Genomic DNA, 55,832 nt, shown 5'->3' on the forward strand with positions numbered 1-55,832 from the left:
CGAGACTGACGGCCCGGTGACGCGACGGTAAGGTGCGGCGGGTGAGCTCGCCCTCCTCCCGTGCCGCGCAGCTGCGCGGCGCGTTGGTCGGCGGCTGCTCGGCGCTGATGACCGCACTGGCCCACACCATTGGCGGCGGAGGCCTGCCGTCGGGTGCGGCCGCGCCGACCCTGCTCTTGGTGTGCGCCACGGTGGGCGGCGTCGCTTCCCGCATCCCGCGAACCGGGCGCACCGTGGACGTCGCCGCCCTCGTCGCGGCGCTGTGCGGGGCGCAGCTCCTCGGTCACCTCGCGCTGGTCGTCGACGGCGGACACCACGGCGTCGTGACGACGTCGGGCTCGATGCTCGCCGCACACGCCGGCGCCGCCGTCGTGCTGGGTGTGCTGATCAGCGCGTCGGAGTACCTGTACGTTCTCGCGTCGTCGGTGTCGAGCTGGCTTCGACTGGTCGCCGTCGACCGGTCGCCGACCGTGGTCAGACGATCGTGGTGGCCCGTCGACGTCGTCGTCCCCCGGACGAATTCCTTGCGTTCCGGTCTGGGAATGCGCGCACCGCCGGCCTGGTCACCGCTCGGCGCATAGCGCCCGTCACCGACCATCGCCGTGCCGCCTCGTGGCGGCAACGGTTCCGCACCATCGCGGGCCACCGTGCCCGCACGAAGGAACTCATTCGTCGTGACCACGACCCCAGACGATCGAACCGACCCGTCAACCGTTGCCCCGGCGGGCGAGCCCCCGCCGCGAAATGGCCCCAGCCGCCCGGGTATTCGGCCCCTGCTGCTGCGACTGCACTTCTACGCCGGGGTCTTCGTCGGCCCCTTCATTCTGATTGCGGCCATCACGGGCTTGCTGTACGCCCTGATACCGCAGATCGACTCGACGGTGTTCCGTCACGAGCTCACCGTCGACCACGTCGGTGAGACGCGGCTGCCCCTCGCCGACCAGCTGAGCGCGGTCCGCGCCGTGCACCCCGAGGGTGCCGTCGAGAGCATTCGCCCGCCCGCGGAGGCGAACGAGACGACGCAGGTCACCCTCGCGGTGCAGGACGTGCCACCGGACTACGCCCGCACGGTCTTCGTCGACCCGTACACCGGGGAGGTCCGCGGTGCCCTGACCACCTTCGGGCAGTGGATGCCGTTGCGGGCGTGGTTCGACGAGCTGCACCGCAACCTGCACCTGGGCGCGATCGGGCGCAACTACAGCGAGCTCGCCGCGAGTTGGCTCTGGGTGGTCGCGCTGTCGGGATTGATGCTGTGGATCGGGCGGCGCGCCCGCACCGGGACACTGCGCCGTCTCGCGACTCCGGACCGGACCGTATCGGGCCGACGCAAGGCGATGTCCTGGCACGGGGCGCTCGGCGTCTGGGTCGTCGTGGCGCTGCTCGGGTTGTCGGTCACCGGCGTCACCTGGTCGCGCTACGGCGGGCAATCGGTCAACCAGATCCAGGCACACCTGAACATGACCGCCCCGACGGTCGACACCGCGTTGACCGCCGCACCGGGTGCGGACCCGATGCCGGCCGAGCACCATCACGACGCGGCGATGCCCATGGGCGACAACGGTTCCCAGGGTGCCGACGTCGCGTTGGCGGCCGCTCAGAAGGCCGGCTTGTCCGGGCCGATGTGGATGTACCCGCCAGCCGAGGCCGGGGAGGGGTGGAAGGTCGCCGAGAAGAAGCGCGACTGGCCGACGCGCTATGACGCGATCACGGTCGACCCCGGCACGGGTCGGGTCACCGACCGGGTGAACTTCGCGGACTGGCCCATCCTGGCCAAGCTGACCAACTGGGCGATCGACGCCCACATGGGAGTGCTGTTCGGCGTGCTGAACCAGGCGGTGCTGGCGCTCGTCGCCATCGGGCTGATCGTCGGAATCATCCTCGGCTACCGGATGTGGTGGCAGCGCAGGCCCACGCGCGGGGGCGCGTGGGCGGTGGGCCGGCCACCGCTGCGGGGTGCGCTGCGCCAATCGTCTACGCCCACAATGGTGTTGGTGGTCCTCGTCACCGTCGCGGTCGGCTGGTTCCTGCCGTTGTTTGGGCTCAGCCTGCTGGCGTTCCTGGTGGTCGACGCCGGCGTCGCGGCGGTCGAGAACAGGAGGCGCGTCCGATAGTCCCGACGGGGAGCGCGGCTCGGCCGCGCTCCCCACCTCGGCGTCCGAACCCCGTCGTCGGAACCATCCGACCTGTTGGCGGTGCCCGCACCGGCCGTGGGCGAATCAGCTACCGGTCTCGACGCCCGCCCCGGCCGCGGCGTGGGTCCGGGTGACGGTGGCCGGATGGAAACCGGCGTCCACCACGGTCTGCCTGATCGTCTCCGCCACGACGTCACACCGGTCGACGTCGACGAGGGCGATGACGCAACCGCCGAAGCCGCCGCCCGTCATCCGCGCCCCCAACGCACCCGCGCGGACCGCGGTGTCGGCGATCAGGTCGACGTGGTCGGTGGTGATCTCGAAGTCGTCGCGCATCGAGGCGTGCGACGCGTCGAAGAGCCGACCGACCGCCGCGAAGTCGGCTCGACCCAGCGCCGAGACGACGTCGGCGACGCGTTGGTTCTCCGTCAGGATGTGTCTGGCGCGACGGGCGTCGACCGGATCGGCGACGCCGCCGAGCACCGCCTCGCCACGGTCCTGTACCTCGCGCAGGGACCCGACGCCGAGTGCGGCGGCCGCTCGTTCGCAGGAGGCGCGCCGCGCGGCGTATTCGCCGCCGGCATGCCGATGCGGGGCGTTGGAGTTGACCACAAGCAGCGCGAGGCCGGCGGCGGCGGGGTCGAACGGCACCGGCGTCACGCTGTCGTCCCGAAAGTCGATCAGCAGCGCCTGTCGCGGCTCGCCGCACAGGGACGCCAGTTGGTCCATCAAACCCGTTGGCGCGCCGACGTAGTCGTTCTCGGCCCGCTGGGCGATGCGGGCCTGCTCGGTGCGGTGGATCCGGAGCCCGGCCGCGGCGCTCAGCGCGCCGAGCACGGCGCATTCCAATGCTGCCGACGACGACAGGCCCGAACCCATCTCCACGCGACTCGCCACGTGCATGGTGCCCCCACCCACCCGGTGGCCGGAACTCCGCAGTGACCACACCACGCCCGCGACGTAGGCGGCCCAGCCGGTGACGTCACCCGGGATGGTGTGCAGTGGGATCGTCACCTCGCCGTCTTCGCGGTCGCTGCGGACGACCACCGCGTCCCCGCCGTCGGGCCGGAAGGTCACCGTCGTGCGGTCCGGCAGCGCGATGGGCAGTGCGAAACCCTGGTTGTAGTCGGTGTGTTCGCCGATCAGGTTGATCCGCCCGGGTGCGGAGAAGCGAATGTCGGCGGTCACGCGGCGAGCTCCCGCAGTCGTTCGGCGACCGTCTCGGGCAACACGTCGCCGATGAAGGCGTCCATCGCGGACTCGGATCCGGCGAGGTATTTCAGCTTGGTGGCGCTGCGCCGAATCGACATCAGCTCGACGTGGAAGTACCCCTCTCGCTGGTCCTCGGTGTCGCGGTACTGGTGTAGTGCCGAAATGTAGGGCAGCGGAGAGGGATACAGCCGGTCGAAGCGCTTCAACAGGTCACAGTAGATCGACGCAAACGCGTCGAGTTCGGCGTCGTCGAGCTCGGACAAGTTGCGCACCAGACGGTGTGGATAGAGGTGGACCTCCACCGGCCAGCGTGCCGCGAACGGAACGAACGCGGTGAACAGGTCGTTGCGGGCCACCACCCTGACGGCGTCGGCCACCTCGCCGGCCAGGATGTCGGCGAACAGGTTGGTGCCGTGGCGTCGACGGTGCGCGCGGGCCTCCGCGAGCATCTGGGCCGTGCGCGGGGTCAGGTAGGGGTAGCCGTAGATCTGCCCGTGCGGATGGGTGAGCGTCACCCCGATGTCCTCGCCGCGATTCTCGAAGCAGAACACCTGCTCGATTCCTGGCCTGCTCATCAGGTCGGCGGTGCGGTGACGCCAGGCGTCGACCACCAGGCGGGCATGGGTCGGTGAGAGTTCGGCGAACGACGTGTGGTGGCTGCTGGAGAACGAAATGACCTCGCAGCGACCGTGTCCCGGGGCGCTGACGAAGTCGTCGACGCCGGCGTCGGGGAGGCTGAACGTCCGCCCGTCGGCCCCGGAGAGGCTGGGAAAGCGGTTCTCGAAGACGACGACGTCGTAGTCGGGCGCGGGCACCTCGCTGGTGGTTCCCGACGGGCTGGGGCACAGCGGACACTGATCCGCGCTCGGCAGGTAGGTGCGGTCCTGTCGCAACGCCGCAATGGCGACCCACTGGCCGGTCTGGCGGTCGAAGCGCACCTGCGAGCGGGCGTCGCCCCGGGCGGGCAGCGGCCGCCGATCGGGGACCGGGGACGGGTGGTGCCCGGGCAGGGAGAAGAACAACGCCTGCCGGCCGTCGGCGAGGGGCCAGGCGAAGGGGTTGGGCACGGGGGCGATCATCGTCGGGCCGCCGATGCGATCACCAGGTCGCCCACGCGGGCGTCGAGCAGTTCGCGGTCGGCGGCGGTGAGGCCGTCGTCGGAGATCAGCGTCTGCACGTCGTCGAGTCGGGCGAACACGCAGGCGCCCACCTCGCGGTACTTCGTGTGGTCGGCGAGCACCACGAGGCGACCGCCGATCTGGATCAGCGTCCGGTTGGTCTGGGCCTCGGCGACATTCGGCGAGGTGAGTCCCGCGTCGGGGTCGACGCCGTGCACGCCGAGATAGGTCGCGTCCACGCGGAACGAGGCGATCGCGGCGTCGGCGACGGGCCCCACCAGTGCGTCCGACGGTGTGCGCACCCCGCCGCTGAGGTAGACCAGGGGAGCGTCCGATCCGTCGGCTGCGGGGTCGGTGAGTTCCCGAAAGACGTTGACGGAGTTGGTGACCACGGTGATCGAGGGCCGGGTCCTCAGATGCCGGGCAAGTTCGGTGGTGGTGGTTCCTGCGCCGATCGCGATCGTCATGCCGTCGGCGATGGTCGCGGCCGCCGTCGTGGCGATGGCGGCCTTCTCCGCGCGTTGTTGGCTGGCCTTCTGCGCCGAGCGGGGTTCCTCGCCGCGGTTGTGCCGCGAGACGGCGCCGCCGTGGACCTTGCGCAGCAGCTGCTGGGCGTCGAGGGCGTCGAGGTCGCGGCGCACCGTCATCTCCGACACGGCGAGCTCCTCGGCCAGGTCGGCGACGCGCACGGATCCGTCGGACTGCAGGGCACGCAGGATGGCACCGTGTCGTTCAGCGGCCAGCATCGTCGGCGGCACCCTTCGTCAGACAGATTCGCACAATATCGAACACAATCTAACGCACCCGGTCAAGGGTCAGCGGCCGCCGGTGAAGCGCTGAAGGAACTGGCGCGTCCGATCCTCTCTCGGACTGGTCAACACCTCGGCGGCCGGGCCGGATTCGACGATGCGGCCGCCGTCGAGGAAGCACACCGTGTCGGCCACCTCCCGAGCGAAGGCCATCTCGTGGGTGGCCATGACGATGGTGCGACCGGCGCCGGCCAACTCGCCGACGAGGGTGAGCACCTCACCGACCAACTCGGGGTCCAGCGCGCTGGTGATCTCGTCGAGCAGCAGCAGCCGAGGCTCGTACGCCAGCGCCCTGGCGATCGCCACCCGCTGCTGCTGACCTCCGGACAACTTGTCGGGGTAGGAGTCGGCGTGCGAGGACAACCCCACCCGGCCCAACAGTTCTCGGCCGCGATCCTCGGCCTCCCGGCGGCTGGACCCGTGCACCACGCGCGGCGCCAGCGCCACGTTCGCCAGCGCGGTCATGTGGGGGAACAGGTTGAACGACTGGAACACCATGCCCATCGCCTGGCGCGCTTCGTCGGCGTCGATCCGCGGGTCGCTGATGTCGCGGCCGTCCAACAGGATCTGACCGTCGTCGACGTCCTCGAGCAGGTCGACGCACCGCAGCAGCGTCGACTTGCCGGATCCAGAGGCCCCGATCAGCACGACGACCTGATGCTCGGCGACGTCGAGGTCGACGCCCGTGAGGACGGCACGATCGTGATAGGCCTTGGTCACGCCGCGCACCGACAAGACCGGGGTCGACGACACCGGAGTCACAGCGCGCCCTGACGGGTCGCCACGCGCTTGGCCGCCCAGTCGGCCAACCGCGCCGACGGCACCGCCAACGCCACGAACAGCAGACCCGCGACGACGTACGGGGTGAAGTTGTAGGTGGTCGCCGCCTGAATCTGGGCGGCGCGCACGGCGTCGACCGCGCCGAGCACCGAGATGAGCCCACAGTCCTTCTGCAGGGCCACGAAGTCGTTGAGCAGCGCGGGTGTCACCCGTCGCGTCGCCTGCGGCAGGACGACCAGCTGCATGGTCCGGCGATGGTTCAGCCCAAGGGATTTCGCGGCCGCCAACTGCGACGGATGCACCGACTCGATGCCGGCCCGGAACACCTCGGCCACGTAGGCCGAGTAGATCAGCACCAGCGCGAGGCCGCCGAGCAGCACGGGATTGTTCGGCACCCCCGACAGCCGTAGTCCGGGCAACCCGAAGCCGACCAGGTAGAGGCAGATCAGGAGCGGGAGCCCACGGAAGAGGTCTACGTAGCCGGTTGCCAACGCGCGCAACGGAAACCAGACGGGACCGCGCAGGGTGCGCACCGCGGCCAGCCCGAGCCCGAAGATCAGGATCAGCGCCTGGCACACGATCAGCACGCGCACGTTGAGCCACAGCCCCTCCAGCAAGGCGGGCAGGCTGTCCCAGCCGATTCGGAGGTTGAAGAACGAGCCACGGACCCGGGGCCAGCCCGGCGACGACGTCACCGCCAACAGCAGCACCGCCGCGAACACGACGGTGGACACCAGTGCGATCAGGGTGGACCGCCGGGCCCGTGACTGCCGGTAGGCCACCCGATCCAGGGCGGCCGTCGTCACGACAGGACCGGTGCGTTGCCAGCGCCGGTGAGCCACACCTTCTGCAGCTTGAACAGCTCGCCGTCGGTGCCGAGCTCGTCGACGGCCTTGGACACGCACGCCGTCAGCGGGCTGTCCTTGTCGAGCACGATGCCGAACTGCTCGGCCTTCTCCTGTCCCGGCGGCAACTGGCCGACGATGACGCCGCCGGTGAGTTCGCTCTGTACCTCGAAGGCGGTCGGCAGATCCAGCACCAGCGCGTCGATCTGGCCGTTGGTCAGCGCGGCCTTGGCGTCGTCGTTGTTGTTGAACACCGCCACGCCGGGGTCGATCGCTTGAGCGGCCGTGTAACTGGTGGTGCCGACCTGGGCGCCGAGCTTGAGGCCCTTGAGGCCGGCGACGCCCTTCACTCCCGCGGCGGGGGAGGACTTCACCGTCAGGACGGCCTGGGTCACGTCGAAGTACGGCGACGAGAAGTCGACGGCTTGCTTGCGTTCGTCGGTGATCGAGAACTCGTTGAGGTTGGCGTCGAACGTCTTGGGCCCCGGGGCGATCGCCGCGTTGAACGGCACCCGCACCCACGTCACGTCCGCAGGGGTGTAGCCCAGCTTGCCGGCGACGGCGTAGGCGACGGCCGACTCGAAGCCCTTGCCGTTGGCCGGGTCGTCGTCGACGAACCATGGCGGGTACGCCGGCTGGTCGGTGCCGAAGGTGATCGACCCCTTCTTCAGAGTGGGCAGCCCGTCCTTGGTGCACTGGGCCGCCGATGCCGCGGCGGTCGAGGTGCCGGGCGCCGACTCGTCGGCGGGGGCACAGGCCGTGGCCGCGGCCAGACCGACGAGGGCCAGCACGGACACCACACTCGACACATTGCGCATCGCGGCATCATCGCGCACCGGGCGGGAACGCGCCAACCTTCTGCTCATCGGATTGCGAATCGTCGGGATCGGTAGCCCGGCGGGCGGACGACCGAAGCCCCGTCGTCACCGTCCGTCACGGCCGAAGCGTGACGACGACCTTCCCCCTGGCGGTGCGGTCCTCGAGCGAGGCGATGGCGTCGGCAGCTCGCTCCAGCGGGTAGACGACGGGCTGGGGTGCCGACACCGCGCCGGAGGCGAGCAGCGGCTCGAGCTCGGCCCACTGTTCCGCCAGATACCCCGGGTGGGTGGCGGCCCAGGCGCCCCAGCCGACGCCGACCGCGTCGACGTTGTTGAGCAGCAACCGGTTCACCTTGACCGTCGGGATCTCCCCGCCCGTGAATCCGATCACCAGCAGCCGTCCGCCGGCGGCGAGCGACCGCAGTGAGTCGGTGAACCGGTCGCCGCCGACCGGATCCACCACGACGTCCACGCCGCGGCCGTCGGTGAGTTCCTTGACGGCGTCCTTGAAGCCGTCGGCGAGCACCACGTCCGTGGCGCCTGCGGCGCGCGCGACGTCACCCTTGTCCTCGGTGCTCACCACCGCGATGGTGCGTGACGCTCCCCAGGCCGACGCCAGCCGCAGCGTCGACGTGCCGATGCCGCCGGCGGCGCCGTGCACCAGCACCGACTCACCCGCCACCAGGCGACCGCGGGTGCGCAGCGCGCAGTGCACCGTCAGATCGTTGAAGAGCAGCCCGGCGCCCGCCTCGAACGACACCGCGTCGGGCAGCCTGAACACCCGATCTGCCGGTACCGCAACGACTTCCGCCATCGCACCGCTGAGCATCGTCAGCGCGGCCACCCGGTCGCCCGCCGCGACGTGAGCACCCGCCGGCGCGCTGCGCACGACGCCGGCGATCTCTGCGCCAGGCACGTACGGCAGTTCCGGGCGGTGCTGATACAGCCCGCGGGTCTGCAGGGCGTCGGGAAACGCGACCCCCGCGGCGTGGACGTCGACCAGGACGCCGTCGCCGGCCTCGGGTTCGTCGATCTCGACGAGCTCCGCAGCCCGTGGTCCGTCGAGTCGCGGGATCTGAATGGCGCGCATCGTGACCATTTAACATCGCCCGGTGACGAACGCACGAGCGGCGGTCCTGCTCACCGAGGAATCCGAGCCCCAACTGGTCGACGTCGAGGTCCGGGCGCCGGTCGACGCGGAGGTGCTGGTCCGCGTCGACGCCGTCGGCATCTGCCACACCGACGTCAGCGTCGCCGCGCGATGGCCCGCACGCAAACTGCCGATGGTCTTCGGGCACGAGGGCGTCGGCACCGTCGTCGAGGCGGGGCCCCGGGCCCGGGTCGAGCTGGGCCGGCAGGTGGTGCTCACCTTCGCCAGCTGCGGCAGGTGCCCCAGTTGCACGGCCGCGAGACCCGCATACTGCGACCACGCGACCACGCTCAACATGCGCGGTGACCGGGCCGACGACGCCAGCGCCCTGCGCCTCGGCGGAATCCCGCTGCGCGGCGACTTCTTCGGTCAGTCCAGCTTCGCCACGCACGTCCTGGGCGGGCCGTCCAACACGATTCCGCTCACCGAGCCGCTCGACCCGGCGCTGGCGGCACCGCTGGCGTGCAGCGTGCAGACGGGCGTCGGCACGGTGCTCAACGCCGCCGCCGCCGGAGCGGACGACGCGGTGGTCGTGTTCGGCGCGGGTGGCGTCGGCCTCTCGGCCGTGATGGGCGCCCGGATCGCGGGCTGCCGCGCCATCGTCGCCGTCGACCCCAATGCCGAGCGTCGTTCGGTGGCAACGGAACTGGGTGCCACGGCCGTCCTGGACCCGACCGAGGACGACGTCGCGGCACACCTCGCCGACCTGACCGGTGGCGGACCCACCATCGCGGTGGACACCACCGCCCTCCCGGCGGTCATCGCCACCGCGCTGGTGGCGTTGCGGGCCTGCGGCACACTGGCTCTCGTCGGCCTAGGGGCGTTGACCGCCGAGCTGCCGGTCGGCCTGATCATGGCCAAGGGGCTGCGGGTCCGCGGCGTCGTCGAGGGCGACAGCGACCCGCACGTGTTCATCCCCCGGCTCGCCGAGCTGACCCGGCGCGGCGAACTGCCGCTGGAGAAGCTGGTCACCCGGTTCGCGTTCGACGACTTCGGTGCCGCGTGGGCGGCCGCAGTGTCGGGCACGGCGATCAAACCGGTGCTCACCATGCCGCGCTGACGTGGCGATCGCTACAATTCTTCCGCCGTCGGCAAAGGTGCCACGGGGATGGGAGCGGACGTGCGGACGAGCTCGAGACGACTGGCGATCCTGGACGACATGCCGCGCGGACGCGTCGTCGACGTCCACTCGGCGGACGGCACCAGAATCCACACCGAGGTCTTCGGTCCCGAGGACGGGCGTCCCGTCGTCCTGGCGCACGGCATCACCTGTGCGATCCGGGTGTGGGCCCACCAGATCGTCGACCTCGCCCAGGACTACAAGGTCATCGCCTACGACCATCGGGGCCACGGCCGCAGCGGCGTGCCCCCGCTGCGCGGGCGGCGAAGCAACTACGGCCTCGACTTCCTCGCCGCCGACCTCGACGCCGTCCTGGCCGCGACGTTGGCCCCCGGCGAGCGCGCCGTCATCGCCGGCCACTCGATGGGTGGCATCGCCATCTCGTCGTGGTCGAGGCGCTACCCGCACCGGGTGCGGCAGTGCGCCGACGCCGTCGCGCTGATCAACACGACCAGCGGTGACCTGCTGCGCAACGTCGACTTCCTGCCCGTCCCACCGGCATTCATGGGCAGCCGGGTACGTGCGGCCGGACTGTTGCTCAAGAGGTTCGGCGCCGCACCCCTGCTGCCCGGCTCCATCCAGCAGAGCCGACGGTTCGTGGCCGCGTTGGCGGTAGGCCGCCACGCCGACCCGGCGATCGCCGACTTCGTCTTCGACCTGTTCGCCCACACACCCCCTGCCGGTCGTGGCGGCTGGGCCCGGGTACTCGTCGATTCCGTTGGGGAACGGCACATCTCGCTGCAGAACCTGACCGTCCCGACGCTCGTCATCGGCAGTCGTGACGACCGTCTGCTGCCCATCGGGTCCTCGCGCCGCATCGCGGCCGATGCGCCGAACCTGGCGTCGATCGTCGAGCTGGCCGGTGGGCACTGCGGCATTCTCGAACAGCCCGACGAGGTCAACCGGCTGCTCCGCGAACTGCTCGAGTCCTCTGCGCAGGAGCGCCGGATCAGCTCGTAGCGAGGTAGTCGGCGACCTCCGCGGCGGCACGCAGGCCCGAGCGCACGGCTCCGTCGAGGAATCCGGTCCACTGGTCCGCGGTCTCGGTGCCCGCCCAGAAGATGCCGCCCACCGGTTCACGCAGCCGACGGCCGAAGGTCGTCCACGAACCGGGCGGCACCGCGGCGGTCGGACCACCGGGAGCGAACGGCTCGGCACTCCAGCGGTGGTCGACGTAGTCGACGGGGTCACGGGCGGCGTCGCCGAACAGGCTGGCGAAGCAGTCCAGGGCGCGGGCGCGGCGGGCGTCCGGCTCCAGCGGGTCGAAGGTGCGGGCGTCGGTGAAGCCGAGCAGGACGCCCGGTCCGGCGTCGCTCGGGCTGACGTCGAACGTGATGAACACGGGGCCGTCGTCGGACAGGGCCTCGCCCGACTGACCGGCGGCCCGCCAGAACGGCGTCTCGTAGGCGGCGTAGGCCTTGCTCAGGTTGCCCAACGGCCAGCGGGTCGCCAGCTCGGCGCGGTCGACGGGCAGACCGGGGTCGAACGCGATGGAGCCCTGGTGGGCCGGCGGGATCGCGACGACGACGGCGCGCGCGGTCACCGCCTCGGCGGCCGTGTGCACGGTGACGCCGGCGGCGGTGTGCTCGATGCGCTCGACGGCGCTGCCCAGGCGCACGCGCTCGCCGAGCTCGTCGGCCATGCGGATCGCGATCTGCTGGGTGCCACCGGGGAAGCGGTCCTGCTGGGCGCCGCCCTTCACGTCGAGCATCGTCCCGATGCCGCCGGCTGCCTTGATGTAGTGCACGGCGTGCAGCATCGACACCTCGTAGGGCTCGCACCCCCACGTCACCCGCGCCATGATCGCCATCAGATCCCGGGTGCTCTTGCCCGCGTGCACCGACCGCAGCCAGCCGTCGACGGTCAGGTGGTCGAGCCGGTCTGCCGTCGGGGCCGTCCACGGCGCGCCGAGGGGCACCTGCTTGCCGAGCCGCTCGAATCGCCACTGGATGCGCGACACGTCGAGCAGCTCCAGGATCGAGAGCTTGGGAATGGTGCTGCGATAGGACCTGACCCGGCCACGCCAGCGGATCAGGTTCTTGCCGACGTTGTGGGTCGGCTCCGTCGGGCAGCCGAGTTCGGCGGCCAGTTTCAACACCCCGGTCTGTGTCGGCCCGACGAACGTGGCGCCGAGGTCGACGGGCACGCCGGCGACCGTGGTGGTGTGGGAGCGTCCGCCGACGCGGTCCCGGCCCTCGAGCACCCGCACCTCGTGACCACGCGCGGCGAGACTGCGGGCGACCGTCAGCCCGGCGAAACCGGCGCCCACGACGACGACGTCAAGACCTGGTGGATTGGTCACGTGACCAGGCTCTCACGACCCGAGGTCGGGACGGCGGAGTTCCGACCGCACCGATTCAGGTGGACGTACTGCAGGGGATCGTCGACGCGCGTCACGCCGGACGCCCTATCGTGGGGCTGGTACGCGGCAGGACCAAGGAGGCTCTCGATGGACGACCAGGCGGAATACTCGGACGTGCTGATCATCGGCGCAGGCATCTCGGGACTCGGCGCGGCCTATCGCATTCACCAGCGCAACCCCCAGCTCAGCTACACCATCCTGGAGCGGCGCGAACGCATCGGCGGCACGTGGGACCTGTTTCGCTACCCGGGGATCCGGTCGGACAGCGACATCTTCACCCTGAGCCTGCCCTTCGAGCCGTGGACCAGGCCGGAGAACGTGGCCGACGGTGGCGACATCCGCGACTACCTCACCGACGCCGCCCGCCACCACGGCATGGACGGTCACATTCGGTTCGACACCCGCGTCGCCAGCGCGGAATGGGACTCCTCGACCGACACCTGGACCTTGCGCACCGAGGCCTCCGACGGCTCGACCACGCTGTACCGGGGGCGCTTCGTGTTCTTCGGGACCGGTTACTACGACTACGACCGGCCGTACCGACCCGAGATCCCCGGCCTCGCGGACTTCGCGGGCGAGGTGGTGCACCCCCAGTTCTGGCCGGAGTCGCTGGACCACTCCGGCAAGCGAATCGTCGTGATCGGCAGCGGGGCGACGGCCATCAGCCTGGTTCCTGCGTTGGCCAAGACGGCCGCCCACGTCACGATGCTGCAGCGCTCGCCGACCTACATGATGTCGATGGCGCGGGTCGACCCGATGGTGGCGGCCATTCGAAAGATGTTGCCGCTCAAGCTGGCTCACGGTGTGGTGCGGGCCCGCAACGCCGCCTTCTCGGTGCTGTCGTACGCCATGTTCCGCAAGGCCCCCAGGTTCGGCCGCTGGCTGGTCAGGAACCGCACCATCGCGGCGCTGCCCGAGGGCTACGACGTGGACCTGCACTTCAAGCCGCGTTACGACCCGTGGGACCAGCGCATGTGTCTGGTGTTGGACCACGACCTGTTCGACCACATCGGTGACGGCCGCGTCGACTTGGTCACCGACCGGGTCGACCACGTCGACGCCACCGGCATCGTGCTCGAGTCCGGCACGCGGATCGACGCCGACCTGATCGTCACCGCCACCGGGCTACAGCTGCAGGCCCTCGGCGGGGTCGACATCGTGGTCGACGGCACCGAGATCGCGCCCACCGATCGCTTCGTCTACAAGGAGCACCTGCTCGAGGACGTGCCCAACATGGCGTGGTGCATCGGATACACCAATGCGTCGTGGACGCTGCGGGCCGACATGACCGCGCGGGCGGTGGCGAAGTTGTTGGCCTACATGGACTCTCACGGGTACACCCACGCCTACCCGCATCTGGGCGGGGTGCCGATGCCGGAGAAGCCGACGTTCGACCTCAAGGCCGGCTACATCCAGCGCGCCCCGCACGCGCTGCCCAAGTCGGGGGTCCGGCGACCGTGGAACGTGCGGCACAACTACGTCCTGGACCTGCTCGACCACCGCTTCGACCGCATCGAGGAATCGATGGTCTTCGGGCGCGCGCCCGCGCAGACCGTGCAGACGCCCGAGAGCGAGCAGGCGCAGCCCGCCTAGATCTCGTCCTCGCGGCGGCGACGCCGCGGGCCCGTGGAATGAAACCGCCCGCGTGCGTCGTTGAGCCCAGCATGAAGAAGTTCAGCATTGCCAGCATCGTCGCCTCCGGATTCGCCGCAGCCCTCTTCGGGTTGGCTGCACCCGCGAGCGCCGACATCGATCATCACCAGTGGGTCAACGACATTCAGCAGCGGGCCACCGTGGGCCAGGTCACCTCGACCGTCGGCAACGGCCGCTGACCCACCGTTCGACGACGCAGGGGCACCCGGGATCGGGTGCCCCTTCTTCATGCGTCGAGTGCCTCGTAGACGAGTTCCAAATAGCGCCGCGTGCGGTCGGATCCGACGAGGTCGGAGGCCATGCGGTTCATCGTGTAGGCGATCGTGGTTCGCCGGTGCAGGTCCATCACGACCAGGGAGCCGCCCCACCCGCCCCAGAAGCAGGTCCGTTCGGTCTTGAGGTAGGGCAGGAACTCCGGGGTGGGCAGAGCCATTCCCAGCCCCCACTGCACGGGGGAGCCCAGCACCAGATCGGGCCCCGACGCCTGGACGTCGAAGATGCGGTCGATCGTCGCCGGTGTGAGCAGGGTCACGCCGTTGGCCTTGCCGCCCAGCGCAATTGGTGACAGCGCCCGAACGAGCCCGCGCGCGTTGGAGTGACCGTTGCAGGCGGCGACCTCCGCACGCCGCCAGGCCCTGGTGTTGGCGGGCTCGGCCGCGGCCGGGGGAGCGGCGAACACCTTGCGCATGGGGTCGTCCTGCGGAAGTGTCGGCAGCCGAATCGGCGGAGGAGTGATCAGCTCGGCGACGCGGTGGTCGTCGGCGGCCCGAGCACCGATCTGAACGTCGGCTCCCAGCGGCTCGGCGATCTCGCGGCGGACGAAGTCCGTCAGGCTGGTCCCGGTGATGCGGCGGACGATCTCGCCGACCAGTTGTCCGTAGTTCTGGGCGTGGTAGCCGGCCTGGGTGCCCGGCGTCCACCAGGGGGCCTGTCGGGCCAGGCGGGCGACGGCCGCGTCTCGGTCGTACATCTCCTCCTGGGTGAACGGCTCGTTCCAGCCGGCGACGCCGGAGGTGTGCGACAGCACGTGTCGAACCTTGACGTCCTGCTTGCCGTTGGCCGCGAACTCCGGCCAGTACCGCGCGACGGGTGCGTCGAGGTCGAGCAGTCCGCGGTCGACGAGGATCAGCGCCGCCAGGACGCACACCGGTTTGGTGGACGACCACACGGTGAGAATGGTGTCCTCGGCCCATTCGGTGGATCGAGCGCCGTCGGCGTACCCGCCCCAGACGTCGAGCACGCTGACGCCGTCGACGTCGACCGCCAGCGCCGCTCCCACTTCGTCACCGTTGACGAGCTCGTCCTCCAGGGCCTTGACGAGGTCGGTGAATCGCGGATCGTAATGGCCGTGGACCATGGTTTCTCCCTCTCGACGTGCGTTCCAACCCCTGGGGGTGAACGCCGTCGAGCGGCGATTGATTACGTCGTCGGCGTCCCCGCTAGTCCGCCACCGTCAGCCAGTCGGTGAAGCCCGACGGATCGTGACGGCCAAGGGCGCCGTGCTCGAAGAGCCCCCAGCCCTCGACGGGTGCACCGTCACCCTCGGTGCACAGCGCCCGGCCGACGTGGTCGATCACACCGAACCCGGCTCGCCCGACGATCGCCGGGTCGGTCATGTCGTAGGTCAGCCGCTCGGTGAACTTCTCGCCCTTCCACACCCCGTGGATCCAGTCGGAGTCGCCCCCGTAACCACCGCCGACGTGAATGGGCACGGGTAGTTTGGATTCCACGTCGAAGTGCACGGGCGACCCGTCGAGCGCCGTCGCGTCGATGCTGGCGCCGGTTGGAATGCGCGTCCCCGAGGTGTAGTGGATCTTGACCCGCGGCCACCCCAGTTGTTCGACGCGGCCGTCCTTCCAGATGCGCGTGCAGTCGTTCAGCGAGCGGAAGCCGCTGGGATCCTCCTGGATGATGAGCACGATCGAGAAGTCGTCGAACGCCATGGGCACGTACAGCCACCACATGCCCTCGAACGGCGGATCCGCCGGCCGCCCAGCGGGTTCGGCCTCGCCGACGGGCCGGATGCCCCACGACCGGTCGCGGCTGCCGATCCACGTCGACGGGTCGACGGCGATTTCCTCGCCGTCGACGACGAGGTGACCGCTCCACGAACCCAATTGGGCGAACCGTTGCGCGTCGAGGGTGACCCGGTTGCCCGCGCGCATGACGTGTGGCTGCTCCTGGACGACATCGAACAGCCCGTTCCAGGTGAGGTCGACGGCCATGCCCTCGGTCTCGTCCATGACGATTCGCAGCCGGCGCAGGGGCTCCCGAACCTCGACGCGGTACCCGAGCACGTGCTGGTTGAGCCGGTCCTGGTCGATCGCGTCGGAGACGTGCACCGCGGTCTGCTCGTCACCGCGGCGGATCAGCACGAAGGCGTCCTTGACCCCCAGGTTGGGGTAGTACCCGATGCCGGTGATGAGGAAGATCTCCCCGGTGCGATCGTGGGCGTTGAAGTAGGACCGGTCGTAGAAGTTGCGGTCCGACGGTCCCGGCCACGCGATCGGCTTGGCGATCTGGTGCACGGGATATTCGTCCATGGGGCCCAACATCATTCGTCTCCCTCGATGAGGCGCCTCAGCAGCGACGCGTGGTAGAACTGCGACTCGACGTCGTCGGGCTTCTCCATCTCCCCGAAGCGCACCCGTCGGGCGCTGGTCCGCATGAACACACAGCACCAGATCACGCCCGAATAGACGTAGAACCAGTCCAGGGCGCCCAGTGTCACGCCGGTGAGCTCCTCGTACGTCGAGCGCACGTCGTCCTCGCGCAGCACGTCGGGCAGCCCCGGCAGGCCGGCCATGCCGGCGAGCTCCTGGAAGACCATGTGCGCGAAGATGATCCACGCGACGTCGAGCTCGCGGGGGCCGACGGTTGCCATCTCCCAGTCGAGCACGGCGACCGGCCGGAAGTCCTCGTAGAGCACGTTGCCGATGCGCGAGTCGCCCCACGCCAACACCGGCGGCGTCGCGGCCACGTCGTCGGGAAAGTTCTGCTCCAGCCACGTCAGGGCCCGTTCGACCAACGGCGACGGTCCGATGTCGGGGACGGCGAACTCGTACCAGTCCTTCAACCAGCCGAAGTGCCGTCGCAGCGGGGTGTCGCCCGGCGGGTCGACCTCGGCCAGGAACCCAAAGGTGCTCTCCGCGTCGGCAATCGAGTGCAGTTTGGCCAACACGTCGACGGTGGAGTCCTGTAGCTCGCGCTGCCTCTCGATCGGTGCGTCGGCAAACCAGTTGCCGCCGAACGTATACGGCATGACGTCGGGTGGCACGACGCCGTCGGCGAGGTCCATCAGGAAGAACGGCGTGCCGAGTACCTCGCCCGTGTTCTCCAACCAGCGGACGCGGGGGACGGGCACGTCGCTCAGTTCGCCGACGAGTCGGATGACGTCGAACTGATGGTCCATTCGGTAGGTCGGAAAGACCGGCACGTCGGCGGCGCTAGGGGCCACGCGGGCCACCCACTTCTGCTCGACCGGTCGACCGTCCTGCTCCCAACGTCCGGTCAGGATGATGGTCTCCGACGACATGCCGTTCGCGTCGACGCCGCTCTCGACGGTCACTTCGGGGACGGAGCCTCCGGGGAGGACGGAGGCGAGCCACCGCGCCATGACCGTGGGGAGGGTGCTGTTGTCACGGGAGCTGTGCTGGAGGCGGCTGACGTCTTCGACAGCCGGTTCGTTGGCCACGGTTTACCCCTTCGGACAATTACGATACGGTGAGTAGCGTTATGAAAGCAGACGCGGGTGACGTTGTCGAGACCCCGAACGTGGGTCGCCCACGCGACCCTCGCATTGACGCTGCCATATTGGGGGCGACGGCGGACCTGCTCGTCGAAATCGGGTACGCAAATCTCACGATGGCCGCGGTCGCCGAGCGTGCCGGCACCACCAAGACCGCGCTGTACCGCCGGTGGTCCAGCAAGGCCGAATTGATCCACGAGGCGGCGTTTCCGGTGGCACCCACTGCGCTGAGTGCCCCCGAGGGCGACATCGTCGCCGACGTGCTGGCCATGGTCGCCGCCGCCCGCGACGTGTTCACCAGTCCGGTGGTCCGGGCCGCGCTGCCGGGCCTCGTCGCCGACATGGCCGACGACGCCGACCTGCACGCGCGGGTGATGAGCCGGTTCGTCGGGCTCTTCGGCGTCGTCCGGGAACGGCTGGACCACGCCGTCGCCCGAGGCGAGGTGCACGCCGACGTCGACCCCGAGCGTCTGATCGAAATCATCGGTGGCGCAACGCTTCTGCGGCTACTCCTCGATCCCGGCGGGTCGCTGGACGACGCCTGGGTTGAGCAGACCGCCGCGATCGTCTGCCACGGCGTGAAGGCCTAGCTAGGCGTTCGACGACGCCGGGTCTGACGAGTTCAACGTTGCGACGACGTCGTCGTGGTCACCGCCGCCGCCGAGCTGGTCGCAGGGGCGCGAAACCCCTGAGTTCACTCCCGTCGACCGACGGCTCGACGGGTCGAACCAGTACCGTTGACGTCATGTACGTGCAGCTGACCCTGAACGACGAAGACGGGGTACCCGAGGTGTACTCCACGCCGCCGTGGACCGACGACGCCGATGGGCGAGCGGAGACCGCCAGAGTGGTCGTCGACCCCGTGGGGCGGCCCGACGGCGACCGGGCCGGGGTCCTGCTGACGATGACGATCGGTGAAGCCCTGGTGTTGGGCCGCCGCATCACCGAGATCGCCGAGCGCGCGGCGGAGGGTCAGTTCAGCCAACGCGGCACCCAGTGGCGCAGGGAAGTTCAGGACCGCAAGCGGCGCGAGGCGTGGAACGTGCTGATGGCCGGGTCCGACGACGACTCCCCGGCGGGCACCTAGCCCTCGGCGGGCGGTGCGAAGAACTCCAGGGCGGACCCGTCGGGGTCTCGGAAGCTCAGCCCGGAGCCATAGGGGGCGTCGACGATGCCACCGTGCTCGACTCCCAATTCGTCCAGGCGCGTCACCCACTCCTCCAGTTCGGCCCGAGATCCGCAGGCGAACGCCACGTGGTCGAGGCCGACGCGGAACTCGCTGAACGAGTCCGCCGGGGCGGCCTGGGTGTGCTGATGGATGCCCAGCAGCGTGTCGTCCGGAAGCGCCCAGACGACGTGCCGGTAGCCGGCGTCGGTGTCCTCGTCGATCAGGGGGTCGACGCCGATGAGCTGGCGGTACCACGGTGCGCTGACCGCGAGGTCCCGCACGGTGAGTGCGACGTGGGTGAGGGCTGGAAAGGTTGGCACGCGAATTCCTCCTTCGACGGATCCGTCGATCGTGACACGATCCGGCGGGCTGGCCGGTTCACTTAGCCGACGAAGTGGTTCGCGCTGTTCACCAGGTCGAGGATCGGTTGTGGCAGCGCGCCGAGCGCCAAGGTGATGGCGGCACTCAGGGTCACGGTCGCCATGCTCAGCGCGCTGGGCACCACCACCGTGGGGCCGTCCTCGGGCGGGTCGGTGAAGAACAGCAGCACGATCACGCGGACGTAGAAATAGGCCGCCACGGCACTGGCGCAGACGCCGACGATCACCAGCGGCGCCGCACCGCCCTCGGCGGCCGCCTTGAACACCGCGAACTTGCTGACGAAGCCACTGGTCAACGGGATGCCCGCGAACGCGAGCAGGAAGAGCGAGAACACGACGCCCACCAGGGGATGACGGCGGCCCAGCCCCGCCCACCGCAGCATGTTGGTCTCCTCCTCGCCCGCGGCGTTGCGGACGACGCTGACCACCGCGAAGGCGCCCAGCGTGCTGAACCCGTAGGCGAACAGGTAGAACAGCGTCGCGGAGACGCCGCTGTCGGTCAGGGCGATGACGCCGGTGAGGATGAACCCGGCGTGGGCGACCGACGAATAGGCCAGCATCCGCTTGACGTCGCTCTGGGACACCGCGGTCACCGTGCCCACCACCATCGTCAGGATGGCGACGCCCCACATGAGTGGGCGCCAGTCGGCCCGAAAGTCGGGTAGCGCCACGTAGAAGATGCGCAGCATGGCCCCGAATGCGGCGATCTTGGTGGCTGCCGCCATGAAGGCCGTGACGGGCGTCGGTGCGCCCTGGTAGACGTCGGGAATCCACGAATGAAACGGCACTGCACCGACTTTGAAGAGCACGCCGACCGACAGCAGGCCGATGCCGACCAACGCCATGCCGGTGTCAGCCGAGGTCTGTTCGCGAATGCCGGTGAGGCTCAGGGAGCCGGAGTAACCGTACAACAGGGCGATCCCGTACAGGAAGAACGCCGACGAGAACGCACCGAGCAGGAAGTACTTGAGCGCCGCCTCCTGTGACAACAGTCGCCGGCGCCGGGCCAGGCCACACATCAGGTACAGCGGCAACGAGAAGACTTCCAGCGCAACGAACATGGTCAGCAGGTCGTCGGAGGAGCCGAACAGCATCATGCCGCCGAGCGCGAACATGGTCAGCGGGAAGACCTCGGTCTGGGCGAGGCCGGCCTTGGTGGCGAGCCTCTCGGCGACGCTGCCCGGCACGGCCGACGCCATCGGGGTGAACGCGTCGAGACCACCGGCGCCTTCGTCGACGCCCACCTCCGAGGCGATGCGCCGCTCCGCGATCAGCAACGTTCCGAGGATCCCGACCGTCAACAGCGTGCCCTGCAGGAACAGGGCCGGCCGGTCGACGGCGACCGCGCCCATCACCGCGGTCCGGCCCACCGACGAGCCAAGCCCCGCCCATTGGACGACGACGGCGACGAGGGCGGCGACCTGACCGCCGATCGCCAACGCCAGCTGCACCGGATAGCGCGCGGCCCGGGGCAGGAACGCCTCGACCAGGACGCCGAGCACGGCGACGCCCAGCACGATCAACATCGGTGAGACGAGGCCGTATTCGACCGTGGGCGGGGTGATCGTCACTTGGCGGGTCTCCCTTCGGCAACGCGCGGTGCCGGGTCTTGCTGGCCGATCGTCGTCAGCGTGTGGCCGACGGCGGGGTCGACGACGTCGAGGACCGGTTTGGGATAGACGCCGAGCACCAGCAGAAGGGCGATCAACGGGGCGACCACGAGGATCTCCCGCGGCACCAGGTCTCGCAGCTTCTCGTTGTCCACCCCGACCGGCCCGGTCATCATCCGCTGGTACATCCACAGGATGTAGATCGCAGAGAGCACCAACGCCGACGACGCGAAGACCGCCAGGGCGGGGTACGTGGTGAACGTGCCGATCAGCACCAGGAATTCGCTGATGAACGGCGCGAGCCCCGGCAGCGACAGGGTCGCCAACCCGGCGACGAGGAACGTACCGGCCAGCACGGGCGCCACCTTCTGCACCCCGCCGAAGGACGCGATGGCCCGGCTTCCCCTGCGCGACACCAGGAATCCGGCGACGAGGAACAGTGCCGCCGTCGAGATGCCGTGGTTGACCATGTAGAGCGTCGACCCGGATTGGCCCTGCGACGTCATCACGAAGATGCCGAGGATGATGAAGCCGAAGTGCGAGATCGACGTGTAGGAGATCAAGCGCATCACGTCGGTCTGCCCGATCGCGACGACTGCGCCGTAGACGATGCCGATGACCGCCAGCGTGATGATCAACGGCCGGAACGTGATCGACGCGTCCGGGAACAACTGCAGGCAGTAGCGCAACATGCCGAACGTGCCGACCTTGTCGACGACGGCCATCATCAACACCGCCGTGGCGGGCGTGGACTCCACGGCTGCGTCGGGCAGCCAGCGGTGGAACGGCCACAGCGGCGCCTTGACGGCGAAGGCGAACATGAACCCACCGAACAGGGCGTTGAGCACTGCGGGGTCGACGTTCAACGACCCGTCGGCGACGGCGGTGACGATCGCCCGGAAGTCGAAGGTGCCCGCGGCGAAGGCGTCGCTCTTGGCCGTCGCGACGTACAACCCGATGACCGCCGCGAGCATGATGAGCCCACCGAACAGGTTGTACAGCAGGAACTTCACCGCGGCCTTCGACCGACCCTCGCCCCCGCCGAAACCGCCGATGAGGAAGTACATCGGGATCAGCATGGCTTCGAAGAAGACGTAGAACAGCAGGACGTCCAGCGCCGTCAGCGAGATCAGCACCATGCCCTCGACGGCGAGGATCAGCGCCAGGTAGGCGTGCGCGGACCTGCCGTGATCGCTCGCGTCGTTCCAGCCGGCGACCATCAGGAGCGGAACCAGGACGGCGGTGAGCACTACCAGCGCCAGCGCGATGCCGTCGAGCCCCAGGATGTACCCCGTGCCGAAGGACGGAATCCAGGCGTGGTCCTCGACGAACTGATACTGCGGGCCCGTCGGGTCGAACGTCACGGCCAGCAGTACCGCGATCGCCAGCACGACCAGCGACAGCGCCAGTGCCAGGTACTTGGCGAGATGTCGTGCGGCCGAGGGCAACAGGATGACCACGCCCGCGCCGAACATGGGCACGGCCCACAGCACCGACAGCCACGGCATGCCGCTCACCAGACCCTCACCGCCAGAATCGCGGCGATGACCAGGACGGCACCGCCGAGCATGGACAGGGCATAGGAGCGGGCAAAGCCGGTCTGCACCTGCCGCAAGCGCTGCGAGGCGCCGCCGACGAGTGTGCCGAGGCCGCGGGACACGGCGTCGATGCCCTCGTCGTCGATCTCGACCAGCCCCCTGGTCATCGTCTGACCGCCGCGCATCAGCACGTCCTCGTTGAACGCGTCACCGTAGAGGTCCCGGCGGGCGGCGACGGTCAGCGCGGAGACGTTCTCCGGGGCGACCTCCGGGATCGCGCGCGTGGCGTAGTTGCGGTAGGCGACCGCGACGCCGACGGCCACGACGGCCAGGGTCACGGTGGTCATCAGCCACACGGGGATGACGTGCGCCGCCTCCTCGTGGGCTCCGACGACGGGCTCCAACCAGTGCTCGAGGGTCCCGCCGATCGCCAAGAGTGCTCCGGCGCCGATCGATCCGATCGCGAGCACGACCATCGGAACGGTCATCGAGAGTGGAGACTCGTGGGGGTGCGGCTCCGTCATTTCCCCCGTCGCTTCGCTCGCCCTTGCCTTCCAGCGCTTCTCCCCGAAGAACGTCATCAGCATCACCCTGGTCATGTAGAAGGCCGTGATGCCGGCGCCGAGCAGCGCCGCCCCGCCGAGCAGGATGCCCTTGACACCGCCTGCGGCGAAGGCTGTTTCGATGATGGCGTCCTTGGAGAAGAAGCCCGCGAACGGCGGCACGCCGATGATCGCCAGGTAGCCGAGGCCGAAGGTGACGAACGTGATCGGCATGAACGTGCGCAGGCCGCCGTACCGTCGCATGTCGGTCTCGTCGTCCATGCCGTGCATCACCGAACCGGCGCCAAGGAAGAGCCCGGCCTTGAAGAATCCGTGGGTCAGCAGGTGCATGATCGCGATCGCGTAGCCGGCCGGTCCGAGGCCCGCGGCGAGCACCATGTAGCCGATCTGACTCATCGTGGACGCCGCGAGCGCCTTCTTGATGTCGTCCTTCGCGCACCCGATCACGGCGCCGAACAACAGGGTGACCGCGCCGACGATCACCACGCCCAGGCGGGCGTCGGGGGCCAGGTCGTAGATCGGCCCGGACCGCACGATCAGGTACACCCCCGCGGTGACCATCGTCGCCGCGTGGATGAGCGCCGACACCGGGGTGGGACCCTCCATTGCGTCCCCGAGCCACGACTGCAACGGCACCTGCGCGGACTTGCCGCAGGCGGCCAGCAGAAGCAGCAGACCGACGGCCGTCACCGCTCCCCGAGACATCTCGCCGGCCGCCCCGAAGACGCCCTCGTAGGAGATGGTGCCCACTTCGGTGAACATCAGCATCAGGGCCAGCGCCAGGCCGACGTCACCGACCCGGTTGACGACGAACGCCTTCTTGGCGGCCGTGGCTGCCGACGGCTTGTGCTGCCAGAAGCCGATGAGCAGATAGGACGCCAGACCGACGCCCTCCCACCCCATGTAGAGGCCGAGGTAGTTGTCGGCCAGCACCAGCAGAAGCATCGCCGCGACGAACAGGTTGAGGTAGGCGAAGAATCTCCTGCGCTCCGGGTCGTGAGCCATGTATCCCACGGAGTACAGGTGGATCAGCGAACCGACACCGGTGATCAGCAGCACGAAACACACTGATAGCTGGTCGAGTTGAAGACCGAAGTCGACGCGCAGCTGGCCCACGGGTACCCAGGTGAAGAGGTGTTCGCGCACGCCGCGGTCCTCGGCCGGTGCGTTCACGAGGCCCACGAACAGCACGACGCCGACGACGAAGGACGCGATGACCGTCGCGCAACCCAGCAGATGACCCCACGCGTTGGTGGCCCTGCCACCCAGCAGCAGGGCCGCCGCACCGAGCAGCGGCAGCGCGATCAGCAACCACACCGGAAGAGTCATGGGCGCCTAGTGCTTCAGCAGATTCGCGCCGTCGACCGAGGCGGACTGCCTGGCCCGGAAGATGGTCATGATGATCGCCAGCCCGACCACGACCTCACAGGCCGCGACGACCATCGTGAAGAACGCGACCACCTGTCCGTCGAGGTGACCGTGCATGCGGGAGAACGTCACGAAGGCCAGGTTCGCGGCGTTGAGCATCAGCTCGACGCACATGAACATCACGATGGCGTTGCGGCGCAACAGCACTCCCGCCGCCCCGATGGTGAACAGCAACGCCGACAGGTACAGGTAGTTCGCCGGATTCACGAGGACGCTCCGTTCTTGGCGGCCATGGTGCGCGGTGGCAGGATGCCGCTGACCGAAGTCGCGGCGTCGGAACCGTCGGGGAGCCGCGCCGCCACGTCGACTGCGTTGTGCCTGGCGTAGACCCCGGGATTGGGCATCGGCGTCGCGTGGCCACCGGGAGCGAAGCGCTCGGTGGCGAGCTCGCGTTGGGTCTTGCGGCGGTCGATGCGCTCGCGGTGGGTCAAGACCATGGCGGCCAGGGTGGCGGTGATGAGCAGCGCGCTGGTCAGTTCGAACGCCCAGAGGTAGCGGACGAAGATCAGGGCGGCGAGGCCGTCGACGTTGCCGCCCGCATTCGCGTCGGCCAGCCCGGTGAAGCCGTTGACGGACACGTTGCCGATGCCGGCGATGAGCAGGATGCCGAACGCCGCGCCCGCCCCGATCGCGGCAAGGCGTTGGCCGCGAATGGTTTCCACCAGCGAGTCGGCGGAGTCCACCCCGATCAGCATCAGGACGAACAGGAACAGCATCATCACCGCGCCGGTGTAGACGACGATCTGCACGACGCCGAGGAACAGTGCGTCCTGGGCGATGTACAGCATCGCCAGGACGATCATCGTGCACGCCAGGAAGATCGCCGAATACACCGCCTTGGGTGCGGCGACCACGGCGACCGCCCCGAGGACGGCGAGCGTGCCCAGCACCCAGAAGGTCACGGCCTCCATCGTCGACGTGCGGTAGACGGCGTCGGCGGCGAGAATCACGAGTTCGTGTGTCACAGTGCGGCTTTCTTCGCCGTCACGACGGGCATGCCGAGAGACGTGACGTTGCCCCGGTAGTAGTCCTCGTCGGTGCTCCCGGGCGCCATCGCGTGCGGCGGGGCCGTCATGCCCGGCTGCAGCGGCGCCAGCAGCTTGGCCTTGCCGTAGATCAGGTCCGAACGGTTGTCGTCGGCCATCTCGTATTCGTTGGTCATGGTCAACGCCCGGGTGGGGCAGGCCTCGATGCACAGGCCGCAGCCGATGCACCGAAGGTAGTTGATCTGGTACACCCGGCCGTAGCGCTCGCCGGGTGAGAAGCGTTCCGCCTCGGTGTTGTCGGCGCCCTCGACGAAGATCGCGTCGGCCGGGCACGCCCACGCGCAGAGCTCGCAGCCGATGCACTTCTCCAGACCGTCGTCGTACCGGTTCAGTTGGTGCCGCCCGTGATAGCGCTTGGCCGTCGGCCCGGGATTCTCGGGATACTGCTCGGTCACCGGTTTCTTGAACATCGTCGAGAAGGTGACGGCGAAGCCGGCGAGTGCGTCGACGATGTGTGGCCGCTTAGACATCGGCGGGCTCCTTCGCGGGGATGGGCGGTACCGGGAAGGCGCCGGGTGCGGTCGACGGGGGATCGGCGAGGCGTTGGGGACGAGCCTGCTTGTGCCGCAACGTTCGCCACAGGTAGACCACGAGCAGGAGGCCCGCGAACGCGCTGGTGGCCACGAGCACGACGACCAGGCCGTCATGACCTTCGTTGCGCAGGGTCCGCACGACGGCGACGGTCATGATCCAGCCCAGCGAGATGGGGATGAGGATCTTCCACCCCAGCCCCATGAACTGGTCGTAGCGAAGGCGCGGCAGCGTCGCCCGCAGCCACATGAACCCGAACATGAACGTCCAGACCTTGAGGGTGAACCACAGCAGTGGCCACCATCCGGAGTTGGCGCCGTCGATCATGTCGAACGGCCACGGCGCCTGCCAGCCACCGAGGAACATCGTGGTGGCCAAGGCGGCGACGGTGGTCATGTTGACGTACTCGGCGAGCATGAACATCGCGAACTTCAGCGACGAGTACTCGGTGTGGAACCCTCCGACCAGTTCGCCTTCGGCCTCCGGCAAGTCGAAGGGCGCGCGGTTGGTCTCACCGACCATGGAGACGGCGTAGATGACGAAGGACGGCAGCAGCAGGAACACGAACCAGAGACCTTGCTGCCTGGCGACGATCTCGGAGGTCGACATGGTGCCCGCGTACAGGAACACCGCGGCGAAGCACAACGCCATCGCGATCTCGTAGGAGATCACCTGGGCACTCGACCGCAGTCCGCCGAGCAGGGGATAGGTGGACCCGGAAGCCCACCCCGCCAACACGATTCCGTAGACGCCGATCGACGTCACCGCCAGGACGTAGAGCACCGCAACGGGCAGATCGGTTAGCTGCAAGGGGGTCTGCGTGCCGAACACGCTCACCAGACCGCCCATCGGGATCACCGCGAACGCCATGAAGGCGGGGATGACCGCGATGACGGGGGCGGCCAAATAGATCGGCTTGTCGACCCCGGCGGGGATGAGGCCCTCCTTGAGTGCGAGCTTGACCCCGTCGGCCAGGCTCTGGAGCAGTCCGAACGGCCCAACTCGGTTGGGGCCGAACCGCATCTGCATGCGGCCGAGGATCTTGCGTTCGAGCAGGATCGCGACCAGCACGGTGAGCAGCAGGAACACGAAGATGCCCAGCGCCTTCGCCACCACCAACCACCACGGATCGTGACCGAAGGAACTCAGATCGGGATAGGTCATGCGACGTCACCTCCCGCCGCGACGTCCACGGCGGCCCCCGGTGTGACGCCCAGCGTCGCGTTCACCTGGGAGCCAAGAGAATTCAGCGGAAGCCACACCACCGCGTCCGCCATCTCCGTCACCGCCAGCGGCAGGGTGATCGCACCGCGCTCGGTGGCGACGGTGACGGGTTGCCCGTCGTGCGCGCCGATGCCCGCGGCGGTCGCGGGGGACAGTCGCGCGACGGGTGTCCTCGCCGTCCCGGCCAGATGAGGTTCGCCGTCCTGCAGGCGGCCGGCGTCGAGCAGCATCCGCCAGCCCGCCAGCACCGCGCGTCCCGGCTGCGCCGACCGTGGCTGGGGGACGGGCACGGTCGGGGCGTCGGCCCACGCGCCCTGCCAACTGCCGAGCCGTTGGATCTCGGCACGCGCGTCGGCCGCGTCGCGCAGGCCGAGGGCGACGCCGACCTCCTCGGCCAGGGCGGCCAGGACGCGGGAGTCCGACGTCGCGTTGGGCGGGAGCGCGGGCTCGAAGGACCGTGGGCGGCCCTCCCACGTGACGAACGTGCCGGCCTTCTCGGTCACCGGGGCCACGGGGAACACGACGTCCGCGCGTTCGGTGACGGCGCTGTGCCGCAGTTCCAGGCTGACGACGAACGGAGCGGCCTCGACGGCCGCCAGGGCGGCCGCCGGATCGGGCAGGTCGGCGAGCTCGACGCCACCGACGAGCAGTGCACCCAGCGCGCCGTCCGCGGCGGCGGCGAGGATGCCCGACGTGTCCCGGCCCGGGTCGGCGGGCAGACCGTCGACGTTCCATGCCGCGGCCACCTCGGCGCGCGCGGCGGCATCCGCCAACGGTCTCCCGCCGGGGAGGAGATGGGGCGCCGCACCGGCTTCCAGTGCGCCGCGCTCACCGGCGCGCCGCGGGATCCACCCGATGCGGGCGCCGGTGCGCTCGGCGAGCCGAAGCACCGCGGACAACGCCCCGGGGGCGGTGGCGAGCCGTTCGCCGACCAGGACGACGCTGCCGGCGTCGACGCCGTCGCCGAGCGCGTCGATGGCGGCGGCCTCCTGACCCGGCACGGTTTCGACGAGGGTGCCGCCCATCTTCTGCAGCCCCCGGGTGGCGAACGGCGCGATCGAGGTGACCGCGAGTCCGCGCTTGCGGGCCGCCTTGCGCAGACGTAGGTAGACGATCGGGGATTCCTCTTCGGGTTCGAACCCGACCAGCAGAACCGCGGACGCGCTGTCGAGGTCGGCGTAGGTGACCGACATCGGCCGCCCGGCGACGGCCGCGGCGAGGAAGTCGGCCTCCTCGGCGGAGTGGGCCCGGCTACGGAAGTCGACGTCGTTGGTGCCCAACACGATTCGGGCAAACTTGGCGTAGGCGTAGGCGTCCTCGATGGTCAGCCGACCGCCGACCAGCACCCCGGTGCGCGGGCCCGCCGCGGTGAGCCCGCGGACGGCCACCGCCACGGCTTCGGACCACGACGCCGGACGCTGGCTGCCGTCGGCGTCGCGCACCAGCGGCGTGGCGATGCGGTCGCCCTGGGTGGCGTAGGTGAACGCCCAGCGCCCCTTGTCGCAGTTCCACTCCTCGTTGACAGCGGGGTCGTCGCCCGCGAGGCGCCGCAGCACCCGGCCACGGCGGTGATCGGTGCGCTGCGCGCATCCCGAGGAGCAGTGCTCGCACACGCTGGGCGTCGACACCAGGTCGAACGGCCTCGCGCGGAACCGGTACGCGGTACCCGTCAGCGCGCCGACCGGGCAGATCTGGACGGTGTTGCCCGAGAAGTACGAGTCGAATGCCGCGTCGTCGGCGATGCCCACCTGTTGCAGCGCGCCACGCTCGAGCAGTTCGATGAACGGGTCGCCGGCGATCTGGTTGGAGAACCGGGTGCAGCGCGCGCACAGCACGCAGCGTTCGCGGTCCAGCAACACCTGGGCGGACAGGTTGATGGGCTTGGGGAAGGTGCGCTTGACGTCGGTGAAGCGAGTGTCGGCCTGGCCGTTGGACATTGCCTGGTTCTGCAATGGGCACTCGCCGCCCTTGTCGCAGACCGGGCAGTCCAGGGGGTGGTTGATCAGCAGCAGCTCCATCACGCCGTGCTGGGCCTTGTCGGCGGCCTCCGACGTGAGCTGGGTGCGCACCACCATGTCCGGCGTGACGGTGATGGTGCAGCTCGCCATGGGTTTGCGTTGGCCCTCGACCTCGACGAGGCACTGCCGACACGCGCCGACGGGGTCGAGCAGCGGGTGGTCGCAGAACCGGGGGATCTGGATGCCCATCAGCTCGGCCGCGCGAATCACCAACGTGCCCTTGGGAACGCTGATCTGGTGATCGTCGATGGTGAGCGACACCATCTCGACGTCGGTGGTCCCCTTGGTGGGCTCGGCCAGCGTCATACGCCCACTCCTTCCGGTGCGGCCAGCATCGAGGCGTGCGGATCGAACGGGCACCCGCCCTCGAGGTGTGCGACGTACTCGTCGCGGAAGTACTTGAGCGACGACATGATCGGGCTCGCGGCGCCGTCGCCCAGCGCGCAGAACGACTTGCCGAGGATGGCGTCGGCGATGTCGAGCAGCTTGTCGACGTCGTCGGCTCGGCCGGTGCCGTTCTCCAAGCGCTCGTAGATCTGCGCCAGCCAGTAGGTGCCCTCCCGGCAGGGGGTGCACTTGCCGCAGGATTCGTGGGCGTAGAACTGCGTCCACCGGCGAACCGCCCGCACCACGCAGGTGGTCTCGTCGAAGATTTGCAGCGCCTTGGTGCCCAGCATCGAGCCGGCCTTGGCGACGTTCTCGTAATCCAGTGGCACGTCGAGGTGTTCGGGCGTCAGCAACGGGGTCGACGACCCGCCCGGCGTCCAGAACTTCAGCTCGTGGCCCGCGCGCACCCCGCCCGCGAGGTCGAGCAGTTCGCGAAGCGTGATGCCCAACGGCGCTTCGTACTGACCCGGGGTGGTGACGTGACCCGACAACGAAAACATCGTGAAGCCCGGCGACTTCTCCGACCCCATCGACTTGAACCACTCGACACCGCCGCGCACGACGGCGGGGACGCTGGCGATGGACTCGACGTTGTTGACCACCGTCGGGCAGGCGTACAGGCCGGCGACGGCGGGGAACGGTGGCCGCAGCCGCGGTTGGCCGCGCCGACCCTCGAGGGAGTCCAGCAGCGCGGTCTCCTCGCCGCAGATGTAGGCGCCGGCGCCGGCGTGCACCACCAGGTCGAGGTCGAATCCCGAGCCGAGGATGTCACCGCCCAGGAAGCCGGCCTCGTACGCCTCCGCGACGGCGGTCTGTAGCCGCCGCAGCACGGGCAGCACCTCGCCGCGCACGTAGATGAAGGCGTGCCGGGCCCGGATCGCGTAGGCCGCGATGATCGCGCCCTCGACGAGGACGTGCGGCGTGGCCATCATCAACGGAATGTCCTTGCAGGTACCGGGTTCCGACTCGTCGGCGTTGACCACCAGGTAGTGCGGCTTGGCGGCCGCGCCCTCGGTGCCCTGCGGAATGAACGACCACTTCTGGCCCGTCGGGAACCCCGCTCCGCCGCGGCCGCGCAAGCCCGAGTCCTTCACCAGGCCGATCACGGCGTCGGCGTCCATGTCCAGTGCCGTTCGGAGCGCCTGATAGCCGTCGTGGCGCTGATAGGACTCCAGCGTCCACGACGAGGGCTCGTCCCAATAGCTGCTCAAGACCGGTGTCAGCGTCACGAGTGCGCCCCGTTCGTCGGTGGCAGATCGGCCTGCGGCCCGGGCGCCGGCTGGTCGCGAGCGGCCTCTTCGGTGATCGCTTCGTCGTCGGGTCCCGATGCAGCGGAATGCGATTCCGTGGGATCGGGAGCGGACATCCCGCGCTCGTGGGCCACCCGCAGCCCGGCCAGGGTCGCGTCACCGGCGGTGGGGCCGTCGTTGGCGCCGGGCCGCCGGTCGACGAATCCGGCGAGGATCCGTGAGGTGTCGCGGAAGGAACACGGCGAGCCGCCGCGAGTGGCCGACACGGGCGTCCCCGTGCGGAGGTCGTCGACCAGGTTGCGGGCGGACTCCGGTGTCTGGTTGTCGAAGAACTCCCAGTTGACCATGATCACCGGGGCGTAGTCGCACGCCGCGTTGCACTCGAGGTGCTCGAGGGTGACCTTGCCGTCGGCGGTGGTCTGACCGGCGTGCAGGTCGAGGTGGTCTTCGAGGACCTCGAGGATGGCGTCGCCGCCCATCACCGCACACAGCGTGTTGGTGCACACCCCGACGAGGTATTCGCCGGTAGGGGTCCGCCGGTACATCGAGTAGAACGTGGCGACGGCGGTCACCTCGGCGGGAGTGAGGCTCAATCGTCCGGCGCAGAAGGCGATTCCGGCCGGGGTGAGATATCCGTCCTCGGCCTGCACCAGATGCAGGAGCGGCAGGAGCGCCGACCGCGGCTCGGGGTAGCGGGCCACGATCTGGGCGGCGTCGGCGGACAACCGGTCGGTCACCTCGGCCGCGTAGGTCTGCGGCCCGCGGGAGATCGGCGGTCCGGGTTCGTCCGGCCGGGGGCCCAGGTGGAGATCGATGAGAGTCACCTGTCCACACCCCCCATGACCGGGTCGATCGACGCCACGGCCGCGATCGCGTCGGCCACCATCCCGCCTTCGCACATCGCCGCCACCGCTTGCAGATTGGTGAACGAGGGATCCCGGTAGTGCACTCGGTAGGGGCGTGTGCCGCCGTCGGAGACCATGTGCACGCCGAGCTCGCCCCGCGGTGACTCGACGGCGACGTACACCTGACCCGCCGGGACGCGGATGCCCTCGGTGACCAACTTGAAGTGGTGGATGAGGGCCTCCATGGAGCCGCCCATGATCTTGGCGATGTGGTCGGGCGAGTTGCCGAGCCCGTCGGGCCCGAGCTTCAGATCGGCCGGCCAGGCCAGCTTCTTGTTGGTGATCATCACCGGTCCGGGCTTCAGCCGGGCCATGCACTGCTCGACGATCTTCAGCGACTCGCGCATCTCCCGGACACGGATCATGTATCGGCCGTAGGCGTCGCATTCGTCGGTGGTGATCACGTCGAAGTCGTAGGTCTCGTATCCGCAGTACGGCTGGGCGCGGCGCAGATCGTGCGGCAGACCGGTGGAGCGCAGACACGGTCCGGTGATGCCCAGTGCCATGCAGCCGGTCAGGTCGAGGTACCCGATGCCCTGGGTGCGCGCCTTCCAGATGTAGTTCTCGTTGAGGAGGTCTTCGAGGTCGGTGAGCTTGGCCGGCATGGTCGCCAGGAGCTCCTCGATCTGCGGGATGGCCTCGTCGGGCAGATCCATGGCGAGTCCACCCGGCCTGATGTAGGCGTGGTTCATGCGCAGGCCGGTGATGGTCTCGAAGACCGACAGCACTTGCTCGCGTCCGAGGAAGCCGAAGAACATCGCCGACATGGCGCCGAGCTCCATGCCGCCGGTGGCCAGGGCAACCAGGTGGCTCGAGATCCGGTTGAGCTCCATCAGCATCACCCGGATGACGCTGGCGCGCTCGGGAATCTCGTCGGTGACGTCGAGCAACTTCTCGACCCCGAGGCAGTACGCCGTCTCGTTGAAGAAGGGCGACAGGTAGTCCATTCTCGTCACGAACGTGACGCCTTGGGTCCAGTTGCGGAACTCGAGGTTCTTCTCGATCCCGGTGTGCAGGTAGCCGATTCCGCAGCGGATCTCGGTGATGGTCTCGCCCTCGATCTCGAGGATGAGCCGGAGCACACCATGGGTGGACGGGTGCTGCGGGCCCATGTTGACGACGATGCGTTCGCCGGCGACGGATCCCTCGCGCGCGGCGTCGACCACGTCCTGCCAGTCTTCACCGCCCACCGTGACGACTGTCTCCTGAGGCGGGTTCGTGGGCTTGGGCATCAGTTGTACGACCTCCGCTGGTCGGGCGGTTGTATCTCGGCGCCGTGGTACTCCACGGGGATGCCGCCCAACGGGTAGTCCTTGCGTTGGGGGTGACCCACCCAGTCGTCGGGCATCTCGATGCGGGTGAGCGACGGGTGCCCGTCGAAGACGATGCCGAAGAAGTCGTACGTCTCACGTTCGTGCCAGTCGGTCGTCGGATAGACCGAAAACAGAGACGGCACATGAGCATCGGCGTCGGGGACGGCGACTTCGACGCGGATCCGGCGATTGTGGGTGATCGACATCAGCGGGTAGACGGCGTGCAGTTCGCGGTCCAGGTCCGCCGGATAGTGCACGCCGGAGACCCCCAGACACAGCTCGAACCGCAGCGTGGCGTCGTCGCGGAGCGCCTGCGCGACGGCCACCAGGTGCTCGCGCCGCACGTCGAGGGTCAGCTCGTCGCGGAACACCACCACGCGCTCGACCGCGGCGGCGAAGGCGTCGTCGCCGAGGACGGCGGCCAACGCGTCGACCACGTCGTCGAAGTAGCCGCCGTAGGGTCGCGGGGAACCACCCGGAAGGGCGACGTCGCGAACCAGCCTGCCGTAGCCCGAGGTGTCGCCGCTGCCCTTGACGCCGAACATGCCGCGGCGCTGGCCGATCTTCTCGGGCCCGTCCGGTCGGGCGCCGTTGCCGTCGGCACCCGTCATGACCGCAGCAGCCCCTTGAGCTCGATGGTCGGCCGCGACGCAAGGGCCGCCTCCTCGGCGGCGGCGACGGCCTCGGCGCGGTTGACGCCCAGCGGCATGTCCTGAATCTTGGCGTGCAGCATCAGGATCGCGTTCAGCAGCATCTCCGGCCGCGGTGGACATCCCGGCAGGTAGATGTCGACCGGTACGACGTGGTCGACGCCCTGCACGATGGCGTAGTTGTTGAACATCCCGCCCGAGGACGCGCACACCCCCATGGCGAGAACCCATTTGGGCTCGGCCATCTGGTCGTACACCTGGCGCAGCACCGGTGCCATCTTCTGGCTGACCCGGCCCGCCACGATCATCAGGTCGGCCTGCCGGGGCGTCGCCGAGAACCGCTCCATGCCGAAGCGGGCGATGTCGAACCGCGGTCCGGCCGTCGCCATCATCTCGATGGCGCAGCACGCCAAGCCGAACGTCGCCGGCCACAGCGACCCCTTGCGCACGTATCCCGCGACCTTCTCCAAGGTGGAGAGGAGGATGCCGCCCGGTAGTTGTTCCTCGAGTCCCATGTCAGCTCAATCCCAACTCAGTCCGCCGCGTCGCCACACGTAGGCGTAGGCGACGAACACCGTGAGCATGAACAGCAGCATTTCGACCACGGCGAAGAGGCCGAGCGAGTCGAAGGCGACGGCCCACGGGTAGAGGAACACGATCTCGATGTCGAAGACGATGAACAGCATCGCGGTCAGGTAGTACTTCACCGGGAATCGTTGTCCGGTCTGCAGGTCACCGGGTGATCCGGGGGCGACGGGTTCGATGCCGCACTCGTAGGCCTCGAGTTTGGCCCGGTTGTAGCGTCGCGGCCCGATGAGCAGCGCGATGCCGACCGATCCGACCGCGAAGGCAGCCGCGATCACGCCGAGAACCAGGATGGGCAGATAGGCATTCATACAGCTGTGTCGCTCCCTCGGTGGGCTGTCGATGTGAGCTACGACACAGCTTAGTCTCGTTAACGGTCGCGTTGGCGCATTTTGGATAGGATCCGAACGAGCGGCTGCGTACCGACGGCTCGCGAGAGGCTCATCGCGAGAACCCAATGGCGCCAGCCTTTTTCGTGCTGATTACCTGGTCGTGGGGCGTAGCAGCGTCGCGACGGCCTCGCCGAGCCGTATCGGGTCGATCGGATGGGTCACTGCCGCTTCGGCTCGTGACCACGACGCCAGCCACGCGTCGTCCGGGCGTCCCGTCAGCACCAGGATGGGCGGGCAGTCCGCCACCTCGTCCTTCAGCTGCTTTGCCAGGCCGAGGCCGCCGGTCGGGCTGGCCTCCCCGTCGAGGATCGCGAGATCGATGCCGCCCCGGTCCAGATTCGCGATGACGACCGGCGCGGTGGCCACGTCCAGGTACTCCAATTCGGGGAGATCCGGGTGCACCCGCTTGCCCAGTGCACTGCGAACTTGGTCGCGGGTGCGAGCGTTGTCGCTGTAGACCAGGATCTTCAGGGGCGCGTCGGTCACGAGGGCGATGCTACGACGGTCCCGGTGCCGATGACCCCAGGTTCGGCCGTCAGGTCAGCAGTGGCGCCAGGTCGGCCGGGTCGAAGTACTCGCCGCCCCGTTGACCCCGTCGGCGCGCAGGACGTGCTGCTGCACGGACCCGCCGTCGACGAACTGCCGATCCAGAACCTCGTAGCGCCGCGTGGTGGTGGTTCCGATGAACCACCCGATGACCCTCAGGGCGCGATCACGGTCGCCGTCCTCCCGATCCACGGCCCGGGTGGGGTCGTCGTTCACGACGGGCTCCTTCGGGGGTTGACCTCGACTTTGGTTCAGGTTGCACACTCGAAACATGACTACACCAGCGAGGGACAGATTCGACGAGGCCTACCAATCCGGCACTCCGCCTTGGGTTATCGGTGAACCACAGCCTGCCGTCGTCGCACTCGAGCGCACCGGGGCCATCCGCGGCGCCGTGCTCGACGTTGGATGTGGGCTCGGGGAACACACCATCCTGCTGACGGCGCTCGGCTACGACGTGCTCGGCGTCGACTTCTCGCCGCACGCGGTCGAGCAAGCCAGGGCGAACGCGGCGGCACGGGGGGTCGACGGGCACTTCGAGGTTCGCGACGCCCTCACCCTGGACGCCGAGCCCGGTTACGACACCGTCCTGGACAGCGCCCTGTTCCACGTCTTCGGCGACGACGCCGACCGCACGCGGTACGTGGCGAGCCTGCATCGAGCGATCCGTCCGGGTGGCGTCCTGCACGTCCTCGCCCTCTCGGATGCCGGCCGGGGTTTCGGCCCGTCGGTCAGTGAGGAGACCGTGCGGACTGCCTTCGCCGACGGTTGGGAGATCGAGGCGCTCGACGGCACGACCTATCGCGGGGTCGTCGGGCCGGCGCATGCCGACGCGCTCGGCCTGCCGGTCGGCACGGTGGTCGAGGAACCCGCCTGGCTGGGCCGGGTGCGTCGATCGTGAGCGCCTACTCCGCGTCATAGCCGGGATGGGAGACGGCGAGACGGTGGGCGACGAGCCGACGCAACGCCGCGTGCACCTCGGCGGCGCGGTCGTCGAGCTCTCCGGCGCGGATCGCCGCGGCCAGTCCGTGTTCGTCGCCGAAGCCGAGAAGTTCCGGCGCGGGGGAGTCGTCGAGCAGCTCCCGTTCCACCGTGCGTAGGACGTTGGCGGCGACGCGGGTGTGGAAGTTGACGGCGCCCGACGTCGCCTGCCGGACGTCGGTCTCGAGGAACTCGGCGACGGCGGCGATCAGTTCGGCCGCGGTCGGTCTGCCGTGGAGGTGGTTCACGACGCCGACTCCAGCAGGGTGAGCAAGTCGAATTCGGTTTCGCAGACCCGCCGTCCGATGGCGGCCAGTTCGACCGACCGCGTTTGCCCGGAGAGGTGGCGCTCGGCCTGGTAGCGGCAGATCACGCCCCATCGCAGCGTCGACAGCACCAGCCACCAGTGCATGGTCGACCGGTCGACGGCGGTGCCAGAGGCGTCCTCGTATGCCCCCAGGAAGTCGTCGACGCTGCCGAGGCCGCCCGCCTCGAACGACCGGGGGGCACCGAAACGCCAGGCGCGGATGCAGAACCAGGCGAGGTCCTCGTATGCCTCCCCGCGGTGGGTGAGTTCCCAGTCGAGCACCGCGGTGAGCCGGGCCGGCCGCGCGGAGGCGTCGACGATGAGGTTGCCCATGCGGAAGTCGCCGTGCACCAACACCTTCGGCGACGCGGGAGGACGGTGGGCCGCCAGCCACCGGAACGCCCACTCGAACGTGGCCGTCGTGTCCGCCATGGCGTCGAGTTGATCGTGCCACGCCTCGAGCTGGTCGGCTTCCTCGAGGCCGATGCCTGCCGCGTCGGCGCGGTGGATCGCCGCCAGCGCCGTGGCGCACTGCACCACCAGGTCGGCCCGGGACGCGTCGTCCAGGGCCCGGTGAATGCGCCGGACGATGGTCTCACCGGCGACGAAGTCGCACACCAGGAACGGATTGCCAAGGGCCGCGGCCGAATCGTCGGCGACCAGGACGTGCGGCACCGGGGCGCCCGCAGCGGCCGCCCGGGTCAGCGCCGCAGCCTCTAGCCGCATGCCCGCGTGGATCTCGTCCGGCGGACCGATGCGCAGGATCAGCTCCCGGGGTCCGGTGTCGGTGTCCGCCGTGAACGCCCACGTGGCCCGGCTGGCGCCGCCGGTGAGCATCCGCAGGCCGGCGACGGTGACGGCACCCAGCGCGGGTTGCAGCGCCCCGGCCAACGCGGGGGCGAGGGCTTCGGCGTTCACGACCGGCCGAACTTGAACATCCGCTGCGCGACCCGTCGGATCTGAATCTCCTCCGCGCCCTCGGTGATCCGGTATCGGCGATGGTGGCGGTAGATGTGCTCGAACGGCTCGTGCCGGCTGTAGCCGAGGCCGCCGTGGACCTGCATCGCCCGGTCGGCGGCCTCGCACACCAGCCGGTTGGCGCGGTAGTTGGCCATCGACACCTTGTCGCTGACCTCCATGTGGTGGTTGCGGTCCAGGTGCCAGGCGGCGAAGTAGACGAGCAGCCGCACCATCTGTGCCTCGGTCTGCAGCTCGACGAGCGGCCACTGGACGGCCTGGTTCACCGACAGGGGCTTGCCGAACACGACTCGCTCCGAGGCGTACCGGGCGGCCCTGTCGATGCAGTACTGAGCGGCGCCGAGGCTGCTGGCCGCTTGTCGAATCCTGTTCTCGTGCAGGAACGTCTGACCCACCTCCAAGCCGCGGTCGACCTCGCCGAGTACCGCGGTGGACGGTACCCAGACGTCCTTCAGCTCGACCTCGCCATGATCGGTGGGCATGTTGAACGTCCACCAGTAGAAGGGCACGCTGAAGCCGGGTGAGTCGCACGGCACCAGGAACGCGGTGATGCCCGTCGCGGATCCGGCCTGCCCGGACGTCCTGGCGAAGACCAGGTCGTGGGTGGCGCGGTGGACGCCGGTGTTCCATCGCTTGGTGCCGTTGATCACCCAGCCGTCCGCGTCGGCCACGGCGGTGGTCTCCAGCCAGGTGGCGTCGGACCCGTGGTCCGGCTCGGAGAGCCCGAACGCCATCGAGCGTTCGCCGGTCAGCAGGGCCTCGCCCCACTCCTTCTTCTGCTCGTCGGTGCCGAAGCGGTCCATCATGATCACCTGCGGGAAGTTGCCGACGATCGACGACTCGTCCTGCAGATCGTTGTGCAACCCAAGGCCTCTGTGCGCCAGGTGTTCCCGGATGACGGCCATGTCGAGGTTGGTGCCGTCGCGGCCCCCGAACCTCGACGGCAGCCCATAGCGCAGCCAACCCGCCGCGTCGGCCCGCCGACGCATCTCGTCGAGCAGGTCCTCCCACGCGCGCTGCGGGATGCCGCCGTTCTCCCAGTCGGTGCGGGCGTACTCGCGACGCCGGTCGAAGTACTGCATGTGCTCGGCTTCCAGCGGCTTGATCTCCGCGTCGATGAACGCGTCCATCTCGGCCAACAGGCTCGGAAGGTGTTCCGGCAAGGCGAAATCCACGATGATTCCCTTCTAGAGGTCAGGCTCTCACTAGCCGTACAACGTCTTCTGCCAGATGGTCGACAGGGTGCGCACCGCGTCCTCGTCGGTGCGGGCCACTCCCAACGTGCTGGTGTCCTCGCGGAGGTAGACCGCCGTGAACCTCTCGAACAGCAGGGAGATCGCCAGCGCGATGTGTTCGGGATCGAGGTCGGCCCCGTACCCCTGGTCCTGGGCGTGTAGCACCGAGGACCGCACGACGTCGACGCCGAAGCGGCGGAATTCGTGCTGTACCGCGGCGAACCGTGGTTGGCCGGCCGCGAGTTGGTCGACGGCGACCATGATCCCGATGTTCTGCTTGAACATGTTCCAGTATCCGGTGACGGCAGAGACGAAGAAGTCGGTGTCATCGGGTGAGGCGGGGAGGCGCACCCGGGCGCCGAGGGGGGCGACGACGTCGCGCAGGAACGATTCGGCGAGGACGGCGAGCAGGTCCTCCTTGTCGGAGTAGTACCGGTAGAACGCGGCCGGCGACCGTCCGGCCGCGGACGTGATGTCGGTCAACGTGGTGCCGTGGAAACCGCGTTCGGCGAACAGCTTTCGCGCCGCCCGCATGATGGCCTCACGGGTCTGCAGGCCCTTCGCGGTGAGTGACTCGGCAGGCACCGGTGGGCGGGAGCGCAGCGACTCGGAGGATGTCACGGTCGCGTTCAGCTCAGGATGCGATCGCCCGCGCGCAGCAGGGCGCTCGGCAGGTCGTGGCCGACGGCGGTGCGAGCGACGTCCGCGGCGCGGATGGCGGCGGGTAGGTCGACGTCGGTGCCGATGTCGCTGTCGCGCAACAGATAGACGAGGTCCTCGGTGGCGATGTTGCCGCTCGCGCCGGGCGCGAACGGGCAACCACCCAGCCCGCCGGCCGACGAGTCGAGTCGTCGGATGCCCGCGGCCACGGCGGCGTACGCACTGGCCAGCCCGGCGCCACGGGTGTTGTGGAAGTGGGCGCCGAAGGGCAGGTCGCCGACGATCGGGCGGAGGCGTTCGACGAGGGCGGTCACCCGTCGCGGTGTGGTGGTACCGATGGTGTCGGCGACGGCGATCCGGTCGGCGCCGAGTTCGACGGCGGCAGAGGCGACGTCGACCACTCGCCGGGGGTCGGTGGGCCCGTCGAACGGGCAGTCCCATGCGGTCGCGATGATGACCTCGATCGTCGCGCCGCCGTCGTGGGCGATGCGGGCGATGTCCGCGATCAGGTCGGTGGACTCGGCCGTCGAGCGCCCCACGTTGGCGCGGCTGTGGCCGTCGGCGGCGGACACCACGTACTCGATGGAGCCCATGCCCGCGGCGACGGCGCGGTTCGCTCCGCCGGGCCCGGCGACCAGTGCGGAGAAGTCGACCCCGTGCGACTCGCGGAAGCGTGGGAGTTCGGCGGCCAGGGCGGCGGCATCGGCCAGTGCGGGAACCTTCGACGGCGACACGAAGGCGGTGGCTTCGATCTCGCGGACGCCGGTGGCGACCACCGCCTCCAGCAGTGCGATCTTGGCCGACAACGGGATTGGTGCCTCGATCTGGAGGCCGTCGCGCAGGCACACCTCGCGGATCGTGACGTGTTCTGGCAGGCTCGGGCTCACAGGACGCCCTCCGTCCGCAGCGCGTCCAGTTCGGCGGCCGACCGGCCCAACAACTCCCCGTACACCTCGTCGTTGTGCTGCCCCGGCGTCAACGAGCCGCCGTGCCTGATGGTCCCCGGGGACTCCGACAGCACCGGCACCACCCCGGGCCCCTTGACGTTGCGTTCGATTCTCTCGTCCCAGTGGTCGGCGATCATGCCGCGCGACACCAGCTGTGGATCGGTGACGACCTCCGCGACGGTGTTGATGGGTCCGCTGATCACCCCCGCCGCGCTCAGTGTGTCGATGATCTCGGCGGGTTGCCGCTGGGCGGCCCAGGCGGCGATGATCTCGTCGATCGCGTCCTGGTTGCGGCCGCGGCTGACGTGGTCGGCGAAGCGGTCGTCGGTGGCGAGTTCGGGCTGACCCATCGCGGCGCACAGCCGCCGGAAGACCGTGTCCTGGTTGGCGGCGATCACCACCCAGCTCCCGTCGGCCGTCGGGTAGATGTTGGACGGTGCGATGCCCTCGAGCCGGGTGCCGGACGGTCCGCGCACCACGCCGCCGACGTCGTAGTCGGGGATCGTGGATTCTTGGACCGCCAAACATGATTCGGTCAGGGCGGCATCGACGACCTGACCCTCGCCGGTGACGGTTCGCCGGTACAGCGCGGCGAGCGCGCCCTGCGCGGCGAACATCCCCGCCAGGCTGTCGCCGAGCGACAGTGCGAGTCGTGGGGGAGGGCCGCCGGGGAAGCCGTTCATGTGTCGCAGGCCGCTGGCGGCCTCGGCCACCGAGGCGTAGCCGGCCTTGTGGGCGTCGGGGCCCGTTTGTCCGTAGCCGGAGACGCGGACCAGGATGATGCCGCGATTGCGTTCGCGCAGAACGTCATAGCCCAAATTCCACTTCTCCAGCGTGCCGGGGCGGAAGTTCTCCACGACGACGTCGGAGCGCTCGACAAGCTCGAGGAACAGGGCACGGCCGGCCTCCGTCCTCAGGTTGAGCGTGACGGACTTCTTGTTGCGCGCGTGGATCGTCCAGAAGAAGTGGTGCCCGTCGACCTCGGCCTGCCCCCAGGTGCGCAGTGGGTCGGGTGAGCCGGGCGGTTCGATCTTGACGACGTCGGCGCCCATGTCGCCCAGCAGCCGACCGGCGAAGGGCCCGGAGATCAACGTGCCGACTTCGATGACGCGAATGCCGTCGAGTGGACCGGTAACCATCAGACGGACAGTCCCTTCCGGTGTAGCCAATCCGTCACGACACCCACGGCCTGCCGCAGCGTGTCCCGCTGATCGGGGCCCGCGTAGTAGTGGTTGGCGCCGGGAATTTCGTGCATCTCCTTGTCGGGATGTCCGATTGCGTCGAAGAGCCGGCGGGTGTGGCTCGGAGTGCACGCGTCGTCGGCGAGGTTGCCGATCACCAGCGTGGGCACCGCGACGTCGGGGCCGCAGGCCACGGCGTCACCGTTGGCGTCGTCGTAGCTCCACTGGGACAGCCAGCTGCGCAGCGTGCAGAACCGGGCGAGGCCGACGGGGGAGTTGTTCACCACTGCAGGATCGCCCAGATAGCAGGTGCCCGGGGTGCGATCGTTCGGATCGACCGTCGGGTCGAGCCAGCGGGGGTCGGCCATGGTGCCGTGCACCACGAAGGCGAATTCGTCCGCCGGCCGGCCCTCGTCGGAGAGCTTGGCCAATTTCTCCTTGACCCACGCGGTGATGCGCCGGTTGCGGGCCACCTGCGCGGCGCGATAGCGCTCGAGGAACTCGGCCGTGTACGGCGGCTGGTTGGGGTTGGTGGGGTCGTACAGATCCAGCTCGCGATCGCGCTTGGTCGGGTCGGACTCGTCGAGGATCGACGCGTCCAGCCATTCGGTCAGGGTGCCGTGCCGGCTGACGTGAGCGGCGAGCAGCATGAGCCCGTCGGCGGCCATCAGTCCCAGCGTCGTCAGGTCGGGGCCGTCGCCGGACGGGCTGGCCGTGACGGTCGGGTGTTGCGCCTGCTGCTGGTAGAACACCGACAGGGATCCGCCGCCGCTCCAGCCGGCCAGCACCACCTTGGCGTAGCCGAGCCGGTTCTTGGCGTCCTTGATGCACTCGCCGAGATCCTCGACGACCTTCTCCATCAGCAGTGCCGAGTCGGTGCCGCGGAACCGGCTGTTGCAGTAGATGACGTGATGGCCGGCGCGGGCCAGACCGTTGATCATCGGGAGGTAGGCGCCGCCGCCGATGGGATGCATGAAGACCAGCACGGTGTCGCTGGGTCGGTCCGGCTTGAGGAGGTAGCTCTCGAGGACGACGAGCTCGGCCACGCCGCCGTACACGTCCCGCACGCCGGAGGTGTTCTGGTAGGCGACGAGGTACGGGATCCGCTGGTAGTCGTGCCTCACCGGAACGCTCACGCGTGCTGCCCGAGATCGTTGGCCAGCACCTCGGCTGAGGGCACCAGTCTTCGCCGGGTGTCGATCGAGATCACCGACCAGTCCACCCGGGAGTACTCGTCGAACTTGCGGCGGGCCCGTTCGCGGGCCTTCTCCGGTGCGCCGTGGTGAACTCCCTGCGGTGCATGGGAGATCAGCCCGGGCGGCATGGGGATGCCGTAGAGGGACCCGCTGTGGAAGAACGCGATCTCGTCGAAGTCGACGTTGCGGTGATACCACGGGGTGCGCTCGGTGCCCGGCGCGCTCTCGGCCGGCTTGGGCAGGAAGTTCATCACGTAGACGCCGGTCGCCTGCATGAAGAGGTGCACGGTCGGCGGTAGATGCACGCTGTCGGAGGTCACCACGTTGTAGTCGGCGATGTTGAAGGTGAACGGAAAGTTGTCACCGCGCCAGCCTTCGACGTCCAGCGGGTGGTGCCGGTAGTAGAGGGACGTCGACTCCGCCCCGTCGATCTCGGCGTGCACCAGGCGGACTTCGTACTCCCCGTCCCGCAGCGGCCCGTCGCCGGTGTCGATCGGATCCGGGTCCGGGATCACGACCTGCGACGGGTCGAACGGGAAGTGTCTGCCCAGCTGGGCCGGTGGCGGCACCCGGAATTCGTCGGTCGCCTGGATCATCAACAGGGTGGATTGCGAATCCGGCACCTGACGCCACGTGCACGCCTTCGGCACGTACACCCAGTCGCCGACGCGGTAGCGCAGCGGCCCGAACTCCGTCTCGAGCACGCCAGACCCCTCGTGCACGAAGAACAGCAGGTCGCCGTCCACGTAGCGGACGAAGTAGGGCATGGGCTCTGAGCGTCGGGACAGCAGCACTCGGCAGTCGGCGTTGGAGAACAGCAGCAGGGGACCGCCGTCGGCGGCGGTGGCATCGGTGGGCTTGAGCTCGGTGGAGAGGACGTCGAGGGGACGTAGCGGCCCCACCGATCGATACGCGGTGGGATCGTCGCGGCGATACATGTTGGCGGTGCGCCCGGTGAATCCACCACGGCCCAACTCGTCGTCCTTGAGGCCGTCGAGGTCGGCGTGCAGGCGTCGCGGGGTGGTGCCCTTGCGCAGGTGGACGAACGATTCCATGGCTGTCTCCGATGACGTGGGCCCAAACAAAACTGAAACTGACATTACTTTTATATTTGGTGTCTGACAAGGCCTGGGCGGGGGGCGGTCAGTCGAGGTCGACGCGCACCGTCAACAAATTGGTGCCGAAGGCGCGTACGCCAAAGCCGTTGAACCGCGGCAGTTCTCGGAGCCGCGCGCGTGCGTCGTCGTCGGGCAGTAGATGTGCGGTGCCCGCCCGCCACGTGCCGCGCACCCGCACCCGGACGCGGGGATTGGCCTGGATGTTGCGGACGTACTGGGACTTGTCGCCGAACTCGGAGACGAACCAGAAGTGCTGGCCGTCGAGCTTGCCACCCAACGGGGTCCGGCGGGGTTGCCCGGATGTGCGGCCGCGGGTCTCCAGCAGCGTCTGCAGCGGGTTGCGCCGCATCAGCGGGTTGGCCACCCGCTTCTGAAGGAAGTGCGTCACGCTCGTAGTGGGCATGCCCGTCATGTCACACCATCGCCGTCCGCGGAATCTTCATTCCGAGCCTTAGGGCGCCCGACAGTTCACGGCTGGTGTCGTAGTCGAAGACCACGTGTCCGGAGATGACGTCGACGTCGCGCTTGAATCGCTGCAGGGGAGAGGTCAGGAAGTGGGCACTGGCTCCGGAGGCCTCGGTCAAGGCGGCGACTACGGCACGAGACTCGTGCACGATGTGGGCCGCGGCCAGTCTGGCGTCGCCCCGGACTGCTCGCGGAACGAGTTCGCCCTCCCGAACGAGTCCTTCGATCGTCGCCACGGTGTCGGCGAGCAGTCCGCGCAGGGCGCGCAGCCGCACCAACGCCTCCCCAAGGTGAGCCTGGGCGATGGGCTTGTCCCGTTGCATGACGCCCTCGTAGGCGAGCACGCGTCCGGCCAGCCGCTCGGCGTAGATCTCGGCCACCCGTTCGGCGGCGCCGAGTGCCGGCATCGAAGCCAGGAGGGCCAAGGCCGGAACCATCGGCCATCGATAGGTCGGCACGTCGTGCAGGCCCGCACCGGGCGCTGTCCCGGCATGGATGTCGGTCACCTTCACCAGGCGGTGTTCGGGCACGAAGGCGTCGGTGACCACCACGTCGTGGGAGCCCGTTGCCCGCATGCCGTCGGTGTGCCACACGTCGTCGACGGTGAAGTCCGTGGCGGGAACCAGGGCCAAGGCCGGTTGAAGGCCGTCGTCCGGCCCGCACAGCGCCCCGACGATCAGCCAGTTGCCCGCCGTCACGCCGGTAGCCCACGACCAGCGGCCGCTCAGGCGAACCCCGCCGGCGACCGGGAGGCCGCGACCCGTCGGTGCGAGCGGCGCCGGCGCCAGAAAGGGCCGCGTGGCGAAGGCCTCCTCCTGTGCGCGTTCGCCGAACAGGGCCAGCATCCAGTTGTGCAGCACGTAGAAGCCGATGGTCCACGCGCTGGACGTACAGCCGTGCCCCATCCTGCGGACGGGATCGAGGATGGCGGGAAAGTCCGCCTGCTGGCCGCCGAATCGCCTCGGCACCAGGAGTTCGGTGAATCCCGATGCGGTCAGGTCTGCGATCGTCGCGTCGGGGAGTCGTCGAAGCTCCTCGGCCTCGCGGGCGCGGTCGGCCAACCGGCCGACGAACTCATCCGTGATCAACCCGACGTGGCTCATGCCGCCGACGTTAACATACTAAAAAGTATGGTGGATTAGCGTCCCAGCATCAGGTCGAGGAAGCGTTCGGCGCTGAGTTCGTGCCGGGCATCCGGTGTCGCACCGGAGAGGTGAAGAAAGCCGATGCCGGCCGCGAACGTGGCGTTGGCGCGTAGGTCGGCGTCGTCGGCGTCGAAGCCGTAGTCCACGAAGGCTTGCCGCACGGCCCGCAGCACGCGGCGGTCCGCAGCCCGGACGCTCTCGGCCACGGCGTCGTCCGTGCGTGCCCATTCCCGCATCGCCCGCTCGAGCGTCCAGTGCCGCTGGCTGAGCAACGACGACATCATGTGCGACAGCCGCTCCCGGGGGGTTGCCTCACCCGTGTCGTCGAAGGTGGAGCGATCCTGCTCGCGCAACGGGCCCCACGATCCGACGAGAGCGGCACGGTAACTCGGCATCCCGTCGAAGTGCCAGTAGAAACTGCCCTTCGTGACGCCCAGCCGCTCGCACAACCGGTCGACCTTCAAGGCCTTGATGCCCTCCTCCGCGAGCAGGGCATAGCCAGCTTCGATCCAGTCGTCCAATGCGAGCCGGTTGCCGGCAGCGCCGCGGGAACTCGCCACGACCAGCAGTTTAGGGCTCTGAAATGGCCGTCGGTTGACGCAGCCGTCATTCAACGGACGTCTGGCGGAGTGGCTGGCGGTCGTCGCGCCATGTTTTACTTCGTACCGACAAGTTAATACTCAGGTCCGCCTGCTAAGGCTGCGCGGGCGCGGCAGGCGGCGATCCCGTCGCCGCTTTAGGGCGAGCTCGCATCGCCCACGTCGTCGGTTTTCCCGTAACAGGAACTGGATGGATTCGTAGATGTTGTTTGACGGTGTTCTCGGGCGCTGGACGCGCCGACTACTCATGGCGACCATGGCGGTGCTTCTGCTGCCAGGCATGATCGGCGCGGTAGGTGGCAGCGCGACCGCAGGGGCGTTCTCCCGTCCCGGCCTCCCGGTCGAGTACCTGATGGTTCCCTCGCCCTCGATGGGGCGCGACATCAAGGTCCAGTTCCAGAGCGGTGGCCCCAACTCCCCGGCGGTCTATCTCCTCGACGGCCTCCGTGCCCAGGACGACTTCAACGGCTGGGACATCAACACCCAGGCGTTCGAGTGGTACCTCGACTCGGGCCTGTCGATGGTCATGCCCGTCGGTGGTCAGTCGAGCTTCTACTCCAACTGGTACAAGCCCGCGTGTGGCAAGACCGGTTGCCTGACCTACAACTGGGAGACCTTCCTGACCCAGGAGCTGCCCTCCTACCTCGCGGCCAACAACAGCGTGAAGTCGACCGGCAACGCCGCGGTCGGCCTGTCGATGGCTGGTGGCGCCGCGCTCGTCCTGTCGGCGCACCACCCCGGACAGTTCTCCTACGCCGGTTCGATGTCGGGCTTCCTGAACCCGTCGGAGGGTCAGTGGCCCGGTCTGATCAACCTCTCGATGGGTGATGCCGGCGGCTACAAGGCCAACGACATGTGGGGCCCGGCCGAGACGGATCCGGCCTGGCAGTACAACGACGCCATGGTCCAGATCCCGACCATCGTCGCCAACGGGACCCGCATCTGGGTCTACTGCGGCAACGGCACCCCCAGCGAGCTCGGCGGCAACAACCTGCCCGCCAAGTTCCTCGAGGGACTGACCATCCGCACCAACCGCACGTTCCAGGACAACTACATCGCGGCCGGCGGCAAGAATGGCGTCTTCAACTTCCCCGACACCGGCACGCACGACTGGCCGTACTGGGGCGCGCAGCTGCAGCAGATGAAGCCCGACCTGATCAGCCACCTGCTCTGAGGCTGATCCCTGGTTGACAGGTGGCGGGCGGGTTCAGAACCCGCCCGCCACCTTCACCACTGCGCGGCCGGAGAACGCGCCGGCCCGCACCTGATCGATCACGTCGACGACGTCCTTGACGTCCACGTCGTGGGTGATGTGCGACAGGCGCTGGGGCTTCAAGGAGCCGCCGAGCAGCGTCCACAATTCGCGGCGCGGCCCGATCCGCATCATCACCGAGTCCATGCCCAGCAGGGCGACCCCCCGCAGGATGAACGGCATCACCGTCGTGTTCAACGCTGGGCCGCCGGTGAGGCCGCTGGCCGCCACCGCCCCGCCGTAGGACAGCGAGCTGATGACGTCGGCCAGGGTGGCACCGCCGACGCAGTCCACCGCACCCGCCCAGCGCGTCTTGCCCAGCGCCCGCGGCTTGGCGTCGGGGTCGGCAGGCAGCCGCGGAATCACCTCGGCCGCGCCCAGCGCCTTCAACCGCTCCTCGGCGTCGGCCTTGCCGGTCGACGCGACGGTCTGATAGCCCGCCGCCGACAGCAAGTCCACGCTCACCGATCCGACGCCGCCGGTGGCTCCCGTGACGACGACGGGACCGTCGTCGGGTTCGATGCCACGGGCAATCAGCGCCTGCACGCTCATGGCCGCGGTGAACCCCGCGGTGCCGATCGCGGCCCCCTCGTAGGGCGTCAGAGAGCCCAGCGCGACGACCTGGTCGGCGGGCACCCGGGCGTACTCCGCGTAGCCGCCGTGCCGGCCGGTGCCGATCTCGTAGCCGTGGGCGAGCACGGCGTCGCCGACCGCGAAGTCGTCCGACGACGATGCGACCACCTCGCCGGTGAGGTCGATGCCCGGCACCAGGGGGTAGTCCCGCGCCACGCCGCCCTTCGGGGTGAGTGCCAGCGCGTCCTTGAAGTTGACGCTGGAGTACGCCACGCGGATGGTTACCTCACCGGGTGGCAGATCCGCCTCGGTCAGCGTCTCGACCGCAGCGTCGATGCGATCCTCGTGTTGCCGTGCGACCAGAGCCTGAAAGTCATCCATTCCGATGACGTTATCGTGCCCTGCCGGCGGGCAGGAGCGAAGCGACGGGGGAATGGCGCCGGCGGGCAGGAGCGAAGCGAGGACGGGTCGGCTACTTCAGCTCTGCCGAGGACAACCCGAGCAGCCGGCGGGCGACCACCAGCTGCTGGATCTGCTGGGTGCCCTCGAAGATGTCGAGGATCTTCGAGTCGCGTGCCCACTTCTCCAAAAGCGTGCTCTCGGAATAGCCGGTGGTCCCGGCCAATTCGACGGCCTTGAGGGTGACGTCGCTGCCTACCCGGGCGGCCTTCGCCTTGCCCATCGAGGCTTCCTTGGAGTTGGGAATCTTGTTGTCGGCTTGCCAGGCGGACCGCACGGTCAAGAGGTAGCCGGCTTCCCAATCAGCTTCCAACCGCAAGAACTCCGCGGCCGGTGCACTCTGGGCGTGGGCAGGCTTGTCGTAGGAGATCTCCACGCCCGCCTCGGTGAGGATGGTGCGCAATTCCTCCAACGCCGCGCGGGCGACGCCGACGGCCATCGCCGCGACGATGGGCCGGGTGTTGTCGAAGGTCTCCATGACGCCGGCAAAGCCCTTGTCGACGTTGATCTCTGGACTGCCCAGCAGGTTGTCCTTCGGGATCCGGGCGTTGTCGAAGCGAATGGCGGCCGTGTCGGACGCCTTGATGCCGAGCTTGTGCTCGAGCCGCTCGACGGTCACGCCGGGATGGTCGCGCGGCACGATGAACGACTTGATCGCCGCGCGGCCCTTCGACTTGTCCAGCGTCGCCCAGACCACGATGTGGCTGGCGCGGGCTCCGGCGGTGACGTAGATCTTCTCGCCGTTGATGACGTACTCGTCGCCGTCGAGCTTGGCCGTCGTCGACACCGCGGCCGAGTCGGAGCCGAAGCTCGGCTCGGTGATGGCCATCGCTGCCCACACCTTGCCAAGACGGGTCAGCTGCTCGTCGGTCGCGACGCCGGAGAGTGCGGCGTTGCCGAGCCCCTGAAACGGCACCGACAAGAGCAGGGCGACGTCGCCCCAGCTGATCTCGAGCGCGTTGACCAATGCGGACATGTTGGCGCCGTTGACGTTTACCTTCGAGTCGGCACCGTCGCGAAACGCTTCGGCCCCGGCGAAGGAGATGGTGTTGGCCGCCGTCATGCCCTCGAAAAGCTCGGCCAGCGTGTCCAGCTCGACCGGGTAGGCGTGCTCGGCGAGGTCGTACTTGCGCGAGATGGGCCGGAGCATCTCGGCGGCGGCGCCGTGGCTCGTGTCGATGACGGCTTGCAGCTTCTTGGGCATTTCGAGATTGATTGCCATGAAAGGACTTTCGGATAGTGTCGAGAGACCAGGAGTTTGCGGACTACGCCGCTTACAGAACTACGACGCCCTCGGCCACGCCGAGTGCACGGAGATCGCGGTACCAGCGTTCCACGGGGTGTTCCTTGGTGAAGCCGTGCCCGCCGAGCAGTTGCACGCCGTCCAGGCCGATCTGCATCGCCTTGTCCGTGCCGAACTTCTTGGCCAGCGCCGCTTCTCGGGCGAAGGACAAACCCTGTTCGGCACGGGCGGCGCCGCGCCAGGTGATCAGACGCAGCCCGTCCAATTCGATGGCGATGTTGGCGCACATGAAGGCGACCGACTGCCGGCGTGCGATGGGCTCGCCGAACGCCTCCCGCTCCTTCACGTAGGGAATGACGTAGTCGAGGACGGCGTGCGACGTGCCGACCGCCAGCGCGGCCCAACCCAATCGGGCCAGGGCGATGGCTTCGGAGTAGTTGTGGGCGTGGTCGGTCTCGCTCGTCTCGTCCTCGCCGAGCCGGTTGTGCAGCGGCACCGCGACGCCGTCGAGCTCTACCTGGCCCAGCGCGGCGCCACGGATTCCCATGCTCGGGTCGGCCTTGACGGAGAGTCCTTCCGAGGCGGCTTCGACGATGAACAGCGTCGCCTTGCCGTTGAGCTGCGCGGCGATGACGAACAGTTCGGCGTCGGCGGCGGCGGGCACCAGCGACTTGACCCCGGTCAGTCGGTAACCGCCCGGGGTGCGGGTGGCGACGGTCTTGAGTGCCGTCGGGTCGAACAACGCGTGTGGCTCGGCGATCGCGACACATGCTTGTGGCACGTTCTCGCCGGCGAACTCGGGAAGGTACGTGGCCTGCTGGCTGGCGCTGCCCCAGTGGGTCAGGGCCGACGCGACACCGCCCGGCGCGAGGATGGGGAGGGCGAGCCCCATGTCGCCGTAGGCGAGTGCCTCGGCCACCAGTGCGTTGGTGACGGTGGTGCGGTGCGCGGCGATGCCGTCGAAGTCCTCGGGGATGTTGACGGCGGTGATGCCGAGCTCGGCGGCCTTGGCGATCAGCTCCGGGGGATAGGTCGCGGCGGCGTCGGCGTCGTGCGCCGCGGGCCGCAGGATCTCCTCGGCGAACTCGCTGATCGTCTCAACGATCATCTTCTGCTCGTCATCCGGCGTCAGGTCGAAATAGTCTGCGCCACTTGGCTTGAGCCGCGTCGCCGGCTTTCCGAGCCGCTGAACCCGGTTGAACTGACGCGCCGACCCGCCGATCGCGGAGAACACCGTCTGCACGCCGTTGCGGAGGCCGCGGTTGAGCGGGTCCCGCAGGCCGCGGCGGTCCAGGAACTCCTGGCCGAGCAGGGGTGTGAGCAGGGCGAGTCCGATGTCGGTCGCCGTTCGCTTGTGCCGCTGAAGGCCCACCGCGCTTTCGCGACCGGTGCGCTTCGGGCGCTGATTGGTGCCGCTCGGGGACGGCAGGGTGTTGGTCATATCGACAGCCTCGCATCGTTGGGGCAGTACGCCATGACCGTATCTTACTATTGAGTAAGATAAGCCGAGAGTGTTATCAACGTCACGGGACCGTCACGGTGTCACCGGTGATCGTCCGCCTCCGGATCGAGGGGTACCAGCACGGGGACGAAGGGCACGCTGATCCGCGGGTCGGCCACGGCCGTCGGCGCGACGAGGGCGGCGCCAAATCCGGTGAGTGCGGCGGCTGCGAGGAGGGTGGACTTCTTCATGGCGACGAGGCTAGGGACTTTGGTGCCGGGGTGAATCGGGGATTTCCCTACATCTGACGCCCGCGCCGTTCACCTGCCCGTCAGCCAGCCCAGGACCTCGTCGTGCAGGTGCCCGTTCGTGGCGATCGCGCTCCCGCCGTGCGGGCCGGGGGCTCCCTCGATGTTGGTGAACCGACCGCCGGCTTCGCGGACGACGATGTCGAGCGGCGCCAGGTCCCACAGCTTGACCTCGGGCTCGGTGACGACGTCCACGGCTCCTTCAGCCAGTAGGCAGTACGACCAGAAGTCGCCGTAGCCGCGTACGCGCCACACCGCGTCGGTGAGCTCGACGAACCGGTCTCGGCGGTCCTCCCAACCGGTGGTGAGGTCGGAGAACGAGAGGCTCGCCGAATCGAGCTCGGACACGCCCGACACCGAGATGCGACGGCTGACGCCGTTGAACGACGTGAACGCACCCTGGCCGGCACTGGCCCACCACCGTCGAGCCAAGGCGGGCGCGCTCACCACGCCGACCGTCGGCACGCCGTCGTCCAGCAGCGCGATGAGCGTCGACCACACCGGTACGCCGCGGACGAAGTTCTTGGTGCCGTCGATGGGATCGAGCACCCATTGCCGACCCTCGAAAACCGCTGTGCCACCGAACTCCTCGCCGAGGACCGCGTCGTCGGGTCGATTTGCGTCGAGCAGGCCGCGAAGCAGCTCCTCGGCCGACTTGTCGGCGTCGGTGACCGGCGTCAGGTCGGGTTTGGTCTCAACGTGAAGGTCTAGGGCGCCGAATCTGTCCAGGGTCAACGCATCGGCCTCGTCGGCCATCTGAAGTGCGAGGCCGAGGTCATCTGAGACTGTTCTCATGGGTGCAGTCCTACCATGGGTGTCGTGTTTGAAATCCTCGTGCTCTTGCTGGTAGTCGGTGGCCTCGTGCTCTTGGTGGGACCGCGAATCATGGGGCGGCGAGGTCCCGGTGGTTCCCGGGGGCCCGGTGGCCTTGGCGGACCGGGTGGCCGCGGAGGGCAGTACGCACCTGGCACGCTCCTCGTCACCGGAGTCAGCGCCGGGGCCGCATCGGACGGCTCGCAATTCGTCACGATCACCGGCGTCATCAACGGTCCGACGGTGCGCGAGCACGAGGTCTACGGTCGCCTGCAGATGGCCGTCGGCACGGCGCCGAGCATGGGTCAGCTGATCCCCGTCGTGTACAGCACCAAGAACCCCGAGAAATGGTCCTTCGCGCCAAGCGACGCACCCGAACCACACGCGCCGCCACCGCCGCCGGGCCCGCCCGCGCCGCCCCCGGGCCCGACCGAACTCCGTTAGGCGGCGTGCTCCGACAGCGCCAGAGCCAGGCGGACGTCGAGGGCGCTGTAGATCGTCGTCCGCCGCCCGGGCATTCGCGGCGCCACCGACCTGTGTCGGGCTCCGGTGGGCGTGGTGAATTCGGCGGTGTGACAACCGTTTTCGTCACTGGTGGTGGTCACCGACCAGCCCGTCGCCTCCTTGGCGTAGTTGCAGTGCGCACACTCGCCGAGTCCGTTGAGTGCACTGGTCGGTCCGTCGCGGCGGTGTGGGCGAGCGTGGTCGTGATGACGGATCGGGGCGTCGCAGTACGGGGTGCGGCAGGTGTCGTCACGCCGGTCGACGAATCTCTTCAGCCCCTTGGGGAACAGACGGGCCCGCGACTCCATCGCCACCAGCGCGCCACTGCGGGGGTGCTTGTACAGCCGCCGCAACGTAGCTTTCGACCGAGCGTCGTCGGCCGCCGCGGCGACCAGCCTGCGGGCCACCGTGGCCGGGACGGGCCCAAAGCCGGGTACCCGGGCGGGTGCCTGGTCCCCGCCGAGGAGGGTCTCGTCGGTGATCACCAGGTCCACGGCGACGGGGACGGGGACCTCGGCGGGGCGGCCGGTGATGCGTTCGACGAGGGTGTCGGCCATGACGTGGCCGCGGCCCCGACCGTCGCCGCACGCCTCGGCGGCGCGGTGCAGGGCGCCGTAGACCGCGACGCCCTGGGTCATGGGTAGTAGCGCGGTCACGTAGGTCATGGAGTCGGGGGCGGGGCGCACCCACACCGTGCGGTCGGATTCGGCGCGCACGGCGCGGTCGACGACGGCGTGGGGGTCCAGTTCGTAGGCGATGGCCTTGGCGTCGGCGGCGATCCTCTTGTCACCCTTGCCCTCCAAACTCTTCGTATCGGCGCACATCCTCGCGTCCAACACCCGCCGGTCCGCCACGCTCAGGCAGGCCGACTCCCGGACGATCAACGTCGCCCGCCATTCCGACAGCCGGCCGGCGGCCAGGGCGGCCAGGGTGTGGGGCATCTCGTGGACCAGGGCGCGGGCGAAGCCAAGGTGACGACCGCCGCGGTTGGGGGAGTCGTGGCGGGCCAGGGCGACCTCACTGGCCAACCCCTTGCCCCGCTTGGCCGCGGGTATCCCGTTGGCGGCTTCGCGGGCGCGGCGCGCGGTGTCGAGTTGGGCGGTCAGGACGGCTTGTTCGGCGGCTGCGGCGCACTTGGCGCGTTCGAGCGCGGCGATGCGATCGACCAACCCCGCCTCGTCCACCACGTCGAACATGTGTTCGATATTACGACGGGTGTATGACAAGGTCATGCCGCAACCACTGCCCGCAGGTCTGCTAGATCTCCTCCGCAAGCCAAGCCCCTGCTTCATCGCCACGCTGATGCCAGACGGATCGCCCCAGCTGACCGAGACGTGGGTGACCACGGACGGCGAGAACATCGTGGTCAACATCGTCGACGGAATGCAGAAGGCGCGGAACATCGCCCGAGATCCCCGCGTCGCCGTCAACGTCGTGGACCCCGAGAACGTCTACGGCTACTACGCCGTGCGTGGGCGCGTGGTGAAGACGACCACCGAGGGCGGACGGGAGAGCATCGACGAGCTCTCGCAGAAGTACTTGGGCATCCCGTATCCGAACTTCAGCGGCAATCCCGACGAGACCCGGTTGCTCATCACGATCGAGGCCGACTCGGTGAACTCGCCGCAACGGGGGTAGTCGTGCCGGAGGTCTAGCCGTGCCCGATCCGCAGGAACTCCGCCACGTTCGTCAACTTCACCCGCGGCCGACCCATCGGTCCGCCGGTGTTCCGTTCGTGGGCGTCGATCACCTTCCAATGGTCGCCGGTGACGAGGTGGGGTTGCCGCGACAGCAACCACTCCATGGTGTCCTCGTGCGCCTCGGCGAGGTCGGCCGCCGCGAGGTCCGCCAGCAGGGTCTCGACGGTGGCCGCCGAGTCCTTCTTGTTGCTGCCGATGACGCCTGACGGGCCGCGCTTGATCCACCCGACGACGTAGGAGTTGCGAGTGCCGTCGACGCGGCCGTCGGTGTGCGGAATGGTCCCCGAACGCTCGTCGAACGGGAGCCCCGGTGTGGGCACGCCCCGATATCCGACCGCGCGGACCACCAACTGCGCGGGCAATTCCTCGCGCGCCCCGGTGTCCTTGGCCACCAGTCGGCCACCGTCGTCCACCAGCTCGTTGCGGCCGAGCACGATCGAGGTGACCCGGTCGTCGCCCTTGATCTCGATCGGCGAGGTGTGGAACCGGAACACGATGCGCCGCTTGGCTCCTCGCGGAGGCTTGTCCGCATACGAGCGCAACACCTTGACGTTCTGCTTGACGGTCTTGCCCGCCGCCTCGAGGTCCTCGTCGGAGATGCCTGCGAAGTCCGCCGGGTCGACGACCACGTCCACCTCGGCCATCGCCTCCAGGTCGCCGAGCTCCCGCAACTCCAGCGTGGTGAACGTGGCCTGCAGCGGGCCGCGGCGCCCGAGGACCACCACCTCCTCGACGCCCCGCGCGTGCAGCGACTCCAGGGCGTGGTTGGCGATGTCGGTGTTGGCCAGCGCATCGGGATCACTGACCAGGATGCGGGCGACGTCGAGGGCCACGTTGCCGTTGCCGACCACGACGGCTCGCCCGGTCGACAGGTCCGGGGCCATCTCCTCGAAGTGCGGGTGGGCGTTGTACCAACCGACGAAGTCGACGGCCGCGACGCTGCCCGGCAACTCTTCGCCGGGAATCCCGAGTGGGCGGTCGGCCTGCGCCCCCACGGCGTAGATCACCGCGTCGTAGCGGTCGGCCAGCTCCTCGGCCTGGACGTCCTCACCCACTCGGATGTTGCCGAAGAAGCGGAAGCGGGGATCGCTCGCCACCTTCTCGAACTGGGCGCTGATGGTCTTGATCTTCGGGTGGTCGGGGGCCACGCCGGAACGCACCAGACCCCACGGCGTCGGCAGCATCTCCAACACGTCGACCCGCACGTCCCTGGACTCCTCCGAGCCGGTCGACGAGTCCGCGAACTTCAGCAGCGAGGCCGCGGCAAAGTAGCCCGACGGACCGGAACCGACGATCGCCACGTGGTATGGGCGCATCTATTAGCCCTCCAAGGGGAAGCTGAGTAGGCCCGGAAACGCGCAAGGGGCTGTCGCGTCGTCGCCGGGCTGGTTACCAAGCCGATGCTAGACCCGGACAACGGTCGGTAACCTGATCTCCCGTGGATCC

60 protein-coding genes (2 of these 60 cut by a window edge) are annotated in these 55,832 nt (G+C 69.0%); 14 read left to right on the top strand and 46 right to left on the bottom strand.

Translation table 11 applies throughout. The annotated features are described in order from the left end of the window. The 3 genes from H7J06_RS09915 to H7J06_RS09925 all read left to right on the top strand — a co-directional run. A protein-coding gene (locus H7J06_RS09915) for a serine/threonine-protein kinase (RefSeq protein ID WP_264038583.1) crosses the window boundary here: on the top strand, positions 1-9 show its 3' end. Its footprint begins 1,143 nt before the window's first position; the window shows 9 of its 1,152 coding nt (coding positions 1,144-1,152); its start codon lies off the left edge, out of view; its stop codon occupies positions 7-9. 32 nt (positions 10-41) lie between these two features. Continuing rightward, positions 42-581, top strand: coding sequence for a hypothetical protein (locus H7J06_RS09920; RefSeq protein WP_264038586.1), 540 nt, complete (start codon positions 42-44; stop codon positions 579-581). Positions 582-674: 93 nt separating this feature from the next. Beyond that, on the top strand, positions 675-2,111 hold the full coding sequence (locus H7J06_RS09925) for a PepSY-associated TM helix domain-containing protein (RefSeq protein ID WP_264038588.1): 1,437 nt from the start codon (positions 675-677) through the stop codon (positions 2,109-2,111). A 105-nt stretch (positions 2,112-2,216) separates the two neighbouring features. On the opposite strand, the gene H7J06_RS09930 is transcribed toward H7J06_RS09925, so the two are convergent. The 7 genes from H7J06_RS09930 to H7J06_RS09960 form a co-directional block, all read right to left on the bottom strand. After that, positions 2,217-3,320, bottom strand: coding sequence for a galactokinase (locus H7J06_RS09930; protein WP_264038589.1), 1,104 nt, complete (start codon positions 3,318-3,320; stop codon positions 2,217-2,219). Continuing rightward, positions 3,317-4,423 (bottom strand): galactose-1-phosphate uridylyltransferase, encoded by a 1,107-nt coding sequence (gene galT, locus H7J06_RS09935; RefSeq protein WP_372515277.1) that lies wholly within the window; start codon positions 4,421-4,423, stop codon positions 3,317-3,319. The genes H7J06_RS09930 and galT overlap by 4 nt, the downstream gene beginning before the upstream one ends. Further along, positions 4,420-5,208 (bottom strand): DeoR/GlpR family DNA-binding transcription regulator, encoded by a 789-nt coding sequence (locus tag H7J06_RS09940; RefSeq protein WP_264038592.1) that lies wholly within the window; start codon positions 5,206-5,208, stop codon positions 4,420-4,422. The genes galT and H7J06_RS09940 overlap by 4 nt, the downstream gene beginning before the upstream one ends. Before the next feature lie 69 nt (positions 5,209-5,277). Further along, positions 5,278-5,991 carry an amino acid ABC transporter ATP-binding protein gene (locus H7J06_RS09945; RefSeq protein ID WP_264038593.1) on the bottom strand — a complete coding sequence of 238 codons (714 nt, stop codon included), beginning with the start codon at positions 5,989-5,991 and terminating at the stop codon, positions 5,278-5,280. A 38-nt stretch (positions 5,992-6,029) separates the two neighbouring features. After that, on the bottom strand, positions 6,030-6,857 hold the full coding sequence (locus H7J06_RS09950; protein WP_264038594.1) for an amino acid ABC transporter permease: 828 nt from the start codon (positions 6,855-6,857) through the stop codon (positions 6,030-6,032). Beyond that, positions 6,854-7,714: an ABC transporter substrate-binding protein gene (locus H7J06_RS09955; protein WP_264038595.1), complete on the bottom strand. Its 861-nt coding sequence runs from the start codon at positions 7,712-7,714 to the stop codon at positions 6,854-6,856. Before H7J06_RS09955 ends, H7J06_RS09950 begins: the two co-directional genes overlap by 4 nt. Positions 7,715-7,829: 115 nt before the next feature. Then, a complete protein-coding gene (locus H7J06_RS09960) occupies positions 7,830-8,804 on the bottom strand; it encodes an NADPH:quinone oxidoreductase family protein (RefSeq protein WP_264038596.1) in 975 nt (324 codons plus the stop codon). Between the two features lie 22 nt (positions 8,805-8,826). Here H7J06_RS09960 and H7J06_RS09965 point away from each other — a divergent pair, with 22 nt between their 5' ends. Then, positions 8,827-9,924, top strand: coding sequence for a zinc-binding dehydrogenase (locus H7J06_RS09965; protein WP_264038597.1), 1,098 nt, complete (start codon positions 8,827-8,829; stop codon positions 9,922-9,924). 48 nt (positions 9,925-9,972) lie between these two features. After that, positions 9,973-10,944 (top strand): alpha/beta fold hydrolase, encoded by a 972-nt coding sequence (locus H7J06_RS09970; RefSeq protein ID WP_264038598.1) that lies wholly within the window; start codon positions 9,973-9,975, stop codon positions 10,942-10,944. On the opposite strand, the gene H7J06_RS09975 is transcribed toward H7J06_RS09970, so the two are convergent. Then, on the bottom strand, positions 10,934-12,286 hold the full coding sequence (locus tag H7J06_RS09975) for a flavin monoamine oxidase family protein (RefSeq protein ID WP_264038599.1): 1,353 nt from the start codon (positions 12,284-12,286) through the stop codon (positions 10,934-10,936). The two genes, H7J06_RS09970 and H7J06_RS09975, sit on opposite strands and share 11 nt — an antisense overlap. 147 nt (positions 12,287-12,433) lie before the next feature. Here H7J06_RS09975 and H7J06_RS09980 point away from each other — a divergent pair, with 147 nt between their 5' ends. Further along, positions 12,434-13,939, top strand: a complete 1,506-nt coding sequence (locus H7J06_RS09980; RefSeq protein WP_264038600.1) for a flavin-containing monooxygenase — start codon at positions 12,434-12,436, stop codon at positions 13,937-13,939. Between the two features lie 71 nt (positions 13,940-14,010). After that, positions 14,011-14,178 (top strand): hypothetical protein, encoded by a 168-nt coding sequence (locus H7J06_RS09985; RefSeq protein ID WP_264038601.1) that lies wholly within the window; start codon positions 14,011-14,013, stop codon positions 14,176-14,178. A gap of 47 nt (positions 14,179-14,225) precedes the next feature. On the opposite strand, the gene H7J06_RS09990 is transcribed toward H7J06_RS09985, so the two are convergent. The 3 genes from H7J06_RS09990 to H7J06_RS10000 form a co-directional block, all read right to left on the bottom strand. Beyond that, a complete protein-coding gene (locus H7J06_RS09990; RefSeq protein WP_264038602.1) occupies positions 14,226-15,356 on the bottom strand; it encodes a serine hydrolase domain-containing protein in 1,131 nt (376 codons plus the stop codon). A gap of 82 nt (positions 15,357-15,438) precedes the next feature. Beyond that, the gene (locus H7J06_RS09995; protein WP_264038603.1) at positions 15,439-16,554 is read right to left on the bottom strand and encodes an Rv3169 family protein; all 1,116 of its coding nucleotides are present in this window, start codon (positions 16,552-16,554) and stop codon (positions 15,439-15,441) included. Further along, positions 16,554-17,693 (bottom strand): phosphotransferase family protein, encoded by a 1,140-nt coding sequence (locus H7J06_RS10000; protein WP_264038604.1) that lies wholly within the window; start codon positions 17,691-17,693, stop codon positions 16,554-16,556. The genes H7J06_RS09995 and H7J06_RS10000 overlap by 1 nt, the downstream gene beginning before the upstream one ends. A gap of 41 nt (positions 17,694-17,734) precedes the next feature. On the opposite strand from H7J06_RS10000, the gene H7J06_RS10005 reads away from it, so the two are divergent. Beyond that, entirely contained in the window at positions 17,735-18,337 is a 603-nt protein-coding gene (locus H7J06_RS10005; RefSeq protein ID WP_264038605.1) for a TetR/AcrR family transcriptional regulator, read from the top strand. 155 nt (positions 18,338-18,492) lie between these two features. Then, complete coding sequence (locus tag H7J06_RS10010) at positions 18,493-18,834, top strand: hypothetical protein (RefSeq protein WP_264038606.1); 342 nt, start codon at positions 18,493-18,495, stop codon at positions 18,832-18,834. Here the strand turns inward: H7J06_RS10010 and H7J06_RS10015 are convergent. The 17 genes from H7J06_RS10015 to H7J06_RS10095 form a co-directional block, all read right to left on the bottom strand. Next, on the bottom strand, positions 18,831-19,235 hold the full coding sequence (locus H7J06_RS10015; protein WP_264038607.1) for a VOC family protein: 405 nt from the start codon (positions 19,233-19,235) through the stop codon (positions 18,831-18,833). The two genes, H7J06_RS10010 and H7J06_RS10015, sit on opposite strands and share 4 nt — an antisense overlap. A 62-nt stretch (positions 19,236-19,297) precedes the next feature. Beyond that, positions 19,298-20,821: an NADH-quinone oxidoreductase subunit NuoN gene (gene nuoN / locus H7J06_RS10020; RefSeq protein WP_275079245.1), complete on the bottom strand. Its 1,524-nt coding sequence runs from the start codon at positions 20,819-20,821 to the stop codon at positions 19,298-19,300. A gap of 41 nt (positions 20,822-20,862) precedes the next feature. Further along, on the bottom strand, positions 20,863-22,413 hold the full coding sequence (locus H7J06_RS10025; protein WP_264038789.1) for an NADH-quinone oxidoreductase subunit M: 1,551 nt from the start codon (positions 22,411-22,413) through the stop codon (positions 20,863-20,865). 5 nt (positions 22,414-22,418) lie between these two features. Then, entirely contained in the window at positions 22,419-24,335 is a 1,917-nt protein-coding gene (gene nuoL, locus H7J06_RS10030) for an NADH-quinone oxidoreductase subunit L (RefSeq protein ID WP_264038609.1), read from the bottom strand. A gap of 6 nt (positions 24,336-24,341) precedes the next feature. Then, positions 24,342-24,641, bottom strand: coding sequence for an NADH-quinone oxidoreductase subunit NuoK (gene nuoK, locus H7J06_RS10035; RefSeq protein WP_264038610.1), 300 nt, complete (start codon positions 24,639-24,641; stop codon positions 24,342-24,344). Next, positions 24,638-25,399: an NADH-quinone oxidoreductase subunit J gene (locus H7J06_RS10040; RefSeq protein WP_264038611.1), complete on the bottom strand. Its 762-nt coding sequence runs from the start codon at positions 25,397-25,399 to the stop codon at positions 24,638-24,640. Before H7J06_RS10040 ends, nuoK begins: the two co-directional genes overlap by 4 nt. After that, on the bottom strand, positions 25,396-25,950 hold the full coding sequence (gene nuoI / locus H7J06_RS10045) for an NADH-quinone oxidoreductase subunit NuoI (RefSeq protein ID WP_264038612.1): 555 nt from the start codon (positions 25,948-25,950) through the stop codon (positions 25,396-25,398). Before nuoI ends, H7J06_RS10040 begins: the two co-directional genes overlap by 4 nt. Further along, on the bottom strand, positions 25,943-27,175 hold the full coding sequence (gene nuoH / locus H7J06_RS10050) for an NADH-quinone oxidoreductase subunit NuoH (RefSeq protein ID WP_264038613.1): 1,233 nt from the start codon (positions 27,173-27,175) through the stop codon (positions 25,943-25,945). Before nuoH ends, nuoI begins: the two co-directional genes overlap by 8 nt. After that, positions 27,172-29,559: an NADH-quinone oxidoreductase subunit G gene (locus tag H7J06_RS10055; protein WP_264038615.1), complete on the bottom strand. Its 2,388-nt coding sequence runs from the start codon at positions 29,557-29,559 to the stop codon at positions 27,172-27,174. The genes nuoH and H7J06_RS10055 overlap by 4 nt, the downstream gene beginning before the upstream one ends. After that, the gene (gene nuoF / locus H7J06_RS10060; protein WP_264038616.1) at positions 29,556-30,869 is read right to left on the bottom strand and encodes an NADH-quinone oxidoreductase subunit NuoF; all 1,314 of its coding nucleotides are present in this window, start codon (positions 30,867-30,869) and stop codon (positions 29,556-29,558) included. Before nuoF ends, H7J06_RS10055 begins: the two co-directional genes overlap by 4 nt. Then, complete coding sequence (gene nuoE, locus H7J06_RS10065) at positions 30,866-31,714, bottom strand: NADH-quinone oxidoreductase subunit NuoE (protein ID WP_372515278.1); 849 nt, start codon at positions 31,712-31,714, stop codon at positions 30,866-30,868. The genes nuoF and nuoE overlap by 4 nt, the downstream gene beginning before the upstream one ends. Continuing rightward, on the bottom strand, positions 31,711-33,027 hold the full coding sequence (nuoD, locus tag H7J06_RS10070; protein ID WP_264038617.1) for an NADH dehydrogenase (quinone) subunit D: 1,317 nt from the start codon (positions 33,025-33,027) through the stop codon (positions 31,711-31,713). The genes nuoE and nuoD overlap by 4 nt, the downstream gene beginning before the upstream one ends. Then, positions 33,027-33,719 carry an NADH-quinone oxidoreductase subunit C gene (locus H7J06_RS10075; RefSeq protein WP_264038618.1) on the bottom strand — a complete coding sequence of 231 codons (693 nt, stop codon included), beginning with the start codon at positions 33,717-33,719 and terminating at the stop codon, positions 33,027-33,029. Before H7J06_RS10075 ends, nuoD begins: the two co-directional genes overlap by 1 nt. Then, complete coding sequence (locus H7J06_RS10080; protein ID WP_264038619.1) at positions 33,716-34,273, bottom strand: NuoB/complex I 20 kDa subunit family protein; 558 nt, start codon at positions 34,271-34,273, stop codon at positions 33,716-33,718. Before H7J06_RS10080 ends, H7J06_RS10075 begins: the two co-directional genes overlap by 4 nt. Before the next feature lie 6 nt (positions 34,274-34,279). Then, positions 34,280-34,654 carry an NADH-quinone oxidoreductase subunit A gene (locus tag H7J06_RS10085; RefSeq protein WP_264038621.1) on the bottom strand — a complete coding sequence of 125 codons (375 nt, stop codon included), beginning with the start codon at positions 34,652-34,654 and terminating at the stop codon, positions 34,280-34,282. Between the two features lie 171 nt (positions 34,655-34,825). Continuing rightward, a complete protein-coding gene (locus H7J06_RS10090; RefSeq protein ID WP_264038622.1) occupies positions 34,826-35,221 on the bottom strand; it encodes an Rv3143 family two-component system response regulator in 396 nt (131 codons plus the stop codon). A 54-nt stretch (positions 35,222-35,275) separates the two neighbouring features. Further along, entirely contained in the window at positions 35,276-35,497 is a 222-nt protein-coding gene (locus H7J06_RS10095) for a hypothetical protein (RefSeq protein WP_308205749.1), read from the bottom strand. A gap of 55 nt (positions 35,498-35,552) precedes the next feature. Between H7J06_RS10095 and H7J06_RS10100 the strand changes: the two genes are divergently transcribed. Then, on the top strand, positions 35,553-36,182 hold the full coding sequence (locus tag H7J06_RS10100; RefSeq protein WP_264038623.1) for a class I SAM-dependent methyltransferase: 630 nt from the start codon (positions 35,553-35,555) through the stop codon (positions 36,180-36,182). Positions 36,183-36,186: 4 nt separating this feature from the next. Here H7J06_RS10100 and H7J06_RS10105 read toward each other — a convergent pair whose 3' ends face one another. From H7J06_RS10105 to H7J06_RS10155, 11 genes are all read right to left on the bottom strand, one after another. After that, complete coding sequence (locus H7J06_RS10105) at positions 36,187-36,510, bottom strand: DUF6285 domain-containing protein (protein ID WP_264038624.1); 324 nt, start codon at positions 36,508-36,510, stop codon at positions 36,187-36,189. Continuing rightward, on the bottom strand, positions 36,507-37,487 hold the full coding sequence (locus H7J06_RS10110; RefSeq protein WP_264038625.1) for a phosphotransferase family protein: 981 nt from the start codon (positions 37,485-37,487) through the stop codon (positions 36,507-36,509). The genes H7J06_RS10105 and H7J06_RS10110 overlap by 4 nt, the downstream gene beginning before the upstream one ends. Continuing rightward, positions 37,484-38,722, bottom strand: coding sequence for an acyl-CoA dehydrogenase family protein (locus H7J06_RS10115; protein WP_264038626.1), 1,239 nt, complete (start codon positions 38,720-38,722; stop codon positions 37,484-37,486). The genes H7J06_RS10110 and H7J06_RS10115 overlap by 4 nt, the downstream gene beginning before the upstream one ends. A gap of 30 nt (positions 38,723-38,752) precedes the next feature. Further along, a complete protein-coding gene (locus H7J06_RS10120; RefSeq protein WP_264038792.1) occupies positions 38,753-39,367 on the bottom strand; it encodes a TetR/AcrR family transcriptional regulator in 615 nt (204 codons plus the stop codon). A 44-nt stretch (positions 39,368-39,411) separates the two neighbouring features. Next, the gene (locus H7J06_RS10125) at positions 39,412-40,329 is read right to left on the bottom strand and encodes a hydroxymethylglutaryl-CoA lyase (protein WP_264038627.1); all 918 of its coding nucleotides are present in this window, start codon (positions 40,327-40,329) and stop codon (positions 39,412-39,414) included. After that, complete coding sequence (locus H7J06_RS10130) at positions 40,326-41,528, bottom strand: CaiB/BaiF CoA transferase family protein (protein WP_264038629.1); 1,203 nt, start codon at positions 41,526-41,528, stop codon at positions 40,326-40,328. The genes H7J06_RS10125 and H7J06_RS10130 overlap by 4 nt, the downstream gene beginning before the upstream one ends. Continuing rightward, positions 41,528-42,706 carry an alpha/beta hydrolase gene (locus H7J06_RS10135; RefSeq protein WP_264038630.1) on the bottom strand — a complete coding sequence of 393 codons (1,179 nt, stop codon included), beginning with the start codon at positions 42,704-42,706 and terminating at the stop codon, positions 41,528-41,530. Before H7J06_RS10135 ends, H7J06_RS10130 begins: the two co-directional genes overlap by 1 nt. After that, a complete protein-coding gene (locus tag H7J06_RS10140; protein ID WP_264038631.1) occupies positions 42,703-43,821 on the bottom strand; it encodes a homogentisate 1,2-dioxygenase in 1,119 nt (372 codons plus the stop codon). Before H7J06_RS10140 ends, H7J06_RS10135 begins: the two co-directional genes overlap by 4 nt. An 88-nt stretch (positions 43,822-43,909) precedes the next feature. After that, entirely contained in the window at positions 43,910-44,296 is a 387-nt protein-coding gene (locus tag H7J06_RS10145; protein WP_264038632.1) for a nitroreductase/quinone reductase family protein, read from the bottom strand. Position 44,297: 1 nt separating this feature from the next. After that, positions 44,298-45,452, bottom strand: coding sequence for an acyl-CoA dehydrogenase family protein (locus H7J06_RS10150; protein ID WP_264038633.1), 1,155 nt, complete (start codon positions 45,450-45,452; stop codon positions 44,298-44,300). Positions 45,453-45,487: 35 nt separating this feature from the next. Beyond that, on the bottom strand, positions 45,488-46,054 hold the full coding sequence (locus H7J06_RS10155; RefSeq protein ID WP_264038634.1) for a TetR/AcrR family transcriptional regulator: 567 nt from the start codon (positions 46,052-46,054) through the stop codon (positions 45,488-45,490). 241 nt (positions 46,055-46,295) lie between these two features. Here H7J06_RS10155 and H7J06_RS10160 point away from each other — a divergent pair, with 241 nt between their 5' ends. Continuing rightward, on the top strand, positions 46,296-47,267 hold the full coding sequence (locus tag H7J06_RS10160) for an esterase family protein (protein WP_264038635.1): 972 nt from the start codon (positions 46,296-46,298) through the stop codon (positions 47,265-47,267). 33 nt (positions 47,268-47,300) lie between these two features. On the opposite strand, the gene H7J06_RS10165 is transcribed toward H7J06_RS10160, so the two are convergent. The 5 genes from H7J06_RS10165 to hisN form a co-directional block, all read right to left on the bottom strand. After that, positions 47,301-48,299 (bottom strand): acrylyl-CoA reductase family protein, encoded by a 999-nt coding sequence (locus H7J06_RS10165; RefSeq protein ID WP_264038637.1) that lies wholly within the window; start codon positions 48,297-48,299, stop codon positions 47,301-47,303. Between the two features lie 91 nt (positions 48,300-48,390). After that, positions 48,391-49,599 (bottom strand): acyl-CoA dehydrogenase family protein, encoded by a 1,209-nt coding sequence (locus H7J06_RS10170; protein WP_264038638.1) that lies wholly within the window; start codon positions 49,597-49,599, stop codon positions 48,391-48,393. 52 nt (positions 49,600-49,651) lie between these two features. Beyond that, on the bottom strand, positions 49,652-51,061 hold the full coding sequence (locus H7J06_RS10175) for an acyl-CoA dehydrogenase family protein (RefSeq protein WP_264038639.1): 1,410 nt from the start codon (positions 51,059-51,061) through the stop codon (positions 49,652-49,654). Positions 51,062-51,162: 101 nt separating this feature from the next. Next, positions 51,163-51,312 carry a hypothetical protein gene (locus H7J06_RS10180; RefSeq protein WP_264038640.1) on the bottom strand — a complete coding sequence of 50 codons (150 nt, stop codon included), beginning with the start codon at positions 51,310-51,312 and terminating at the stop codon, positions 51,163-51,165. A 69-nt stretch (positions 51,313-51,381) separates the two neighbouring features. After that, positions 51,382-52,164 (bottom strand): histidinol-phosphatase, encoded by a 783-nt coding sequence (gene hisN, locus H7J06_RS10185; protein WP_264038641.1) that lies wholly within the window; start codon positions 52,162-52,164, stop codon positions 51,382-51,384. Between the two features lie 24 nt (positions 52,165-52,188). On the opposite strand from hisN, the gene H7J06_RS10190 reads away from it, so the two are divergent. Next, complete coding sequence (locus H7J06_RS10190; RefSeq protein WP_264038642.1) at positions 52,189-52,626, top strand: hypothetical protein; 438 nt, start codon at positions 52,189-52,191, stop codon at positions 52,624-52,626. Here H7J06_RS10190 and H7J06_RS10195 read toward each other — a convergent pair. Continuing rightward, positions 52,623-53,882, bottom strand: a complete 1,260-nt coding sequence (locus H7J06_RS10195) for a 13E12 repeat family protein (protein WP_264038793.1) — start codon at positions 53,880-53,882, stop codon at positions 52,623-52,625. The genes H7J06_RS10190 and H7J06_RS10195 overlap by 4 nt on opposite strands. A 34-nt stretch (positions 53,883-53,916) precedes the next feature. Here H7J06_RS10195 and H7J06_RS10200 point away from each other — a divergent pair, with 34 nt between their 5' ends. Further along, positions 53,917-54,324, top strand: a complete 408-nt coding sequence (locus H7J06_RS10200) for a PPOX class F420-dependent oxidoreductase (RefSeq protein ID WP_264038643.1) — start codon at positions 53,917-53,919, stop codon at positions 54,322-54,324. Between the two features lie 13 nt (positions 54,325-54,337). On the opposite strand, the gene H7J06_RS10205 is transcribed toward H7J06_RS10200, so the two are convergent. After that, positions 54,338-55,702, bottom strand: a complete 1,365-nt coding sequence (locus H7J06_RS10205) for an FAD-dependent oxidoreductase (protein WP_264038645.1) — start codon at positions 55,700-55,702, stop codon at positions 54,338-54,340. Between the two features lie 122 nt (positions 55,703-55,824). Between H7J06_RS10205 and prfB the strand changes: the two genes are divergently transcribed. Beyond that, a protein-coding gene (prfB, locus tag H7J06_RS10210) for a peptide chain release factor 2 (protein ID WP_264038646.1) crosses the window boundary here: on the top strand, positions 55,825-55,832 show its start. The gene runs 1,099 nt beyond the window's last position; the window shows 8 of its 1,107 coding nt (coding positions 1-8); the start codon lies at positions 55,825-55,827; the stop codon falls past the right edge of the window.

Source organism: Mycolicibacterium hodleri (assembly GCF_025822245.1).
Taxonomy (GTDB): domain Bacteria; phylum Actinomycetota; class Actinomycetes; order Mycobacteriales; family Mycobacteriaceae; genus Mycobacterium; species Mycobacterium hodleri.

Excerpts from the sequence above, each read along its gene's own strand:
- galT (WP_372515277.1), bottom strand. The coding sequence starts at position 4,423 with ATGATCGCCCCCGTGCCCAACCCCTTCGCCTGGCCCCTCGCCGACGGC.
- H7J06_RS09940 (WP_264038592.1), bottom strand. The coding sequence starts at position 5,208 with ATGCTGGCCGCTGAACGACACGGTGCCATCCTGCGTGCCCTGCAGTCC.
- H7J06_RS09955 (WP_264038595.1), bottom strand. The coding sequence starts at position 7,714 with ATGCGCAATGTGTCGAGTGTGGTGTCCGTGCTGGCCCTCGTCGGTCTG.
- H7J06_RS09960 (WP_264038596.1), bottom strand. The coding sequence starts at position 8,804 with ATGCGCGCCATTCAGATCCCGCGACTCGACGGACCACGGGCTGCGGAG.
- H7J06_RS09970 (WP_264038598.1), top strand. The coding sequence starts at position 9,973 with ATGGGAGCGGACGTGCGGACGAGCTCGAGACGACTGGCGATCCTGGAC.
- H7J06_RS09980 (WP_264038600.1), top strand. The coding sequence starts at position 12,434 with ATGGACGACCAGGCGGAATACTCGGACGTGCTGATCATCGGCGCAGGC.
- H7J06_RS09985 (WP_264038601.1), top strand. The coding sequence starts at position 14,011 with ATGAAGAAGTTCAGCATTGCCAGCATCGTCGCCTCCGGATTCGCCGCA.
- H7J06_RS09990 (WP_264038602.1), bottom strand. The coding sequence starts at position 15,356 with ATGGTCCACGGCCATTACGATCCGCGATTCACCGACCTCGTCAAGGCC.
- H7J06_RS09995 (WP_264038603.1), bottom strand. The coding sequence starts at position 16,554 with ATGTTGGGCCCCATGGACGAATATCCCGTGCACCAGATCGCCAAGCCG.
- H7J06_RS10005 (WP_264038605.1), top strand. The coding sequence starts at position 17,735 with ATGAAAGCAGACGCGGGTGACGTTGTCGAGACCCCGAACGTGGGTCGC.
- H7J06_RS10010 (WP_264038606.1), top strand. The coding sequence starts at position 18,493 with ATGTACGTGCAGCTGACCCTGAACGACGAAGACGGGGTACCCGAGGTG.
- nuoN (WP_275079245.1), bottom strand. The coding sequence starts at position 20,821 with ATGTTGATCGTGCTGGGCGTCGCCGTGCTCGGCGTCCTGGTCGAGGCG.
- H7J06_RS10025 (WP_264038789.1), bottom strand. The coding sequence starts at position 22,413 with ATGCCGTGGCTGTCGGTGCTGTGGGCCGTGCCCATGTTCGGCGCGGGC.
- nuoL (WP_264038609.1), bottom strand. The coding sequence starts at position 24,335 with ATGACTCTTCCGGTGTGGTTGCTGATCGCGCTGCCGCTGCTCGGTGCG.
- nuoI (WP_264038612.1), bottom strand. The coding sequence starts at position 25,950 with ATGTCTAAGCGGCCACACATCGTCGACGCACTCGCCGGCTTCGCCGTC.
- nuoH (WP_264038613.1), bottom strand. The coding sequence starts at position 27,175 with ATGACCTATCCCGATCTGAGTTCCTTCGGTCACGATCCGTGGTGGTTG.
- H7J06_RS10055 (WP_264038615.1), bottom strand. The coding sequence starts at position 29,559 with ATGACGCTGGCCGAGCCCACCAAGGGGACCACCGACGTCGAGATGGTG.
- nuoD (WP_264038617.1), bottom strand. The coding sequence starts at position 33,027 with ATGCCCAAGCCCACGAACCCGCCTCAGGAGACAGTCGTCACGGTGGGC.
- H7J06_RS10075 (WP_264038618.1), bottom strand. The coding sequence starts at position 33,719 with ATGACGGGTGCCGACGGCAACGGCGCCCGACCGGACGGGCCCGAGAAG.
- H7J06_RS10080 (WP_264038619.1), bottom strand. The coding sequence starts at position 34,273 with ATGGGACTCGAGGAACAACTACCGGGCGGCATCCTCCTCTCCACCTTG.
- H7J06_RS10085 (WP_264038621.1), bottom strand. The coding sequence starts at position 34,654 with ATGAATGCCTATCTGCCCATCCTGGTTCTCGGCGTGATCGCGGCTGCC.
- H7J06_RS10100 (WP_264038623.1), top strand. The coding sequence starts at position 35,553 with ATGACTACACCAGCGAGGGACAGATTCGACGAGGCCTACCAATCCGGC.
- H7J06_RS10130 (WP_264038629.1), bottom strand. The coding sequence starts at position 41,528 with ATGGTTACCGGTCCACTCGACGGCATTCGCGTCATCGAAGTCGGCACG.
- H7J06_RS10140 (WP_264038631.1), bottom strand. The coding sequence starts at position 43,821 with ATGGAATCGTTCGTCCACCTGCGCAAGGGCACCACCCCGCGACGCCTG.
- H7J06_RS10145 (WP_264038632.1), bottom strand. The coding sequence starts at position 44,296 with ATGACGGGCATGCCCACTACGAGCGTGACGCACTTCCTTCAGAAGCGG.
- H7J06_RS10150 (WP_264038633.1), bottom strand. The coding sequence starts at position 45,452 with ATGAGCCACGTCGGGTTGATCACGGATGAGTTCGTCGGCCGGTTGGCC.
- H7J06_RS10160 (WP_264038635.1), top strand. The coding sequence starts at position 46,296 with ATGTTGTTTGACGGTGTTCTCGGGCGCTGGACGCGCCGACTACTCATG.
- H7J06_RS10165 (WP_264038637.1), bottom strand. The coding sequence starts at position 48,299 with ATGGATGACTTTCAGGCTCTGGTCGCACGGCAACACGAGGATCGCATC.
- H7J06_RS10170 (WP_264038638.1), bottom strand. The coding sequence starts at position 49,599 with ATGGCAATCAATCTCGAAATGCCCAAGAAGCTGCAAGCCGTCATCGAC.
- H7J06_RS10175 (WP_264038639.1), bottom strand. The coding sequence starts at position 51,061 with ATGACCAACACCCTGCCGTCCCCGAGCGGCACCAATCAGCGCCCGAAG.
- H7J06_RS10180 (WP_264038640.1), bottom strand. The coding sequence starts at position 51,312 with ATGAAGAAGTCCACCCTCCTCGCAGCCGCCGCACTCACCGGATTTGGC.
- hisN (WP_264038641.1), bottom strand. The coding sequence starts at position 52,164 with ATGAGAACAGTCTCAGATGACCTCGGCCTCGCACTTCAGATGGCCGAC.
- H7J06_RS10195 (WP_264038793.1), bottom strand. The coding sequence starts at position 53,882 with ATGTTCGACGTGGTGGACGAGGCGGGGTTGGTCGATCGCATCGCCGCG.
- H7J06_RS10200 (WP_264038643.1), top strand. The coding sequence starts at position 53,917 with ATGCCGCAACCACTGCCCGCAGGTCTGCTAGATCTCCTCCGCAAGCCA.
- H7J06_RS10205 (WP_264038645.1), bottom strand. The coding sequence starts at position 55,702 with ATGCGCCCATACCACGTGGCGATCGTCGGTTCCGGTCCGTCGGGCTAC.